The 57671-nt window shown below is 63.0% G+C and carries 50 protein-coding genes; 19 read left to right on the forward strand and 31 right to left on the reverse strand.

Annotated features, from left to right (window positions below):
* A partial coding sequence (locus AC1DMY_RS19975; RefSeq protein WP_477166600.1) for a hypothetical protein occupies window positions 1-313 on the forward strand: 313 nt, incomplete at its 5' end.
* Between the two features lie 353 nt (window positions 314-666).
* On the opposite strand, the gene AC1DMY_RS19980 is transcribed toward AC1DMY_RS19975, so the two are convergent.
* From AC1DMY_RS19980 to AC1DMY_RS20005, 6 genes are all read right to left on the reverse strand, one after another.
* On the reverse strand, window positions 667-1767 hold the full coding sequence (locus tag AC1DMY_RS19980) for a S41 family peptidase (protein WP_477166601.1): 1101 nt from the start codon (window positions 1765-1767) through the stop codon (window positions 667-669).
* A 96-nt stretch (window positions 1768-1863) separates the two neighbouring features.
* On the reverse strand, window positions 1864-2277 hold the full coding sequence (locus AC1DMY_RS19985) for a hypothetical protein (protein ID WP_477166602.1): 414 nt from the start codon (window positions 2275-2277) through the stop codon (window positions 1864-1866).
* Between the two features lie 113 nt (window positions 2278-2390).
* Window positions 2391-2783: a hypothetical protein gene (locus tag AC1DMY_RS19990; protein ID WP_477166603.1), complete on the reverse strand. Its 393-nt coding sequence runs from the start codon at window positions 2781-2783 to the stop codon at window positions 2391-2393.
* Window positions 2784-2902: 119 nt separating this feature from the next.
* Window positions 2903-3424 (reverse strand): hypothetical protein, encoded by a 522-nt coding sequence (locus tag AC1DMY_RS19995; RefSeq protein ID WP_477166604.1) that lies wholly within the window; start codon window positions 3422-3424, stop codon window positions 2903-2905.
* A 529-nt stretch (window positions 3425-3953) separates the two neighbouring features.
* On the reverse strand, window positions 3954-4628 hold the full coding sequence (locus AC1DMY_RS20000) for a cysteine hydrolase family protein (RefSeq protein ID WP_477166605.1): 675 nt from the start codon (window positions 4626-4628) through the stop codon (window positions 3954-3956).
* A gap of 67 nt (window positions 4629-4695) precedes the next feature.
* A complete protein-coding gene (locus AC1DMY_RS20005) occupies window positions 4696-6618 on the reverse strand; it encodes a M61 family metallopeptidase (RefSeq protein WP_477166606.1) in 1923 nt (640 codons plus the stop codon).
* 734 nt (window positions 6619-7352) lie between these two features.
* Between AC1DMY_RS20005 and AC1DMY_RS20010 the strand changes: the two genes are divergently transcribed.
* Window positions 7353-10298 (forward strand): TonB-dependent receptor plug domain-containing protein, encoded by a 2946-nt coding sequence (locus AC1DMY_RS20010; protein WP_477166607.1) that lies wholly within the window; start codon window positions 7353-7355, stop codon window positions 10296-10298.
* 451 nt (window positions 10299-10749) lie between these two features.
* Here the strand turns inward: AC1DMY_RS20010 and AC1DMY_RS20015 are convergent, their stop codons facing one another.
* The gene (locus AC1DMY_RS20015) at window positions 10750-12024 is read right to left on the reverse strand and encodes an MFS transporter (protein WP_477166608.1); all 1275 of its coding nucleotides are present in this window, start codon (window positions 12022-12024) and stop codon (window positions 10750-10752) included.
* 266 nt (window positions 12025-12290) lie between these two features.
* On the opposite strand from AC1DMY_RS20015, the gene AC1DMY_RS20020 reads away from it, so the two are divergent.
* Window positions 12291-12578, forward strand: a complete 288-nt coding sequence (locus tag AC1DMY_RS20020) for a hypothetical protein (RefSeq protein WP_477166609.1) — start codon at window positions 12291-12293, stop codon at window positions 12576-12578.
* A 79-nt stretch (window positions 12579-12657) separates the two neighbouring features.
* Here AC1DMY_RS20020 and AC1DMY_RS20025 read toward each other — a convergent pair whose 3' ends face one another.
* Window positions 12658-13536: an isocitrate lyase/PEP mutase family protein gene (locus tag AC1DMY_RS20025; RefSeq protein WP_477166610.1), complete on the reverse strand. Its 879-nt coding sequence runs from the start codon at window positions 13534-13536 to the stop codon at window positions 12658-12660.
* Between the two features lie 160 nt (window positions 13537-13696).
* Here AC1DMY_RS20025 and AC1DMY_RS20030 point away from each other — a divergent pair, with 160 nt between their 5' ends.
* The gene (locus AC1DMY_RS20030) at window positions 13697-14527 is read left to right on the forward strand and encodes a helix-turn-helix domain-containing protein (protein ID WP_477166611.1); all 831 of its coding nucleotides are present in this window, start codon (window positions 13697-13699) and stop codon (window positions 14525-14527) included.
* Window positions 14528-14530: 3 nt separating this feature from the next.
* Here the strand turns inward: AC1DMY_RS20030 and AC1DMY_RS20035 are convergent, their stop codons facing one another.
* The gene (locus tag AC1DMY_RS20035; RefSeq protein WP_477166612.1) at window positions 14531-14782 is read right to left on the reverse strand and encodes a hypothetical protein; all 252 of its coding nucleotides are present in this window, start codon (window positions 14780-14782) and stop codon (window positions 14531-14533) included.
* Window positions 14783-14972: 190 nt separating this feature from the next.
* Here AC1DMY_RS20035 and AC1DMY_RS20040 point away from each other — a divergent pair, with 190 nt between their 5' ends.
* The gene (locus AC1DMY_RS20040) at window positions 14973-15116 is read left to right on the forward strand and encodes a hypothetical protein (protein WP_477166613.1); all 144 of its coding nucleotides are present in this window, start codon (window positions 14973-14975) and stop codon (window positions 15114-15116) included.
* A 231-nt stretch (window positions 15117-15347) separates the two neighbouring features.
* Window positions 15348-17561, forward strand: a complete 2214-nt coding sequence (locus AC1DMY_RS20045; protein WP_477166614.1) for a TonB-dependent receptor — start codon at window positions 15348-15350, stop codon at window positions 17559-17561.
* A 43-nt stretch (window positions 17562-17604) separates the two neighbouring features.
* Here AC1DMY_RS20045 and AC1DMY_RS20050 read toward each other — a convergent pair whose 3' ends face one another.
* The 5 genes from AC1DMY_RS20050 to AC1DMY_RS20070 all read right to left on the reverse strand — a co-directional run bounded on the left by AC1DMY_RS20050 (window position 17605) and on the right by AC1DMY_RS20070 (window position 24882).
* Entirely contained in the window at window positions 17605-18630 is a 1026-nt protein-coding gene (locus AC1DMY_RS20050) for a PfkB family carbohydrate kinase (RefSeq protein ID WP_477166615.1), read from the reverse strand.
* Between the two features lie 131 nt (window positions 18631-18761).
* A complete protein-coding gene (locus AC1DMY_RS20055; protein WP_477166616.1) occupies window positions 18762-21050 on the reverse strand; it encodes a TonB-dependent receptor in 2289 nt (762 codons plus the stop codon).
* Window positions 21051-21307: 257 nt separating this feature from the next.
* On the reverse strand, window positions 21308-22657 hold the full coding sequence (locus tag AC1DMY_RS20060; protein WP_477166617.1) for a mannitol dehydrogenase family protein: 1350 nt from the start codon (window positions 22655-22657) through the stop codon (window positions 21308-21310).
* Complete coding sequence (gene uxaC, locus AC1DMY_RS20065; RefSeq protein WP_477166618.1) at window positions 22654-24069, reverse strand: glucuronate isomerase; 1416 nt, start codon at window positions 24067-24069, stop codon at window positions 22654-22656. Before uxaC ends, AC1DMY_RS20060 begins: the two co-directional genes overlap by 4 nt.
* 12 nt (window positions 24070-24081) lie before the next feature.
* On the reverse strand, window positions 24082-24882 hold the full coding sequence (locus AC1DMY_RS20070; protein ID WP_477166619.1) for a FadR/GntR family transcriptional regulator: 801 nt from the start codon (window positions 24880-24882) through the stop codon (window positions 24082-24084).
* Window positions 24883-24972: 90 nt separating this feature from the next.
* Between AC1DMY_RS20070 and manD the strand changes: the two genes are divergently transcribed.
* From manD to AC1DMY_RS20095, 5 genes are all read left to right on the forward strand, one after another.
* Entirely contained in the window at window positions 24973-26199 is a 1227-nt protein-coding gene (gene manD / locus AC1DMY_RS20075) for a D-mannonate dehydratase ManD (RefSeq protein WP_477166620.1), read from the forward strand.
* 151 nt (window positions 26200-26350) lie between these two features.
* On the forward strand, window positions 26351-29023 hold the full coding sequence (locus AC1DMY_RS20080; RefSeq protein ID WP_477166621.1) for a glycoside hydrolase family 2 TIM barrel-domain containing protein: 2673 nt from the start codon (window positions 26351-26353) through the stop codon (window positions 29021-29023).
* 54 nt (window positions 29024-29077) lie between these two features.
* Complete coding sequence (locus AC1DMY_RS20085) at window positions 29078-30334, forward strand: MFS transporter (RefSeq protein WP_477166622.1); 1257 nt, start codon at window positions 29078-29080, stop codon at window positions 30332-30334.
* A gap of 100 nt (window positions 30335-30434) precedes the next feature.
* A complete protein-coding gene (locus AC1DMY_RS20090) occupies window positions 30435-31193 on the forward strand; it encodes an SGNH/GDSL hydrolase family protein (protein ID WP_477166623.1) in 759 nt (252 codons plus the stop codon).
* A 234-nt stretch (window positions 31194-31427) separates the two neighbouring features.
* Window positions 31428-33536: a TonB-dependent siderophore receptor gene (locus AC1DMY_RS20095; RefSeq protein WP_477166624.1), complete on the forward strand. Its 2109-nt coding sequence runs from the start codon at window positions 31428-31430 to the stop codon at window positions 33534-33536.
* A 138-nt stretch (window positions 33537-33674) separates the two neighbouring features.
* On the opposite strand, the gene AC1DMY_RS20100 is transcribed toward AC1DMY_RS20095, so the two are convergent.
* From AC1DMY_RS20100 to AC1DMY_RS20115, 4 genes are all read right to left on the reverse strand, one after another.
* Window positions 33675-34598, reverse strand: coding sequence for a flavin reductase (locus AC1DMY_RS20100; protein WP_477166625.1), 924 nt, complete (start codon window positions 34596-34598; stop codon window positions 33675-33677).
* Window position 34599: 1 nt separating this feature from the next.
* Complete coding sequence (locus AC1DMY_RS20105; RefSeq protein ID WP_477166626.1) at window positions 34600-35229, reverse strand: class I SAM-dependent methyltransferase; 630 nt, start codon at window positions 35227-35229, stop codon at window positions 34600-34602.
* Window positions 35230-35299: 70 nt separating this feature from the next.
* Window positions 35300-35962 carry a helix-turn-helix transcriptional regulator gene (locus AC1DMY_RS20110; protein WP_477166627.1) on the reverse strand — a complete coding sequence of 221 codons (663 nt, stop codon included), beginning with the start codon at window positions 35960-35962 and terminating at the stop codon, window positions 35300-35302.
* A gap of 2 nt (window positions 35963-35964) precedes the next feature.
* Window positions 35965-36624, reverse strand: coding sequence for a hypothetical protein (locus AC1DMY_RS20115; RefSeq protein ID WP_477166628.1), 660 nt, complete (start codon window positions 36622-36624; stop codon window positions 35965-35967).
* Window positions 36625-36829: 205 nt separating this feature from the next.
* Between AC1DMY_RS20115 and AC1DMY_RS20120 the strand changes: the two genes are divergently transcribed.
* The 5 genes from AC1DMY_RS20120 (at window position 36830) to AC1DMY_RS20140 (ending at window position 42176) form a co-directional block, all read left to right on the forward strand.
* On the forward strand, window positions 36830-37537 hold the full coding sequence (locus AC1DMY_RS20120; RefSeq protein ID WP_477166629.1) for a DUF3348 domain-containing protein: 708 nt from the start codon (window positions 36830-36832) through the stop codon (window positions 37535-37537).
* 10 nt (window positions 37538-37547) lie between these two features.
* Window positions 37548-39644 carry a DUF802 domain-containing protein gene (locus tag AC1DMY_RS20125; RefSeq protein WP_477166630.1) on the forward strand — a complete coding sequence of 699 codons (2097 nt, stop codon included), beginning with the start codon at window positions 37548-37550 and terminating at the stop codon, window positions 39642-39644.
* The gene (locus AC1DMY_RS20130; protein WP_477166631.1) at window positions 39641-40291 is read left to right on the forward strand and encodes an OmpA family protein; all 651 of its coding nucleotides are present in this window, start codon (window positions 39641-39643) and stop codon (window positions 40289-40291) included. Before AC1DMY_RS20125 ends, AC1DMY_RS20130 begins: the two co-directional genes overlap by 4 nt.
* On the forward strand, window positions 40281-40913 hold the full coding sequence (locus AC1DMY_RS20135; RefSeq protein WP_477166632.1) for a DUF2894 domain-containing protein: 633 nt from the start codon (window positions 40281-40283) through the stop codon (window positions 40911-40913). Before AC1DMY_RS20130 ends, AC1DMY_RS20135 begins: the two co-directional genes overlap by 11 nt.
* Window positions 40914-41258: 345 nt before the next feature.
* Complete coding sequence (locus tag AC1DMY_RS20140) at window positions 41259-42176, forward strand: JmjC domain-containing protein (protein WP_477166633.1); 918 nt, start codon at window positions 41259-41261, stop codon at window positions 42174-42176.
* A gap of 234 nt (window positions 42177-42410) precedes the next feature.
* On the opposite strand, the gene AC1DMY_RS20145 is transcribed toward AC1DMY_RS20140, so the two are convergent.
* The 10 genes from AC1DMY_RS20145 to AC1DMY_RS20190 form a co-directional block, all read right to left on the reverse strand.
* Complete coding sequence (locus tag AC1DMY_RS20145) at window positions 42411-43838, reverse strand: nitrilase-related carbon-nitrogen hydrolase (protein ID WP_477166634.1); 1428 nt, start codon at window positions 43836-43838, stop codon at window positions 42411-42413.
* Window positions 43822-44406 (reverse strand): TetR/AcrR family transcriptional regulator, encoded by a 585-nt coding sequence (locus tag AC1DMY_RS20150; RefSeq protein WP_477166635.1) that lies wholly within the window; start codon window positions 44404-44406, stop codon window positions 43822-43824. The genes AC1DMY_RS20145 and AC1DMY_RS20150 overlap by 17 nt, the downstream gene beginning before the upstream one ends.
* A gap of 108 nt (window positions 44407-44514) precedes the next feature.
* Entirely contained in the window at window positions 44515-45276 is a 762-nt protein-coding gene (locus tag AC1DMY_RS20155; RefSeq protein ID WP_477166636.1) for an ABC transporter permease, read from the reverse strand.
* Complete coding sequence (locus tag AC1DMY_RS20160; protein ID WP_477166637.1) at window positions 45273-46220, reverse strand: ABC transporter ATP-binding protein; 948 nt, start codon at window positions 46218-46220, stop codon at window positions 45273-45275. Before AC1DMY_RS20160 ends, AC1DMY_RS20155 begins: the two co-directional genes overlap by 4 nt.
* 102 nt (window positions 46221-46322) lie before the next feature.
* The gene (locus tag AC1DMY_RS20165) at window positions 46323-47030 is read right to left on the reverse strand and encodes an AAC(3) family N-acetyltransferase (protein WP_477166638.1); all 708 of its coding nucleotides are present in this window, start codon (window positions 47028-47030) and stop codon (window positions 46323-46325) included.
* 145 nt (window positions 47031-47175) lie between these two features.
* Window positions 47176-48342, reverse strand: coding sequence for an AAA family ATPase (locus tag AC1DMY_RS20170; RefSeq protein ID WP_477166639.1), 1167 nt, complete (start codon window positions 48340-48342; stop codon window positions 47176-47178).
* A gap of 145 nt (window positions 48343-48487) precedes the next feature.
* Window positions 48488-48874 (reverse strand): DUF1090 domain-containing protein, encoded by a 387-nt coding sequence (locus tag AC1DMY_RS20175; RefSeq protein ID WP_477166640.1) that lies wholly within the window; start codon window positions 48872-48874, stop codon window positions 48488-48490.
* A gap of 98 nt (window positions 48875-48972) precedes the next feature.
* Window positions 48973-49791, reverse strand: coding sequence for an alpha/beta fold hydrolase (locus AC1DMY_RS20180; RefSeq protein WP_477166641.1), 819 nt, complete (start codon window positions 49789-49791; stop codon window positions 48973-48975).
* Window positions 49792-49884: 93 nt separating this feature from the next.
* Window positions 49885-50229 carry an FxLYD domain-containing protein gene (locus AC1DMY_RS20185; RefSeq protein WP_477166642.1) on the reverse strand — a complete coding sequence of 115 codons (345 nt, stop codon included), beginning with the start codon at window positions 50227-50229 and terminating at the stop codon, window positions 49885-49887.
* A gap of 132 nt (window positions 50230-50361) precedes the next feature.
* On the reverse strand, window positions 50362-51267 hold the full coding sequence (locus tag AC1DMY_RS20190) for a LysR family transcriptional regulator (protein WP_477166643.1): 906 nt from the start codon (window positions 51265-51267) through the stop codon (window positions 50362-50364).
* 220 nt (window positions 51268-51487) lie between these two features.
* Here AC1DMY_RS20190 and AC1DMY_RS20195 point away from each other — a divergent pair, with 220 nt between their 5' ends.
* Entirely contained in the window at window positions 51488-52189 is a 702-nt protein-coding gene (locus tag AC1DMY_RS20195) for an SDR family oxidoreductase (protein WP_477166644.1), read from the forward strand.
* Between the two features lie 95 nt (window positions 52190-52284).
* Here the strand turns inward: AC1DMY_RS20195 and AC1DMY_RS20200 are convergent, their stop codons facing one another.
* Window positions 52285-52941, reverse strand: coding sequence for a uracil-DNA glycosylase (locus AC1DMY_RS20200; protein ID WP_477166645.1), 657 nt, complete (start codon window positions 52939-52941; stop codon window positions 52285-52287).
* A gap of 64 nt (window positions 52942-53005) precedes the next feature.
* Complete coding sequence (locus AC1DMY_RS20205) at window positions 53006-53890, reverse strand: LysR family transcriptional regulator (RefSeq protein ID WP_477166646.1); 885 nt, start codon at window positions 53888-53890, stop codon at window positions 53006-53008.
* 132 nt (window positions 53891-54022) lie between these two features.
* Between AC1DMY_RS20205 and AC1DMY_RS20210 the strand changes: the two genes are divergently transcribed.
* Entirely contained in the window at window positions 54023-54796 is a 774-nt protein-coding gene (locus AC1DMY_RS20210; protein WP_477166647.1) for an SDR family NAD(P)-dependent oxidoreductase, read from the forward strand.
* Window positions 54797-54857: 61 nt separating this feature from the next.
* Here AC1DMY_RS20210 and AC1DMY_RS20215 read toward each other — a convergent pair whose 3' ends face one another.
* Window positions 54858-56414, reverse strand: a complete 1557-nt coding sequence (locus AC1DMY_RS20215) for a tetratricopeptide repeat protein (protein ID WP_477166648.1) — start codon at window positions 56412-56414, stop codon at window positions 54858-54860.
* A gap of 684 nt (window positions 56415-57098) precedes the next feature.
* Here AC1DMY_RS20215 and AC1DMY_RS20220 point away from each other — a divergent pair.
* The gene (locus AC1DMY_RS20220) at window positions 57099-57503 is read left to right on the forward strand and encodes a potassium channel family protein (RefSeq protein WP_477166649.1); all 405 of its coding nucleotides are present in this window, start codon (window positions 57099-57101) and stop codon (window positions 57501-57503) included.
* Window positions 57504-57671 lie beyond the last annotated feature (168 nt).

Consider the following 57671-nt stretch of genomic DNA (forward strand, 5'->3'; position numbering starts at 1 on the left):
CGAGATCGAAGCCAAAGCGGCGAACATCGAATGTTTGGGTCGAAATATTCGTAACCCGCAGGTGCAAGTCCCGCCCTCACTGGCGGTGATCTGCCAGCTACGCCCAGTGTCATGGAAGGCGGAACGGAATACCTATATCGGGTCGAAAGCGGGCATCTATATATTCTCACTCACCAAACTTTCTCTCGCAGAACGCGTAATCAGGCGACGACATGTCAAGCAGGCAAAAATAGAAAGTCTCAGTTCGCTGACGGTTTTCACCGGCAAACCAGTTCGCCCCGGTCAACTTCCTGCACGCATCGGCAATGAATAGGGACGACGGTGAAAGCTCCACCTGTACCGGATCTACAGGGTAGATAAGGTGGACGCCGACAAACGCGCAATTGGCCTCGGTCACACCAGCTCGCGGCGTCATCCGAAAGATGGCGCTGTATCGCTCGGCAGGCGCGTTGCGGTCCAGATCTTCCGCAAATCTTTGATCGCCCATTGCGAAAGCCATGGAACAAAAACCTACTCCACTCAGCAGCCAAGCCATCCTTAGTGCGCGCACCATCCCTCCCCTAGCCGGCATTCCAGTTTTAGCTGACTTTGAAAATCAAGGCGCCAGGTTCGGGTTGAAAGCGGACATGTCCGGCTTACCCCGCTGACACTTACCACGCAGTTGAGTCAGTCGGCATTGATCGGTGTGTAATCGGCGGCATCCCAGTCGCCGCTGTCTATGTGTGCCGCGATCGCTTCAGCTTTTGCCTTCTGTCTTGGGCTTTTGGCCGTCCGAACCTGCTCGGAAAGAAGCGCCTTGTACGCGACCTTCAGTGCGTCGGAAGGCGCTACCACCACATCAGGTTTTACGCCGACATGTTCCCAGTTGGCCTTTGTCACGGGATTGATCGCTCGCCCCGAAGGCACTCCCGCGACGAACCCATGCACCAGAGCCACCGGGCCGCCCGGATTTGCGCCACCGCCAGTCACCGCGCCAACAAGGGTGGCGCGCTTCTGGGTCTGGAAGTCATAAGCGCATTCCTCGCCGCCCGAGAAGGTGCGTGGTGACGTCAGCACATATACCGGTCCGCTATAGCGGGGACCTACTACCGGAAAGGTCCAGAACTGGTCTGTGGTTCCATCCTTGCGCCAGTAGATGTCGTTCAAGTGCCTACCATCGTTCTCGGCAAAGAAATAACTCAGGAAGAGAGCAACGGTGTGTGGATCTCCTCCAACGTTCTGCCGAAGATCAATGATCAGGCCGCCTGCCCCCGACACCAGCTCCATCGCCGAAGCATATCGTTGAGCGGCAAAGTCGGCCGGCATGAATTCCCGAAGATCGATGTAGCCGATATTGCCTGGCAAGCGCCTGACGTTCGCAATACCGGCGGCGCCCTTATCGACCCAAGCCCTCTCGTCGTCAAGCTCAGCTTGCGTTGCTTTCGTCTGCGGTCCATCGTCAGGCGGAGCCTGGAATGAAGGGTCATAAGTGACCCTGAGATGGCGATCGTTGCCCAGTGACCTCAGATCTTTCGCCAAGTGATCGGCAAACGCCTTCGCGGTGATATCGCCATCGTAGTTACCTGCGCGCAGCTTCTCTTTGAGCCCGCTGGAAACGCTTGCCGCGACATCGGGGTACACATAGTTCGCCGATAGCTTCTCAGCGAGACTGCCTATGACTGCCTGCCGTATCGCGGGCGAGACTTTGGTGTCTGGCAGTGGGGTCTGGGCGATCGCAGACATCATGAAAACGGACGCTATCGCGAGCGCCACCGTATGCTTGATCACAAAGCTCCCCTGTTTGTCCCTCTACGCCGAATGCTACAAGAATCAAACCTGTTCGATATAAGTGTCCGCGTCGGGTCGAAGGCGGACACTAAAACCCTACCCCCGCCGCCCTATCACAGCCAAGTACCCACCCCAGAAGCCAAAGCCCATCCCCGTCATGCCGGATCGGAACACCTGGTCCGGGCGATCCTGGGACACGGAAGCGAAAAGCACGCCCAAAAGCACAAATAGACTGTGGATCGCGATGGACTTGTGTGCCGCCCAGCGGACCTTCTCATGCGTGGCGACGGGCCTTTCACCTATGCCGAGCCAATCGCGCCACTGATCGCCCCAGTCACCAGCGGTCAGCGCAAATCCCATCGTTCGATGCGGTGACAGTGAAAGAAGAAAGAATGCGGCGCCAAAGGCATAGAAGCCATTCACCACGCGTGGATTGAGACCGAACGCATAGGCCACGAGGGTGCCAGCGACCAAGCCTGTTCCGATGGCGAGTAGCGGTACAACATTCATCTGCACTATCCCTATGCGTTTCGTTGGTAAGCGAGCACGCAGATCCCCAGGCCTTCAGCGTCGACCATCCACGGTCGGCAGATCCCATGCGCCCAGCCTGTCCGTCAGTTGAATCAACCAATCGTGGGATTCTTCTGGAAGCTTTTGATGGCCAAATAGTAGGCAAAAAGCACAGCGGCACCCTTGAAGGCCGTGAGCGACCAGAACAAGAACGGCGAGTCAGCCTCGAGAACCGTCAGCGTTCCACCGGCGCGGGATGTCTGGGAAGATCTTCCGACGCCTATCTCTACGAGTAGCGATCCCAGAAATCCAGTGGCGAACATGCAGGCAGCGATGGCGTAAGCCACTCTAGACGCATCCTTCAACTTCGCCATGACGGGTGGACGTATGGAGTCGGCATAGCGAGCGACAACCAGCGACACGCATATCGTGCCGAACACCAGCGCACCGCCGGAGGCTACGAAGACGATGGTCAGTTTGGCCAATGTTGGCAAGACACGTTCCATATGCGGCCCTCCGGTAAACACGATCGGCTTCGGTTCGGAAGCGGGCGTGCTTCGTCATCGAATGAATTGGACTTCAGCTCATCGTCAAAGGAGCCCAGTCGCCTGGGCCCGATTCAGACTCACTGGACGCGGCGCATCGTCGCGACTTGCCCGCCATCTTTCAGAATCGTCAGCTCTTCCCCCGGCTTCAGAGACACCACGCCACTCCAGGAGCGCGTCGCCAGGTTGGCGGTCGACATGCCGGGAGCTGACTGGATCGGATGGGAGGTGTCCAGGCGCCTGGTTTCAACGGACACCAGGAATGAACCACCCTGGTGACCTACTCGTTCGATCGAGAACTCGACGTCCAACGCGTTCGAGGCGTCAATCTGGCGACTGTCAAACGAGGAGGAAGGAATATGGTGGACGCCGACGCGGGAGCCGGGGCCGCAGATGGCGGGACTCGCGATGAGGTCGGCCTCGGTCCTGCCGTCCTGTACCACCTTCAGTTCGAACCTGGCAATCGCCGCTTCGGCATTGCAAGCGGGCACCTCGAAAGTCGCCGCGGGCCCTGCAGGCGCGGGGGCAGTGGTGTCACTGGCGTACGTGCTGGTGCAAACCATCAGGGCACCAAGAAAAGCAACGGTCTTGAGCTGATACATAGGAAATCCTTGTCAAATGTAGGGCATGGTTATGGCGCTTGCCGCGTTGAACATGACTGCGAAAGCCGACCTGCATTTACCCCGCTAGCGGTTTAGCTTGGCGGTCGATCGTCCCCGCCGAGAAACCATTTCCGGTACCAGCTGGGAATGCTTCGGACCTTGGCCCCGCCACGCAGACGCGAGGACCAGACGATCCATATCAACAGAATCCCGGATGCAAGACGAAAGCCGAGAAAGATAAACGCGCTGATCCTATCGATATTTCGAGAGTGAAATGAGATCAGGACACCGAGGACGGTGCAGAACGCGATAAACCCGAGGAGTCCGCTCAGGTTGAACTGGTTACGTCCCGGGCGATGGTCATTCACTACACCCTCCTTGTGTGCGAAAGCTTGCCATAGGTTGCCACGCCACCGACGCCGTGTCCGCCTTGGTTCTGATAAGCGGCCGTCAGGCCCGAAGCGGGACTCCAGACTATGGCGTAGGAAACGGACGATATCCTCGCCATTGCCTGCAGGGCGCTTTTCGCTCAGTGCTCGATGGAGCGCGATGCGATGGCTAACCGCTCGGTATCACTTACCCATCCAAAGTTGTCGCCCTCGCTATACATGACGCGTACGGTAGCCTCGTGGTCAGCCTGGTCATAAGCCGCGCAGGCGTCCTGCAGAAGAACACAGGCATAGCCCAGGTCGACAGCCTGGCGCAGCGTCGAGGCGACGCAGCATTGCGTGGTATAGCCCATGAGCAGCAGCGTATCGATGCCACGCACGCGCAACACGGTATCCAACGTCGTTTGGTGGAAGGCGCTGAAGCCCGCCTTGTCGATCACGGGCTCCCGATCCGCGGGACGTAAGTCGGCAATGATCTCCGTCCCTCGCTCGCCCTTCACCAGGAAGCGTCCCAGCGGCCCTGGCGAACCGATGGCCAGGTCGTTCTGACGGCGGAACTGATTGAGGTCGGACAGATCGGGCGCGTAGCACTCGCGGGTAAAGAACACGAGCATGCCGGCGTCTCGCGCCGCGGACAGGGCTCTTTGTGCAGCCGGTATCGCCGCCACCAGTGGCTCGATGGGCAAGCCCAGTGAACCCGCGCGGCCCTCTGGCAAGACGAAATCCGCTTGGAAATCGATGCAGCCCAGCGCGGTGCGCTCGGTATCCAGTTCGATCGAGCGTCCACGCTCGCAGGCAAGCTTGATCTTGGCCAACGGGCACCTCCGAATGGCGTGTCGATGCGAGGCGAGGGCGTCTGGCCGTCCAGACGCCCCTCGTTGCTTACTTGCGGGGCGCGATGATTTCGCTGAGGTAATCGGGCTTGCCTTCGATGCGCACGAGGTGCGGGTATTGCAAGCCGTCGTGGTAGTCGAGGGCGACGTTGCGGTAGTCGCCCTGGTATTTCAGCAGCAGCTGGATCGGTGTCTTGCTGCCCTTCGCGGCGGTGATGGCGTCTTTCAGCAGGTCCTTTGAATAGTCCTGCCCGTTCACGGCCACGACGGTGGCGCCGGTGCTCACACCGGCCTTGAAGGCGGGGCCGTTCCAGCGCACGTCGTTGACCTCGCCCTTGTCGTTGATGGTGAGGCCGATGGACCAGGCGAAGTTGTAGAGGTGGCGCGAGGGCTGCGAGCGGCTGTTGTATTGCGCCTCGTAATCGCTTTCCTTGTCGGTATAGACAAGCTTCCATCCGGAGGCCGCCAGGCCGTCCTGCAGCGGCGGATTGAGCGTGTCCACGTGCGCGCGCAGGAAGGTCGCCCAGTCGTACGGCGCCACGCCATTGAGCGCGGCGACCACGTCGTCGAAAGTATAGGTCTTGGTGACGTAGCTGCCGTTGTCGACGCCGAAGAAGGCGCGGGCAAAATCGTCCAGCGATTTGTGATCCTGCGTGAGGGCGCGCAGCTTGGCGTCCACTTCCAGCCACATCATCTGGCCGCCGCTGTAGTACTCCTCGCTCATCTGCCAGCTGCGGAACGGTAGGCCGGAGCGACGCGCGGCGGTGGGGTCGTTGGTGGTGTCTTCCAGCGTGCGCCACTGGAAACCGACGCGGTTGCGTTCGTAGTTGGCGGCCGTCATGGCCAGCGCATCGCGGAATTGCTGCGCCGACCACATGCCCGAACGCGCGGTCAGCACGTAGCCCCAGTATTGGGTCTGCCCTTCGTAAACCCACAGCAGCGAGTCGCCCATGGGCACGTTGAAGTTCGGCGTCCACAGATCGTCCGGTCGGCGGAACTTGCCGTTCCACGAATGCGCGTATTCGTGCGCGAGCAGGTCGCGATCGGGCGCGGCATCGTTCCATGCAGTGAAGTAGTCAGCGTCGAGGCCGTCTTCGCTGGACTGGTGATGTTCCGTGCCGTTGCCACCGAGCGTGTCCGACAGCGAGAACAGGAAGTCGTAGTGGTCGTAGTGATGCGAACCAAACAGCTTCAGCGCCTGGGTGACCAGCGCGCGGTGCACCTTCACTTGTTCCGGCGACATTTCCAGGTATTTCGGCGCGTCCGCAAACACGTCCAAGTACACCGGCGCATCACCGGCCTGGGTGAGGTCGACGCGCTTGAAGTACTTGCCCGCATAGATCGGCGAATCGACCAGGTTGTTGAAGGTCACCGGCTTGAAGGTGACGGTATCACCGGACTTCGACGCGGTTTCCAGCGCCGTGCCCAGCTGCCATCCCTTGGGCAGCGTCACGCTGGGCGCATAGGTGATGCCGCGCGTGTAATAGCCGGCCGGATAGAGCGATACCTTGCTCCATTCCATGTCCATCATGCGGTCGGTGATCTCGAAACCTTCGCTGTCGGTACGGCCGGAGAGATACTGGAAATCCACATCGAGCGAGGACACACCCTCGGGCACATCAAGATGGAAAGCGTAGACGTTGTACTTGTCGCGCTTCCACATGATCGGCTTGCCGTTGGCGCTGAGCTTGAGGCCGGCGAGCATGTTGATCGGACCGGTCGGCGAGTGGTCGCCGGGAATCCATTGCGGATACAGCAGCGTCAACGCACCGGCTTTCACCGGCATGCTTTCGTGCACGCGGAAGATGCCTTGCGTGGTGTCGCTCGCATCCACGTGCAGCGTCACCGTGCCTGGATACTTGCTGTCCTGCGGCGCGGGCACGTCGTCGGTACGCGTCTGCTCGGCCACCGCGACGCTCGCGCCCAGCGCGCATGCCACGGCCAGAGCAAGCCGCGAAAACCTGCGACGCATAGCAGCCGCAGACGCGGCGGAAGGGGCGCGAGACATGAAAGGCTCCGGTGGGTGGTTGGAAGATGGCGCAACTTAGCACCACCCGCTTGCCGCTTCGCCAGCGCCATGCGTTGGCTCGACTTCATCGTGGCGATGATCTAACGGCCGGTCCCGGCCGGCGGATGACTTCAACGCCGGGGGCTGGGTTCGTCGGCAGGGTTCCAGGCATGCGCGCCGAACTGCGCATTCGCCCCCTCCTTAGTGCACGGGTCTCCGATCCGCACCCGGCTCAAAGGGCTTAATGAGATCGCCTGCCCAATCGCCCGGAAATTGGCTAATAAATAACCACCATAGTCATTCAAAATTCATTGAACGAAAGCTATGCGTCAGCTATAGACCGACATTCGGTCGGAGCCGCCCATACGCTGCCGTCTGTTTCTGTAAGTTAGTCGACAGCAAATGGCTTGGAAGGCGCATTTACATGTTCTCGTTCAGCTAAGTGCCATCGAAGCAGCTGCCCAAGCATTTGTTTTTCCTGAAACTTACACATAGCTGACAAAAAACGTTGACTTTTTGTGATCCAGTTGTCTAAGTTCGATGAAGGGCGGCAGGGGGGACCTGCGATTTTGAGCTCGGTTCAGAGGCTGACGGAACTGTCTTCAAGACAGTGCCGCGGGGACCTGCACGCCTAAGCAAAGCCAGGACGACGCCTGGCTTGCCACCTTCTTCGATCACGTCGTTAGGGGAGTCAAAACGTGAAGCATTTTGGAAACAGCAAGCTGGCCACCGCTATCCGGCTGGGCCTGGCCGTAGGTGCCCTGGCCGCCGCAGGTAGCGCATTCGCGCAGGACACCGGCAGCAACAACGCCACGCCGGATTCGGCCAAGAAGCTCGAAACCATCACGGTCACCGGTTCGCGCATCCGCAGCGTGGACGTGGAAACCGCACAGCCCGTCATCACCATGACGCAGGCCGACATCCAGAAGACCGGCCTTACCAGCGTCGGCGACATCCTGCAAAACCTCACCATCACCGGCCAGCCGACCTTCTCCAAGGCCGCCGTGCTGACCAGCAACACCGAGGAAGGCGGCCAGTACGTCAACCTGTACAACCTCGGCGAAAACCGCACGCTGGTGCTGGTGAACGGCAAGCGCTGGATGACCAGCCTCAATGGCTACACCGACGTGTCCACCATCCCGGTGGCGCTGATCGATCGCATCGAAATCCTCAAGGACGGCGCCTCTTCGATCTACGGCTCCGACGCTATCGCCGGCGTGGTCAACATCATTCTCAAGGATCGCTTCAACGGCGCTGCCGTGAGCGGTTCGGTCGGCCAGAATGAAGGCGGAAACAACGACGGCACGCAGCAGGCTTACTCGTTCACCGTGGGAAACACCACGGACAAGTCTTCGATCGTGTTTGCCGCGACTTACAACAAGACCAGCGCCATCTGGGCGAAGGATCGTGACTTCACCAAGTACACCTATGGCGATTTCGACCGTACGGCCGGCTACAGCGGCACGGGCCCGTGGGGTCGCTTCACCTTCGAAGGCAACAACTACGTCCTCAATCACACCGGTGATCCGAACCATATCGGCACGGGCGCGGACGCGACTCAGCTGGGCAATTATCACTTCAACGCGGACCCGGCCCTCGCCGTACAGCCGAACGACTACTTCAACGCCACCAACCAGATGATGGAGCAGCTGCCGACCGAGCTGAAGTCCATCTTCACCGAAGGCAGCTACAACGTTTCGGACAACGTGACGTTCAAGGCGACCGGCATGTACGCCGAGCGCAACTCGTCGACCCAGGTCGCCGGTTATCCGCTCACCAGCACCAGCCAGCCGAACTTCCCGGTGTACCTGAGTGCACAGAGTTACTACAACCCGATTTCGCGCGTCTACCCGGCTCCCGGCCCGGGCGAGGAAGAGTACCGCGACCTGTCGTTCTCACGCCGCATCACCGAGCTGCCGCGCGTCAGCAGCGAAAGCGCCAAGTCGCTGCATTTCGATGCCGGCTTTGAAGGCAGCTTCGACTTCCTCAACCATTCGTGGAACTGGGACGCTGGCTTCGGCTACAACAAGTACGACGTCGACACCACCAATACCGGCAACATCAACCTGCTGAACCTGCAGCAGGCATTGGGTCCGTCGTTCCTCAATGCCAGCGGCGTCGTGCAGTGCGGTACCGCCGCCAACCCGATCGCCCTCAACCAGTGCACGCCGTTCAACATCCTCGGCGGCCCGAGCGCCAGCAACAAGGAAGTGCTGAACTACATCATGGCGCGCGAGCACGCCACGGATCAGAGCATCAACAAGGACTTCACCGCCAACATCACGGGCGGCTTGTTCGAACTGCCGGGCGGCACCTTCAGCGTGGCAGCCGGCATCGAACATCGCGGCGTCAGCGGTTACGACGAGCCTGACGAAATGGCCAGCGCCGGTTACACCACCGACCTTGCCGCCGGCCCGACCAATGGTTCGTACAACACCAACGAAGCCTACCTCGAGCTCAATGCGCCGCTGCTGAAGGATCTGCCGGGCGCCAAGTCGCTCGCGTTGGATGTGGCCAGCCGCTACTCGCACTACAGCAACTTCGGCAGCACGGTAAACAACAAGTACAGCTTCACCTGGTCGCCGTTTGACGACCTGATGGTGCGCGGCACGTTCGCCAAGGGCTTCCGTGCGCCGACGCTGGGCGACCTGTTCGGCGGCGGTTCGCAGACCTTCGATCAGTACACCGATCCCTGCGACGTCAACTTCGGCAGCCTCAGCAACCCGTCCGTGGCCAAGAACTGCGCGGCCGCCGGCCTGTCGCCGACCAACTTCCATCAGTTGGATACGGCTGGCAATCCGGTCAAGGGTCCGAACCAGCAGGGCACCACGCCGTTCGTTGCCGGCGCCGGCAACCAGTTCCTGCAGCCGGAACACAGCACCACCCGTACGCTCGGCCTCGTGTACAGCCCGCACTATGTGGACGGCCTGGACATGACGCTGGACTACTACGACATCAAGATCACCAACGTCATCACGCCGATCGATGCCAACTTCGTGCTGGACCAGTGCTATCAGTACTCGGTGCAGGAGTTCTGCTCGGCCTTCCAGCGTGATGCGAACGGCCAGGTGATCAACCTCAATCGCGGCAACGCCAACCTGGGCTGGATCGAAACCAGTGGCTACAACATGGGCGTCAACTATCGCCTGCCCGCGTTCTCGTTCGGCAAGTTCGTGTTCAACATGAACGTGAATTACCTCGACGACTGGAACCAGGTGAGCGCCACCAATGCACCGGTGATCAACTACGCCGGCCAGTACGGCTACAACCACTGGCGCGCCAACCTGGGCCTGGACTGGAACCTGGGCAACTGGGGCGCTACCTGGGGCATCCGCTACTACGGCGCGTTCCTCGACCAGTGCTTCAGCGACACGATCCACTGCAACAAGCCCAACTACACCAGCGTGAACTGGGGCTACGGCACCGGCGCGGACCGCATGGGCGCCACGGTGTTCAACGATGCGCAGGTCCGTTACACCCTGCCGTGGAAGGGCACGATCGCGTTCGGTATGCGTGACATCTTCGACAAGCACGCGCCGAACACCGTCAACGCCTACGTGCTGGGCTTCAACTCCTCCGGCTCGGTCGATCCGACGCTGGACCTGGGTCGCTACATCTACCTGCAGTACAACCAGACGTTCTAAGCAACACCTCAACCTGTAACACTCCCCGCAACACGTTGCCGGGGCTCCGCAAGGGGCTCCGGCCTTTTTTTGTGGGGTGCGAGCGGCGTCCCCTCCTCTGTAGGAGCTCACTTGTGCGCGCCCGCGGCGCGTGGCCGTACCGCTCCGTCGGCTGGTCGCGCACAAGTGCGCTCCTACAACAAGCAGCCGCCGGGCAAAGCCGTGGTGGTTCGACGCTTGATGTGGCTCTGGCCCTGGGGGACCTTCTCTTTGGTGACTTTCTCTCGGGCAAGCAAGAGAAAGTGACCCGGGCCGCGGCAGCGGCACGGAAGCCCGCGGCAGGCGAGCCAGATCGCGATAGCGCGACAACCGGATACCGAGGCTCTGGATCCCGGACTGCTCCGGGATGACGATCAAAAGTCGACCCTCGCGGGGATGACGCGCCTAACAAGCCAGAAAAGGTGACGCCGCCTCAAGCCCGCGGCCGCGTCTCCGGCATCGTCATCAACACCGGCAACACCGCCAAGGCGATCACCGCAATCATCACCCCAGGCACCGCCGCCCACCCCGTCATCTTGACCAGCAGCTCGGCCAGAAACGGCGTCACGCCACCAAAGATCGCCGTGGCCATGGTGACGCCCAGCGCTAGACCGCTCAGGCGCCCCTCACCCGGAAATTGCTCTGCGGTCGCCGATGCAGCCACGGCACTCACGCCACCGGCAACGCAGGCGAGCACCACCGCCGCAAACACCACGTGCCACAGCGAACCATGCGCCATCAACGCGAACATCGCCGAAGGCAGCGCCGCGCAGAGCAAGGCGAGCACGACCAACACCGGCTTGCGGCCAAGGCGATCGGAAAGCGATCCGGCCCAGGGCGTGACAAGGATGACGGCGACCGCCGCGATGGTCGACAGCGCGAGCGAGGTGCTCTCGCCTATCGCACCGGTCGAACTCAGAAAAGTAGGCACATAGGTGATGCCCACGTAGTAAGTGATGGAACCTAGCGCCGAGATTGCAAATGTCCTGGCAATGGCGGGACGGTGATGGGCCAGCGTGTCGCGCACCGGCGATACCGGCACGGTGCCGCGCGCTTTCTGCCGCTCGAAATCGGGCGATTCCTGCATGGCTGAGCGTGCGACCCAGATGCTCGCCGCCAGCGCCGCGCCGATGAAGAAAGGAATACGCCAACCCCATGCATCGAGATTCTGGCGACTCATCAAGCCCACGGTGAGCGCGGCCACACCTACGGCAAGCAAGGCCCCGATTTCGCTCGCCGCGGAAGCCAGCGATGTGATCAGCCCACGGTGATGCTTGTCCGCGCCCTCGAGCAGATACGCGACCACACCCGTGTACTCGCCGCCTACCGAGAACGCCATCAGACAGCGCAACAGCAGCAACAAGTACCCGGCTGCCATGCCGATGCGCTGGAAGTCCGGCAACAACGCCGTGACCAGCATCGCCACCGTCATCAGCGCCATCGACAGCAGCAGCGTATGGCGTCGTCCCAGTTTGTCGCCAATGATGCCGAACACCAGCGCACCCAACGGCCGCATCGCATAGGCGATGGCGAAACCCGCCAGCGTCGCCAGCAGTGAATTGCCACCGCCGCCGAAGAACACACGCGACAACACCGTGGCGAAATACAGATAAAGCGTGAAGTCGTACCACTCCACGATGGTCGATAGCGCGGCAATCACCATCGATGCGCGTGTCATCGATGGTCCGCCCTGCCCGGCGCGTTTCATGGCCGCTCTCTGAAGCATCGTCACGTCCCATGCGGCGCTTGCGCGGCCGTCTCCCAGGTTTCATCGATCATGCGGCCTTCACATGCTTGGTCGAGGCCGGCGTGCCCTCAAACGATAGCAGCAAGCGATTTGGCCGCGCCGACCGTGGCATTTGGAAAAGGCCATGCAGATCGGAAAGCAGCCCGGACGCCTTCGGAGGAGCATTTCCCCCATGCACTGAACCACTCTGCATGAAGACATCCACTCATACTCTCCGGAGGCACGTCATGAACACCAAGGCACTGATCACGGGTATCGTTTTGGCCACCTCGCTGGCCCTGCCGTTCGCCAGCATGGCGCAGGAAGGCGGCCCGGTGGTCGACATCGGCTATCGCCACGGCAATCTGCGCAACGCCCAGCAGAACATCGTGCAGGCCTGGCAGCTCGTCAGCGACGCACAGATCGACAACGACGATCGCCTCGGCGGCCACGCCGCCCGCGCCAAGGCGCTGCTGACCCAGGCCGACGAAGAGCTGCGTCTGGCCGCCGATGCGGCCAATCGCAACCACTGGTAAGCCCATGCGTCGCACCAAGCAGAACGCCCGCCTTCATGGCGGGCGCTTCGCATAGGAGGCTTCGCCGCCTGCTTTGAACTCAGGCGAGTCGACGCTGTTGCGCAACCTCGCGTGGCGAGGATGGCGCGAACAAACCATTTGCCTCGCCCACCGAAAGCATGTGATCGCTCATGGTGTCATAGCGACCTTCGACCAGCGCTTCCTGCGCGATGCGGGCCAGATGCGCGAGCACCGCCTGCATGGTGCCGCAGCCCAGGCTGATGCGACGCACACCCAAGCCTCGCAAGGTCGCTGCGTCGGGTGCCCCCGGGTAACCCGCATAGACATTCAGCGGTACCGGCAGCAGCGCGGCTAGCCGGCGGATTTCGCCGGCGTCGGCGAGCCCGGGAACGAAGATGCCGTTCGCGCCAGCCTGCACATACGCCAGCGCCCGCTTGAGCGTTTCCTCGAAGCGCGCCTCGCCCGACAACTCCTTGGCCAGATAGGTATCGGTGCGTGCGTTGATGAACAGCCCGACGCCGCGATGCTCGGCCACGGCACGGATGCAGGCGATGCGCTGTACCAGCAGGCGCGAGTCGGCGAGCTGGCCCGTCGCCGGATCCTTGCCGTCCTCGATATTGATGCCGACCACGCCCAGTTGCAGCAAGGCGCCGACCAGGCCGCCGGTTTCTTCGGCGTCGACCCCGTAACCGCGCTCGATATCGACGCTCAACGGCACCGAGATCGCCTCGGCAATGCGGCGGCACGCGCCAAGCAGTTCGTCCAACGGCATCTGCTCGCCATCGGGATAGCCCAGCGCCCACGCCATCGCGGCGCTGCTGGTGGCGACGGCCTTGGCGCCGGCGTTTTCTATGACGCGTGCGCTTGCAACGTCCCAGGCGTTGGGCAACATCAGCGGTTCGGCGCCGGCGTGCAGCTGGTGGAAGGCCTGGGCTAGGGTTGTCTGATCGTGATTCATCGTGATGACCTGGGGAAGCCCGCCATCGGGCCTGACTAGGAGACCATTCGCCGCGCAGGCCCGCTGTCAGAATCTTTAGCTACCGACCCTTGGCACAGGAAGGGGGCGCGGCGCCTTGTTATGCTCCCTCTACCTCCGGACAAGTGCTGCCGGCCCGATCATGTCGAGTTTCTCCAGCCAGGTTCTGCTGTCGACGGAAACGTTGACGCTGCGCGACGTGCACTGCAGCGGCACCTGCCGCCATCGCAGCGCGGAAGAATGTGCCGCCTCGACCCAGCTGGTGTTTCCCTATCGCGGGCTCTATCTGCGTCATGTGGCCTCCGACCAGACGGTGGCCGATGCCAATCACGTGTTGTTCTTCAACGCGCAGCAGGGGTATCAGGTGAGTCATCCGCTGGACGGCGGCGATGCCTGTCTTTCGTTGGCCATCGCCCCCGCGTTGCTGGCCGAGCTGGCGCCCAGGGCATTGGTCCACACGGGCGAAGGCACCGTTTTCCGCGCGCAGTCGCAACGCATCGATGCACGTGCGCAAGCGTTGGTGGCGCTACTGCGCCACAGCCTCGACCACGGCGGCATCGAACCGCTGGAAGCCGAAGCGCTCACGCTCACGCTGGTGTGCCGAAGCCTGGGCCCGCGCACATCGCGCACGCCAACCTCGACGCATGCGCGGCGGCGTCTGGCTGATCGCGTGAAGATGCTGCTGGCCAGCGATTTGTCGCGCCGCTGGACACTGGCCGAGATCGGTGGGGAGATCGGCAGTTCGCCCGTCTATCTCACCCAGGTGTTCAAACAGGTGGAGGGCGTGCCGTTGTATCGCTACCAGTTGCAGTTGCGACTGGCGCGCGCGCTCGATCTGCTGGGCAAGGTGGAGGATCTTTCCGCGCTCGCGGCGGAGCTGGGTTTCTCCAGCCACAGCCATTTCACCAACGCATTCCGCCAGGCCTACGGCCGCTCGCCTAACGCGTTCCGCCAGGCCGCGCGCCCCGCCTGACGATCACTCGCCTGGATGTGCGTGTACGTGCACGCCGAGCGCGTAGCCCGACACCAGCCCGGCCGCCAGCGCAACGAGGGTCATCATCCATACGAGCGGATCCATCGCCATCATGCCGAGTTTCCAATCGGCTGAATACGCCATGCTCAGCAGCGTGGCCAAGGCGAACACGGCGCCGCTCACGCGTGCCCAGGCACGCATCGCTCGTTCGTTGTATGCAGCGCAGGGACGGCTGTTGGCTTCGATGAATTGCATGGGGAAATGTCAGCGCGAATCGGGTCCTGTGCAGCTTAGGAAGCTCGCGTAGCCATCAACATAGGACGAATCCGAAATTGGCTCCCTCGAGGTTTTTCGCTGTCGACGGCTAAAGAATTCGACAGCGGCTGCTGGCACGCGCGTGGTCTCCTGAACCTGCCCACCGTTGGGTGACATCCGGAGACCTGCCATGAGTGAGAAGACCTGCGCCGCCTGCGACTACCCGCTGGACGACAACGCCATCAAAGTGACCGTCGGCCATCGCACCGTGGAAGTGTGTTGCGAAGAATGCGCGGAGAAACTGCGCGAGGCCCAATCCCGCGCGACCGGCTAATGGCTGATCACGCGCATCCACGGCGATGCACGTGTGAGTTGCCTGCCGCGTGCCCGGCATCCGCGAATCGGGTTGCCGGGCACGCGGCAGGCGCTTGAAGAATCCTGCGGAAAACGCAGTTATTTGCGTTTAAACCAAAACCTCGACGGCTGGCACTCACGGCGCAAACACAAATGAAAGTGATTCTCAGTTACTTCCAGCTGAGGATCGTCTCGCCGCCGAGGGAACCCCATGCCACACGTACAGGATCGCTGTTCTTCCCATCTTGCGCGCCCGCTCCGGCGCCAGCATTTAAGCCATGGTGTCCATATCGCCCTGCTGATGAGCGCCAGCCTGCTCGCCTCCACGGCAGGGGCGCAGGATGCCGCCGTGACGCTCACGCCCGTCTCGGTGCATGGCGTGTACGACCAGAGCGACCGCACGAGTAACCCGGATCTCGCGCCATCGCTGGGCAAGACCGGCACCAAACTCGAGGACCTGCCGGCCAGCGTGCAGGTGATTCCGCGCGCCCTGATGGCCGAGCAAGGCGCCACCATGCTGCGCGACGTGGTCGCGAACGCCAGCGGCATCAATGCCGGCGGTCAGGATTCCAAGGGCTACTTCGATCACTTCCTGATACGCGGCCTCAACGCGCAGATCTACAGCGATGGTTTCTCCGATGGCGATCAGCTCAGTGGGCTGTCGCATTCGCTCAACGGCGTGGAGCGGGTAGAGATCCTCGAAGGTCCGGGCTCGGCGTTGTTCGGCAGCGGCCCGCCGGGTGGCACCATCAACATCGTGCACTACGCGCCTGCCGCCACTTTCCACTACGGCGGCAGCCTGCAGTACGGCTCATTCGGCTCGATCACCAACAGCGACTACGTCACCGGCCCCACCGGCGTGAACGGTCTGGACTATCGCGTCGACGCCACCTTCTCCCATGTGGACGGCTTCCGCGACCTGCACAGCCACGACTACGAGGTGCGTCCCGCCTTGCGCTGGCTGTGGAGCGATCACATCACCGACTTTGCGCTGGATGCGCGCAATATCCATGAAACGCCCGACTCGTACGGCATCATTTATTTCGACGGCCAGCCGCTGCGGCATGTGTCGATCAATGCGCTGTATTCCTCGCCGTTCACCAGCGCGCATTCGGACTTCGTGCGGCCGACGCTGTCCGACCAGTGGGCGGTGAGCGATGTGCTGACGATCAACAATCGCCTTTCCTATCTGCACCGCACGCTGGATGCCGTAGTCAACGGCGATAGCTCCAGCACCAAGGTGACCAATGGCGAGGTCGTGAATCGCCAGCTGCGCCAGCAGGACGATGACAACGACAGCGTCGACTATCAGTTTGAACCGATCTGGCGATTCGCCACTGGCGATGTGCGCCACACCTTGCTCACCGGTTTCGAATATCAGAATCAGCGCCTGTCGACCGAGCGCAGCACGGCCGACCTGCCCAATATCGTCGATGCGTTTGCGCCGGTGCCGCCGGAAACCTCGCTGGCCGACGTGACGTTCAAATGCGATGCCAAGCACTCCTGCGATGACGACCGTCTGCGTGCGAACTACTACGGCATCTACGCCACCGACCAGGTCGATGTCACCGATGCGTTCAAAGTGCGCGCCGGCGTGCGCCAGGACTGGTGGGATACCTCGCTGACGCCGCGCATCACCGTGCCGGGCCGCTCTGGCACGGACGGCAAGCCGCTGCTGGCCGGCGTGGAAGACTCCCGCAACGACGCGCCGCTGAGCTGGAATATCGGCGCGCTCTACAAGCTGTTCTCGTGGATGTCGCCTTATGTCGGCGTGTCGCGCAGCCACCTCGCCAACTTCAATTCCGAGAACACGCAGAACGGCGTCGGCGCGCCGGAATCCGCGCTGCAATACGAAGCCGGCATCAAGTTCGCCTGGCTCGAAGACCGGATCGTGCTCAACACCGCCGCGTTCGACGTGACGCGCGACCACGTCGCGGCCGCCACGACGATCAATGGCATCGAAGCGGTGGTGTTCGACAGTCAGAAGACGCGTGGCACGGAAGCTTCCATCGATACCGCCCTCACCGACCAGTGGCATCTGCTCGCCAATGTCACCAGCCAGGACGCCACCATCACGGACAATCCGCAGGGCATCACCTCGGTGGGACATCGTCCGCAAGGTGCACCCAATTTTCTCGGCAACCTGTGGACCACCTATCGCTTCCCCATCGCGGGCATTCCCGGCTTCCGCATCGGCGGCGGCGTGAACTACCAGGACAAGAGCTATAGCGATATCACCAACACCAACAGCATCCCGTCCTCCGTGGTGTGGAACGGATTGCTCGGGTATCAGGCGTCGGTGTGGGGCGTGGACGTGAATCTGCGCAACCTCACCAACCGCCGTTATTTCGTGGCGGCCAACGGCGCCGGTGCACTTGTCGGCGAACCGCGTAGCGCGTTCGTGAGCGTGCACGCGGATCTGTGAGGACGTTGTATGGGATGTTCGCCGGTGTGTTCCGGCGAAGGTCCTAACGACGGACGTCGAATGATTCGCCGGCCATGAAATGCCTGATATCGCCCTCGCCAAGCAGGTTGACGTCACCCGACACCGAGTGTTTGAGGCAGAAAGCGGCGAGCGCGAATTCCAGGGCATCGTGCTCAGTCGCGCCGGAAAGCAGGCGATGCAGGAAACCTGCCGTAAAGGCGTCGCCGGTGCCAATGCGGTCGACGATGCCCGGTAGCGCGCACCAACGCGTGTGCATGACGCCATCGCGTGTCGCGCAGAGACCACGCACGTCCTGTTGATCGGCGCTGTGATGAAGCCGCTCGGTGGCGATCATCCAACGCAAACGCGGCCACGTCGTGAAGGCTAGCTCGGCGGCGGCGGCAAAGCGTTCGCTGGCGTCTTCTTGCGCAAACGTCTCGCCGAGCATCATCGCGATATCGCGATCGTTGCCGATCAGCACCGTCGCCTCCGCGGCCATCCTGCGCGTCAGTGATGGTGCATCGTCCGCCCGATCGCTCCACAGCTTGCTGCGATAGTTGCAATCGAACGACACGGGAATTTCGTTGCCCCGCGCTACCTGCGCCGCGGCCCATGCCGCATCGGCCGTGGCCTGGCCCAAGGCCAGATTGATGCCGGACAGATGCAGCCACTTGGCTCCTGCCAGCTGGGCCGGCCAGTCGTAGGCATCACTGCGGGTCAAGGCAAACGCAGAGTCGGCTCGGTCGTATAGGACGTCGGCGGGCCGATGCATCGCGCCCGGCGAGAGGAAATACAGACCCATGCGGCCGTCGACATGACGAATGGCCGGCTGCACGCCCAGGCGTTTGAGTTCGCCAGTGCACGCATGTCCGAGCGCGTTGTCCGGCAAGGTGCTGACCATGACGCTGCGGTGGCCGAGGATGGCCAGCGACGCCGCCACATTTGCTTCCGCGCCACCGAAATGCACGCGCAGATTCGGCGACTGCAGCAATAGTTCGTTATGACCCGGCGAGAGGCGCATCAGCAGCTCGCCAAAACACACCACGTTGCCGTCAGTGACTGGATTCATCGCCTGGTTCCACTCCATCTTTCCCGCCGATAGGAGGATAGCGTGAACTATCGCCCAGGCACGGCGTCTCTGCCGCTTTCGCGGCTACCCGCGATGCGCCCCACGTGGGAGCGCATCGCGGGCCGCTTCGATTACTGGAACTTGTAGGTAGCCCGGATGCCGAAGTAACGCTCGAAATCGCGCGGCAGATAGGACTGCACCGCCAACATATTGTTGTAGTTGCTGGTGGAGTTGGTCAGGTTCGAGTAGTAGTGCTTGTTGAACGCGTTGTTGACGAAGCCCACCACTTCCCAGCGATCGGCCTCCTGGCGCACGCCGATGGAGAAGTTGGCCACGCCGTAGCCGCCCTGCACCGTCAGCGGATCCTGGCTGAGCGAGTAATTGACCGCGCTCTGGAACGTATACGAACCATCGACCACGCCCAGCAAGCCGGTCGAACCCAGCGGATGGCTGTAGTTGAAGTTGGCAGCGAACTTCCACTTCGGTGCCAGCGGCGGGCGAGAGCCTGCCAGGTTCTGGCTCTTCACCGTGGTACCCGTGCAGCCCTGTGCAAGTGTCTGGTTGGGATAGCACTGGGCAAACGGGAAATCGGTGATCTTGGCGTCGAGGTAGGTGACCGAGGCGCCCAGGGTCAGGTCCTCGTTCACGTGATAGCCGCTTTCCAGCTCGATACCACGCGTATGCAGTTTGCCGACGTTGGCCAGGCGGTAATTGGTGGTGCCGTCGGACAGCGTCTCGATGCCCTGCGCCTGGAAGTCCTTGTAGTGGGTATCGAACAACGTGGTGTTCAAGGTCACGTGTCGATCGAGGAACTGCATGCGCGAGCCGAGCTCGTAGTCGGTCGAGGTTTCCGGCTTCACCGGACCGCCGGCAGCACGCACCGCGTTGAAGCCCGTCGACAGATCGTAGGTTTCACCCTTGTGGCCCGAGGCCGTGGTGAAGTACAGCATGATGTCGTCGTTGATCTGCTGCTGCACGCCGACCTTGTAGGTGCCAAACGTGTCGCCGTTGCTGCCGTTGAAGGCCTTCTTGGCGAGGTAGTCGTTGAAGGTGTAGCCGATCTTTTCGTAGCTTTCGCGACCACCAAGGATCAACGTGGTATCCGGCAGCAGGTCATATTCGACCTGGCCAAAGGCGGCGTACTGCTTGGAGTACGAAGTCGCATACCAGGAGGCCAGCGAGTAATACGGGCCGCGACCGAAGTTGCGGCTGTAGTTCACGTCCGCGTAGAACAGACCCAGGGTGTAGCGGAAGCGATCGTCGCCCGGCGACAGCAGGCGGAATTCCTGCGTGGTCTGATGCGAGGCGAAGGTGCCGAACTGGCGGTTGTCGAGCTGCTTGAGCGCCGACTCGTCCTGGTCCAGGCGATCGAACATCTTGTAGCTGTCCAACGAGGTGATCGACATGAGCGTCGGACCACCGAAGTCATAGGACACCTTCACCGATCCGGCGGTATCGGTGTAGTCGGTGCCCGTCGTGTAGTTGTTCACGACATTGGTGTTTTCCGGATAAGCCGTGACGCCGGGCGCGAACACCGGCGGCGCGTAGACGCCGCGCAGATATGCCGTCGGACCCAGGGCAATGAACGGGCGTCCGGTGGTGGTGTGGCCATCGATGTAATCGAAGCCGAACGTGACGTTCAACGCCTCGATCGGATCCCACACCAGCTTGTTGCGCGTGGACAGCGTGCGACGACCATTGACGTCGTTGCCGTTGTACAGGTTGGTCACGTTGCCGCCGAAATTGTCGTAATTCCAGCTGCTGCGGAAACCGAGGTTCGAGGTGATGGGACCGGAAAACACCGCCGTGCCGCCCGCCTCGCCATCACCCGTGGCCAGCGCGCTGACTTCCGCGGTGAGCGTGTCCGAGGGCGGCAAGGTGGTGATGTTGATCAGGCCCGCCGAGGCGGACTTGCCATACAGCGTGCTCTGCGGGCCGCGCAGCACTTCGATCTGCGCAATGTCCGACAGATCGGTGAAGGCGCGCGGCTGGAAGGCGATCGGAACATCGTCCACCACGACCGCCACGCTGGGCTCGACGCCGATGGAGAACGCGAAGGTGCCCACGCCGCGGATGGTCAGCGATGCGTTGACGGGATTCTCCGCCGGCTTGATCACCAGCGACGGTGCGACGCGATTGAGATCGTTGAAGTCGCGAACGGCAAACGCTTCGAGCTGATCGGAATTGACCACCGCCACCGCGACCGGCACCTTCTGCAGGTTTTCCGTGCGCTTCTCCGCCGTCACCGTCACGGCCTGCAAGTCCTTGGTAGGCGCTGGCGTGGAAGTGTTCTTGGCGGTCGTGTCGCCCGACTGCGCCTGAGCGGGCGCGTCGTTGTCAGCAGCCACCGCCGGGGTGTTCATGAGCACATAACCGGCTAGTACGGCTCCCACCCACTGGCTTAAAACCTTGCGCTTCATAAATTGGCCTCTCCCCATACGGCCTTATTGGTCAGACCAATACTGCACGTCGGAGCAGACACCGTCAATCAATTCGGTTATGCAGATTTGTCATTTGGCGGCAACTCTGAAAATGTCAGCGCAGTCTTGTGCGTCGCGACAAAACCATAGCTAAAACAGCTGCTTTGCTTTTGCCGCGATTATCGCCGGATTCAAACGAGAACGCGCCTGACAAACCACTTCCAATGCTGCGCGGCAGCAATGGCAAATAAAATTGGTCAATCTGCTTTCAGCATCCGGGTGATGGCCTGCCGTTCGTCTCCGGAACACACCCAGCAGCCAGCAAACACACCTTGCGCACCAAACAGAGCGGCCACGATGCCGCCCCTGCCCTCGCTCGTCCACAGCGCCGCGAGCTGCTCCGCCATCGGATCGTCGACGGCATGACCCTCGCCCCGCACGAAGTCGATCCAGGCTGCCAGCGCCGCTAGCAGCGCCGGACAGGCCTGGCCCTGTCGGCTGTGCCAGCGCAAGGTATCCAGCCAGCGCTGGGGGATCTTCTGGGAACCGTCCATGGCGATCTGGCGCAGGCGATGGGGCAGCTCGGCATTGGTGAAGCGCTCGATCAAGGCGTCGGCGTAGCGCATCAAGTCCATCGCCACCGCAGGGAGCGTGGGCGCCGCTTCCTGGCGCATGAGGCGATCGATCAGCGGCGCGATGGCCGCGTCAGCAATGGCCTGGTGGACGAATTCATGGCCGCGCGCCAGCCCCAGATAAGCCAGCGCGGAATGCGCGCCGTTGAGCATTCGAAGCTTCGCGGCCTCATACGCCCGCACATCGGTGACGAACTGCACGCCGCCGGTTTCCCAGCGCGGCCGCGGACCGGCGAAGCGATCCTCGATCACCCACTGGCGAAAATGCTCGGTGACCACGGCGCCTTCGTCGCGCATGCCGATGTCATCGGCGACGGCGTCCTTGTCCGCATCGGTCACCAGCGGCACGATGCGATCGACCATGCTTGACGGGCAGGCGCATTCGCGGCGAAACCAGCGCGCGGTTTCCACGTCAGTGGTATCGAGATATTCGCCCAGCGCGGCAGCAAGCCGCTCACCGTTGCCCGGCAGGTTGTCGCAACTGATCAGGCTCAGGCCGCCGGTACCCGCAGCGCGGCGCTGCATCAGCGCCTTGCCGAGATAGTCGTAGATGGAACCATCGCCACGCGATACGTAGCCCTTCTCGGTTACCGTGAGCGTCACGATGTGCACGTCCGGCGAGGCCAGTGCACTTACCACGGCGCCGGGGTCTTGCGATGCCACCAGCACGCGGCGCACCGCACCGATCAAGCGCGGAGCGTTTGCTCCAGGCCCTCGCTCCGATAGCGTGTACAGGCCGTCCTGCGGCGCCAACAGATGGTTGACGTCCGGCGAGCGCAGCGACACACCAGTGATCGCCCAGTCGCGATCTCCGGCATTCATCGCATCGTCGGTGTACACCGCCTGATGGGCGCGATGAAATGCGCCAATGCCCAGATGCACCAGCCCACATGCCTGCGCATCGCGCGCATAGTCTGGGTGGCGCACGCGCGACGACAACAGGGCCTCGGTCGCCCGCGACAGCCTGGTGCTCACAAGCGATAAGCCCGCTTGGCCAACGGGCCCGCCAGTTCAACGGCGAGCTCCGCCGCTTCCCAGTCTTCGAGGCGATGCTCGACGACAAGCTCGGCGAGATAGCCGCAGTCGATGCGGCGCGCCAGATCATGCCGCGCAGGAATCGAGAGGAAGGCTCGCGTGTCGTCGTTGAAACCGACCGTGTTGTAGAAGCCCGCCGTTTCGGTCGTCGCCCTGCGGAAGCGACGCATGCCTTCGGGACTGTCGTGGAACCACCACGCAGGGCCCAGCCGCAGCGCCGGATAGTGGCCCGCCAGCGGCGCCAGCTCGCGCGCATAGGTCGACTCATCCAGCGTGAACACGATGATGGTCAGCGACGGCTCGTTGCCATAGCGCGCCAGCAACGGTTGCAGCGCACGCACGTACTCAGTGCGCAGCGGAATATCGGCGCCCTTGTCGCGGCCGAAGCGCGCGAACAACGAGGGATTGTGGTTGCGGTAGCTGCCCGGATGAATCTGCATGACCAGACCATCCTCGAGGCTCATGCCCGCCATCACGGTGAGCATCTGTGCGCGGAACAATTCCGCATCGGCCGGCGACGGCTGCCCATGCGTGACTCGCGCAAACAACGCGGCAGCCTCGGCATCGGAAAGATCGGCGGTCGCGGCGGTGGGATGCCCGTGATCGGTTGAAGTGGCGCCCATCGATGCAAAGAACGCACGCCGCTGCCGGAGCGCCGCGAGATAACCCGTCCAGCTGCGGGCATCTTCGCCGGTCAGCTGGGAAAGCCGATCCAGATTCGGCAGGAATCCTTCGAACTCCGGATCGATCACCGGATCCGGACGGAACGCGGTGATCACGCGACCCTGCCAACCGCTGGCGCGAATGGCGGCGTGATGCTGCAGCGAGTCGATCGGCGATTCGGTGGTGGCCAGCACATCGATATTGAAGCGTTCGAACAAGGCGCGCGGCCGGAACGCCGGCGTGGCCAGCTGCTCGGCGATGCGGTCGAAATACACATCGGCCGTGCCGCCGTCCAGGCGGTGCTGCATGCCGAACACTTCGGCGAACACCCAGTCCAGCCAGGTGCGCGACGGCGTGCCGCGAAACAGGTGGTAGTGCTCGGCCAGGAGGCGCCATGCAGCGCGCGAGTCGACCGGTGCCGACGTCTCGCCGCGTGGCCGCACACCCAGAGCCTCGAGCGGCACGCCCTGGCTGTAGAGCATGCGCAGCACATAGTGATCCGGCGTCAGCAGCAGGCTGGTCGCATCAGCGAAGGGTTCGTTGTCGGCAAACCACTGCGGGTCCGTGTGCCCATGCGGACTGACGATAGGCAGCTTTTCCACCAGCGCATACAGCTGCTGGCAGATTGCGCGACAGGCGGGATCGGCAGGAAAGAACCGGTCCGGATGGACCACCAAAGGATGCGCCATGCGTGAACTCAATCAGATCGAAGCGACGTTGCCGAAACGGCGACGCGTGGTAGCAACAGCCTCGCGTGCCTTGGCGAGCGCCTGCTCTTCGGTGGCGAACAGCAGATGATCGATCACGGCGGCCAGGTGCGCGCGCATCGCGGCGCGTGCCTTGGCGGGATCGCGCGTGCGCAAGGCCTCGACGATCGCACTGTGCTCCTCGACCACCGGGCGCACCTTGGCGGCGCGCGCCTTGGCGTGCAGCAGGGCGCATTCGGGCGAGGTGGAACGCAGTCGCCACAGCTCTTCGATGGCGTTGACGATGGCGAGGTTGCGGGTGGAGCGCGCGATCAGCATGTGGAAGTCGCGGTCGGCGTTCTCGGTCACGCTGCGGCGCTGGTTTTCATCCGAGATCTGTCGCACCAGGCTTTCCAGCTCGTCGAGCTCGGCGTCGGTGATATTGGTGGCCGCGAGTGCCGCGCTCTCACCCTCGAACAGCAGGCGGGCCTCGGTAAGCTCGAACGCCGTGACATTGAAGCCCGGCCTGTCGTCGATGCCCGGCAGCCGGCGCACATAAGCGCCCGAACCCACCCGCACATCGATCAGACCCTGCACTTCAAGCGCGATCATCGCTTCGCGAACGGCCGGGCGACTTACATCGTGCTCCACCGCCAGCTCCCGTTCGGCCGGCAGGCGGTCGCCAACCGCGTACTTGCCGTTGGCCAATTCCTGGAATAACCGGTGCGCGACGCGCTGGTAGAGCCTGCCGTTGCTGGCCTGCGTCTCGGCCGAATCTCCGGCGACGGCTTTCTTGGCCTTCTTGGTAGGGGTCATGGCGCTGTGTTTTCCAAATTAGTAAGACCAATATTGTCTAAATTGGCAAGGCAGAATAGTATGCCTGCAGTATAGCCCCCAGCCGCTGAAATGGAAGCCGGATACTCCATGAAGATTGAACGAGCCCGCGTGATCGTCACCTCTCCAGGTCGCAACTTCGTGACCCTGAAAATCGAGACGGATCAAGGGGTCAGCGGTATCGGTGATGCTACGCTCAACGGCCGCGAAAAGGCGGTCGTCGCCTACCTCGAAGAGCATGTCATTCCCTGCCTGATCGGCAAGGACCCTCGCCGCATTGAGGACATCTGGCAATACCTATACCGCGGCGCCTACTGGCGGCGCGGGCCGGTCACCATGTCCGCGATCGCGGCGGTCGACACGGCGCTTTGGGACATCAAGGCCAAGATGGCCGGCATGCCGCTATACGACCTGCTGGGCGGCAAGAGCCGCGAGGGCGTGATGGTCTATGGCCATGCCAATGGCGGCGATCTGGCCGAGACGGTGGATGAAGTCGCCCGCTATGTCGACCTGGGCTACAAGGCCATCCGCGCGCAGTCCGGCGTGCCCGGCGTCAAGGACGCCTACGGCGTCGGTCGCGGCAAGATGTTCTACGAACCGGCCGGCGTCGGCCTGCCGCAGGAAACGGTGTGGAATACCGCCAAGTACCTGCGCTTCGTGCCCACCCTGTTCGACAAGCTGCGCGACAAGTTCGGCTTCGACGTGCATCTGCTGCATGACGCCCACCATCGCCTGACGCCCATCGAGGCGGCCCAGCTGGGCAAGGCGCTGGAGCCTTATTCGATGTTCTGGCTGGAAGACGCCACCCCGGCGGAAAACCAGGAAGCGTTCCGCCTGATCCGCCAGCACACCACCACGCCGCTGGCGGTGGGCGAGATCTTCAACACGATCTGGGACGCCAAGGACCTGATCCAGAACCAGCTGATCGACTACATCCGCACCACCGTGGTGCGCGCGGGCGGCATCACCCACCTGCGCCGCATCGCCGATCTGGCCGCGCTCTACCAGGTGCGCACCGGCAGCCACGGCGCCACCGACCTCTCGCCCGTGACCATGGGCGCTGCCCTGCACTTCGACTCGTGGGTGCCCAACTTCGGCATCCAGGAATACATGCGTCACTCGCCCGAAACCGATGCGGTGTTCCCTCACGCCTATCGCTTCGAGCAAGGCTATCTGTATCCCGGCGATGCGATCGGCCATGGCGTGGAGATCGACGAGAAGGAAGCGGCGAAGTACCCGTACGAACCCGCCTATCTCCCGGTCGCACGCCTGGAAGACGGCACCATGTGGAACTGGTAAGCGAACACGATTTCCCTCCGCCGCCGTGCCCTGCACGGCGGCTTTTTTTATGGGCCATCTCCGTCTCTCCGTGCCGGTAGTCTCGTTGACACCGCCGCAGCCTTGCCGGAGTATTGGTCAAACCAATATTTCCAAAACAGGATAACCGGTGATGCATCGACCCAGCGTTCGACGAGTCCTTGCTTCCGCGTGCCTGGCGAGTTTGATCGCGGTCGCCGCGATCCTGCCGGTTACCGCGCTGGGCGCACCCTCGCCGGCAGCTGATGGCCGCGGCACCCAGGCACTCACCACCGGTTGGCAATTCCGCTTCGGCGGCGACCCGGCGGGGGTCAGCGACAGCAACTACGACGACCACGGCTGGACCTCGGTCAGTCTTCCGCATACCTGGAACCGCGTGGGCGAATACGGCCTCACGCCGTCGCCGGCCATGAACAACAGCCATGGCCTGGGTTGGTACCGCCTGCATCTGGATGTGCCGTCGAAACTGGCGGGCCGCCGGTTGTTCCTGCAGTTCGACGCGGTCGGCAACATCGCCGACGTGTGGGTCAACGGCGTGCATGTCGGACGCCACGAAGGTGCGTTCTCGCGTTTCCGCTTTGACGTCACTCAGGCGATCAAGCCCGGCGCCAGCAACGTGATCGTGGTGAAGGCCGACAACACCAAGCCGGATATCGGTGCATCGACCGAGAACGTCATACCGCTCGGTGGTGACTTCTTCATCCACGGCGGCATGTATCGCCAGGTGGCCTTGATCGACACGGACAGCGCGCAGATCGACTTGCTCGATCACGGCAGCCCTGGCGTCTACGTGAGCACACCCGAAGTCAGCAAGGACGCCGCCAACGTGTCGGTGCTGGCGAAGTTGCGCAATTTCTCCGCCACGTCGCGCAACCTCACCCTCGTCACCACCATCCGCGACGATGCGAAGCGCGTGGTCACCCAGGACAGCAGCGCCGTGAAGCTCGATGGCTCGGCTACGCTCGATGCGCGTCGCTCGTTGACGCTCAGGCAGCCGCGGCTCTGGCGCGGTCTCAAGGATCCCTATCTATACGCGGTCACGGTGGAGTTGCGCGACCACGGCAAGGTGATCGACCGTGTCGAGCAACCGCTGGGCGTACGCAGTTTCAAATTCGACGCCAACCAGGGTTTCAGCCTCAACGGCGAAGCACTGCCACTGCGCGGCGCATCGCGTCACCAGGACAGGCTGGGCAAGGGCTGGGCGATTTCGCCGCAGGATCACGCCGAAGACATGGCGATCATGGCCGAGATGGGCGTGAATACCATCCGCGGTGCGCACTACCAGCACGCGCAGGAGTGGTACGACGACGCCGACAAGACCGGCATGATCATGTGGGCCGAAGTGCCGTTCGTGCACCAGTCCTCCTTCACCAACAGCGCACCGAAGCAGGCGTTGATCGACAACGGTAAAGAACAACTTGTGGAACTGATTCGCCAGAACTACAACCATCCCTCCATCGTGATCTGGTCGGTGGGCAACGAGACGGATATCCGTCCCGTGCAGCTGAAATTAAAGACGCCGGCCCAATCGCTGGTCATGCTCAAGGTCCTCGACGAGGTCGCCAGGCAGGAAGATCCCTCACGCGCCACCGGTTATGCCGATTGCTGCGAAGACTCCATTGCAGGCCAACCGGTGCTGAGCAATGTCGCTGATATCACGGGCTACAACCGCTATTTCGGTTGGTACTACGGCAAGCCGGAAGAACTCGGAACGTTTCTGGACAAGATGCACGCGCGCTATCCCGCCATGCCGATCGGCGTGAGCGAGTACGGCGCGGGCGGCGGCCTCACCCAGCACACGGACAATCCGCTGGGAGGTCCGGTCAATGTGTTTGGACGTCCGCATCCGGAAGAGTACGAAAGCTGGGTACACGAGCAATCGTGGAAGGCGCTGGCGGCACGTCCGTACCTTTCCGGCGTGTGGATCTGGAACATGTTCGACTTCCCTTCCGACCTGCGCGAGGAAGGCGATGCGATCTACCTCAACGACAAGGGCCTGGTCACCTTCGATCGCAAGGTGAAGAAGGACGTGTTCTACTTCTACAAGGCGCAGTGGTCGAGCGAGCCGGTGCTGTACATCACGGGACGGCGCTATGTTGATCGCGCCTATCCGGTGACCGAGGTGCGCGTCTACAGCAATGCCGAGCGTGCGTCGCTCAGCGTCAATGGCCAGGATCGCGGCGCAGCAGCCTGCCCTGAACATATCTGCGTGTGGAACGATGTCGCGCTGAAACCCGGCAGCAACAGCGTGCAGGTGAGCGCTTCCATCAGCGGCAAGCCGCTCAGCGACACGGTCAACTGGACCGCGCCGGATGCCGCCGCCGGCGTGCGCATCAAGTCCGGCAGTCTTACCGGCTTGACCACCAGCGATGGACAGCGATTCGGCTCGGACAATTTCTTTGTGGGCGGCGAAGGCAAGACGCTCAACCCGTTCCGCCGCGGTGCCAACGAAGCGGGCACGGAAGTGCCGGTGAAGCACATCGCTGGCGCCAAAGAAGCCGCGCTCTATGAGGCGTACCGAGAAGGTGCGTTCCAGTACGACGTGCCGCTTCCCAACGGCCGCTGGGAAGTGACCCTCCTTGTCGCCGAACCCGATGCAGCGTTGGCTGCCTCGCGCACGTTCACGGTGAAGGCGGCAGGCACCGCGGTGCTCTCGCACTTCAATCCGGCCAGGGCCGCGGGCGGTGCGCTCAAGGCCGTCGAGCGCCGCTTCCCCGTGGTGGTGAACAACGGTAGGTTGGTGCTGGACTTCGTACCCGAGGGCGGCCCTGCCATCGTGTCTGCCATTACCGTCACGCCGGGCTAAGCAGCACACCCGTCTCCACGATCCACCGGTGCGCATTCGGCGCGAGGTCAACCCATGTTCACGCACGGCCGGCGCTGGTGGATCATTTGCCTCGTCACACTCGGCACGATCCTCAATTACCTTGCGCGCTCGTCGCTCGCCGTGGCCGCGCCCACACTCAAGACGGTGTTCGCCATGTCCACGCGCGAATACAGCTGGGTGGTGGCGACGTTCCAGGGTGCATACACGGTGATGCAGCCGATTGCCGGCTGGGTTCTCGATAAGCTGGGCTTGCGGCTTGGCTTCGCGCTGTTCGCCATCGGCTGGTCGATTTCCAATTGCGCTCACGCGCTCGCCGGCAGCTGGATGGGGCTCGCGTTCTTTCGCGGACTGCTCGGCGCCACGGAAGCGGCGGCGATTCCCAGCGGCCTGAAGGTCGTCTCCGAATGGTTTCCGCCAAAAGAACGCACGGTCGCCACCGGCTGGTTCAATATCGGCTCGTCGCTGGGCGCCATGATCGCGCCGCCGCTGGTGATCTTCTGCATCCTGCACTGGGGCTGGCAGATGGCGTTTATCGTCACCGGCGGGCTGGGCTTGCTGTGGGCGGCGCTCTGGTACTGGGGCTATCGCAAGCCTGAGGATGATGTTCACCTCGGGGCCGATGAGCGCGCCTACATCCTGAGCGGTCGCGCTGTGGACCCGCCGGCAAAAGGCGCCGATGCGTGGCACGCCGTGCTGGCCACGCGGGAATTCTGGAGCATCGCCATTCCCCGCTTTCTCGCCGAGCCGGCGTGGCAGACCTTCAACTTCTTCATCCCGCTGTATCTGTCCGAAGTGCGTCACATGGACTTGAAGCACGTCGCCGCGTTTGCGTGGCTGCCCTTTCTTGCCGCCGATGCCGGCTCGCTTTGCGGCGGCTATCTCGCGCCGTGGCTGATGCGTCGCTTCGGTGCGTCGCTGCTCACCTCGCGCAAGCTCGTCATGACGCTGGGCACCTCGTTGATGATCGGTCCCGCCTGCATCGGCCTGGCCGACAGCACCACCTTGGCCATCGTGTTGTTCTGCGTGGGTGGCTTCGCGCACCAGATGTTGTCGGGTGCATTGATGACCTTGTCGGCCGACGTGTTCGACAGTCGCATCGTGGCGACGGCCACCGGCATGGCGGGTTCGGCGGCATGGATCGGCGGTCTGGCGTTCTCCCTGGTGGTGGGCGCACTGGCCGACAGCCTGGGCTACCACCCGCTGTTTGCCTGCCTTGGCGTACTCGATCTGCTCGCTGCGATCGCGTTGTGGAGCTTGTTGCGCGAGCGGCGTGGTCTGGCGCGGGCGTGATGCCGCGCATCAACTTCCATCGTCCTGCGTCGTGAATTAAGGTGGCAGCGCGCTTTTGCATGCGCGCTGTTTGACTACGCCCCTCCTCACGGACACGCGCATGACTGCTCGATGGATGATCGCTTCCACGCTCGCCTCGCTGCTGTGCCTCGCCACGTCACTGGCCAACGCGCAGGAACACGTCGCCGGCATCGTTGCCGATCCATGCACCATGGAGAAGGCCTCAGAGAGGGGGACCGTCTTCGCGCGCGACTTCGCTCAGCTGTGCCAGTACCGCGCGCAGAATGCCGAACTGATGAAACCCGGCAACGCGGCACCGCGCGTGGTCTTCATGGGTGATTCCATCACCGAGTTCTGGGGACAGAAGGACGCGGCGTTCTTCACGAACGGCAAGGTCGATCGAGGCATCAGCGGCCAGACGACGTCGCAGATGCTGTTGCGCTTTCGCCAGGACGTGATCGAGCTGCATCCGCAAGCGGTGCACATCATGGCCGGCACCAACGATGTGGCCGGCAATACGGGACCGGCGACGCTGGAGCAAGTGGAAGGCAACCTCGCCTCCATGGCGGAGCTGGCCAAGGCGCATGGCATCCATGTGATCCTCGCCAGCGTTCCGCCCGCGGCCCATTTCCCCTGGCGCCCGGGTATGCAAACCGTCCCCACCATCCAGGCGTTGAACCGTTGGATCAAGGACTATGCCGCGCGCAACGGGTTCACCTATGTCGACTACTACGGCGCCATGGCGACGCCCGAGGGCGGCATGAAGGCGGGCATGGCCGAGGACGGCGTCCATCCCACGCGCGAGGGTTACAAGGCAATGGAACCGCTGGCGGAGGCGGCCCTGCGGTCCGTCCCTTAAGCGAACCGGTCGCGTACCTCGACCACCCTCTGAGCCAGCCTTAGCTGAGTAAGATCAGTCGCTTGCAGCGACGCCTGGGTGAGCTGCGGACGCCCGCGCCGGACATCGCGCCGCGGCCGTTTGACGTAAGAAGTTGATCTACAAATAAGAATCATTATCATTGTGTAACTCGCCTCGGGCGAGCCGTGCCGCCACCCGCGGTCACGGCCACGATTCTTCAAGGGTTTCCTCAACATGTCCGCGTCCTTTTCCAGAACCGCGCTTCTGGTAGCGATCTCGTTTGCCCTGCTCGGCCCGGCGCACGCCGACGACCAGACCGACAGCAGCAACACGGCGTCCAAGACCACCAACGCGGACGACCAGAAGAGCGTTTCTCTCGCACCGGTGAACGTCGTCTACTCGACCACCAAGACCGAGACGCCGACCGTCGAGATCCCGCAATCGGTAAGCACCATCACGCCCGATCGCATGTCGCTTTACGGCATGCAGAATCTGGATGAAGCGGTGCGCTACATGGCCGGCGCGGTGGGCGGCAGCTACGGCGCCGATCCGCGCAGCGACTGGATCCTGATCCGCGGCTATGACCCGGCGAAATTCCTGGACGGCCTGGCGCTGCCCAGCGGCTCCTGGACCGCCGATTCGCGTATCGAGCCGTACGGCCTCGAGCGCATCGAAGTGAACAAGGGTCCGTCCTCGGCGATGTACGGCCAGCTGCCGCCCGGCGGCATGATCGACATGACCAGCAAGCGTCCGAGCCTCGATGCACCGCACGAGCTCGAAGCCACCGTGGGCAGCTTCGGCCAGAAGCAACTGGCCGGCGATACCGGCGGCCAGCTCGGCAGCGACGGCCATTGGCTGTGGCGCGTGGTGGCCTTGGCGCGCCAGGGCGATTCCAACATCAAGCATTCCAAGGACGACCGTTACTACTTCGCGCCCAGCCTCACCTGGCAGCCGGACGACAACACCTCGTTGACCATCCTGCCGCGCTACCAGCGCACGCTGTCCGATGGCGTGGGCGGCTTCCTGCCGTCGCAGGGCACGCTGTATCCCAACCCCAACGGCCAGATTCCACGCGACGTGAATCCGGGTGAGCCAGGCTACGACCACTACTGGAAGACCGACGAATCGATCGGCTACGCCTTCAACCATCGCTTCAACGACGTGTGGTCGTTCCGCCAGGATTTGCGCCTGCAGAACGAGAAGGTGGACCATCGCTCGATCGGCAGCCTGGGCCTGCAGGACGATTTGCGCACGCTCAATCGCTACAACTATCCGCTGGTGGACCACGCCAACGTGTTCGCGGTGGACAACCAGGTCGAGGCGAAATTCGACCAGGGCAGCGTGCAGCACAACGTGCTGATGGGCGTGGACTATCTGCATAGCCACAACGACTACAAGTCGGGCTTCGGCTCTGCACCCAGCATCGACATTTTCAATCCCGTCTATGGCCAGCCGATTCCGCCGGCGCCATATACATTCCACACCAACAGCTTGCTCGAGCAGCTGGGTGCCTACGTGCAGGACCAGATCAGCATCGGCAAGTGGGGCATCGTCGCCAGCGGCCGCGAGGACTGGGTCAGCAACGACGTGAAGGATCTGATCGCCAATACGCGCCAGAAGCAGAACGACAACGCGTTCTCCGGCCGCCTGGGCGTGAACTACACCACCGACATTGGCCTGGTGCCGTACGTGGCCTATTCGCACTCCTTCAAGACCACCGTCGGCACCACCTTTGACGGCAGCGCGTTCAAGCCGATCACCGGCGACCAATACGAAGGCGGCTTGAAGTACCAGACGCCGGACGGCCGCACGCTGATCACCGGCGCCATCTACCAGCTCACGCAGAAGAACGCGCTCACGGTCGATCCGAATCACTTGTTCTTTTCGCTGCAGCAAGGCCAGACGCGTACGCGGGGTGCGGAGCTGGAGGCGAATGTCGCGGTGACTGATCACCTGAACATGACTGCGGCGTATGCGTATACCGACGCCAAGGTCACGCATGCAAACGACGCCACGCTGGGCAAGGAAGTCGCCCTGGTGCCGAAGCAACAGGCCTCGTTGTCAGCCGATTACAACGTGCACGAAGGTGCGCTGGCGGGCCTAGGCTTTGGCGGCGGTGTGCGCTTCATCGGCGAGCACTACGGCGATGCGTTCAATCAGTTCCGCACGGGCGGCTATACGTTGTTCGATGCGAACGCGCACTATGACGTGGAGCGCTGGCGCTTCCAGGTGACCGCGGCGAACCTGTTCGATCGCAATTACATCAGCGCGTGCAACAGTGCGATCTGGTGTTACTACGGGTACCCGCGGGAGATCACGGTGTCGGCGCGGTATCGCTGGTAAGCACCTGCTGGTCGCCGGTCTGTGGGAGCGCACCCTGTGCGCGACGGCCACGCTACGGTGTATCGCTCCGTAGGTCTGTCGCGCACAGGGTGCGCTCCCACAAATGGCACCGAGCCTACCCACAGGCCTGCGCGCAACCTACACCTCCGCAAACGCCTCCACCAATTGCCGCCGATACGCCTGGTAATACGCCGGCGTGTGATGCAGTTGGGTACCTTCGGACAGCTCTTCGCCGGAAGCGATGCGACACACGAAGAACACGTGCGAACCGACGTCCTGGCTATGCACGATGCTCAGCTCATGGATGCGCAGCGACTGTGCGACCGCGGGTATGCCAAACGCCTGTGATGGACGAACGGGAAACGGCAACGCCTGCCAATCCTGCAGCGGATGCTTGTGGTGTTCGCTGAGCTTATAGACCGCCGCCTTCATCGTGGCCGGCACGCTGGAGAGCGCCACCTTGCGCAGCTCGCGCATGAAGGGTGCGGAGACATTGGTGCTGCGCAACGCCAGTGAATAGAAGCCGCTGCGTTCCAGCGGTCCGATCAAGTCCATCGGAAAGATATTCTGGTGATCGCCTGCCCCTAGCGACACCAGTACCACCGGTCGCGGGCACAGGTAGGCGATCATCAACTGCTGCACGGACTCAGGCGTCATGAGTGCATGTTGCGCGGAAGGATGCTTGCGCATCAGGCGATTTTGCAGCCATGCATTCCACGGACGACGCGGCCAACGCAGACAGTGATGCTCGCCTTTGGCCACGTGGTAAAGCGTGAGTGTCTTATCGTCGACGGCGATCGACGTGGCCTTCGCCAGGCGCAGCGTGCCGACGACGTTGCCGGTGGCGCGATCGCTGTATTCGATCACCGCATGTTCGCCGGCATCGATGCTGGTGGCGATGGTCAGTGGCTTGAGCGACGCCACCGTGTGGTCGTTCGTGACATCGGCTGAGCCACCGTCCCAGCGCAAGCTGGCGGCCACCGCATGCTGCGGCGGCGCCAGGGCAATCGTCGACCATTGCGGCAGCGGGCGTACGAACGGCCTTAGCCAGTCCTTCCACATATCAGCGCCGCCGCAGCAACAGGAACAGGTAGAGATCGGTGAATGTGCCGAGCCCGCGTGGAACCACGCGCTCCAGCCGGAAGTGCGGCGCGGCCGCGCGCGCCACGATGCGCGGCGCAAAGCGATGGATATTGCTCTCGCTCGAAATCGCGTAGTGGCCGCGCAGCGCGAGATTGAGCAGGTTCGCGCGCCACCATCCATAGCGTGCGTCGCCGAGGAAATACGGGTTGAGCATGCTGGCCAGCACGAAACCGCCCGGACGAACTACGGCCGACAGCTGATCGAACAGCGCCGCCTGATCGGGAATATGGTTGAGCACGGCGAAGTTCGCGGTTATCGCGTCCACCTTGCAGTCCAGCGGCGATGCCACCGGAACGATGGCCTTGCGCTCGATGTCGTCGCGGCAGTGCACAGCCAGGTAACCGCGCATGGCCTCGGACGGTTCGTACACGAACATCGGGTGACCGCTGGCCGCATAGGTTTTGGCATCGATACCGGTGCCTGCGCCGAAATCGAGCACCTCGGCGCCGGCGGGCAGCAGCCCCAGCGCCAGCTTCTGAAAGCGGTCGCGCACCTGCTGGTCGCGCGGCGAGCTCAGCATGATGTGGTGGTACTGCTCGCCCGTATGCATGGGTTGGTTCGCCCGCCCTCTCGATGTCCGCAGCGTGCATCGCCTCGGCTCTGCGTGAGTGCCCGGCCTGTCACGGAAGGTTGTGCGGGTCGGGCTCCGTCGCCGCCACGCCGAGACGGAAGCGGCAGCACTGCCCGCCGCGCACGATGCATTCCATGTGGTGCACTTCGCGGCCGCTGGCCGCCTTCATATAGGCCAGGTCGAACTTGCACACTTCCTTGTGTTGCCTGGCCACCTCGTGAAAGACGCAATTGAAGGCTTCGATCTGCCATTCGTCGCGATATTTCACTGGCAGCGCCTCGTAGCCCAGGCGATCCAGCTGCGCCGCGAGCGCGCGCACGACCTCTTCGTGGCTCGCCGTGGCCGGCAAGGGCAGCTCCCGCCGGCCCAGCGAGCGGCCCATCTGCTGCATGAACGCTTCGAGCTGTTCGTCGCCCAGCTGGCTGCGCAGGGCGACGAACATTTCAGAGGCAATCACCGCGTAGTTGCGGGGAAACAGCGCGCTGCCCGTCTCGGTGATGCGAAAGATGGCCAGCGGCCGCCCGCCGCTGGGACGCGAACGGGCACGTTCCACATAGCCGTGCGCGATCAGGGCACTGAGGTGTTGGCGCACGGCGTTGTGGGTGATGCGCAGCTTGGCGCAGAGGGTCTCGACCGTGCTCCCGGCGTGTTCCGCCAGCAAGGCCCGCATCAGGCGCTGCTGCGTATCACCGAGATGGTCAAGACCGCTCACGATCAGGCCGCCTTGTCCGGGAACTGCTTGGCGATGGCGCCGGCCAGCGCATCGGCAATCACGTTCATATGCTGCTGCATCGCCGTCCAGGTGGTGGCTTCGGCCTTCATGTCGCCCGCCATGATTTCCTCGATCTGCGCCGAGTGATGCGCCACGTGCCCGGCCATCAGGCTCGATACGGCCGACTCTGGCAGATTCGGGTTCGCGCCGGCGAGGAACTTGGCGATCTCGCCGCCATTGGTCGCCAGTGCGTTCATCGCGGCGGTCTCGGCAGCCGTATCGTGCGTACTATCGGCTTGGGTAAGCGCCTTCACGCCAGCCCAGTGGCCCGCCAGCAGGGTGAACATCTGCTCGCCCGCGGCCTTCCCATAGAAGCCGCCCACGGCATGGGCGATCGCCTTGGCATTGGTCACCACGGCGTCTTCCGCCGCCTTGGCCTTGGCGGCATCGTGAGCATGCACGGCCAGAGCGTATTCGCGGGTGTGCACCACATGGTCATGCCACAGGGAGCGCATGGCGGCCTGCAGCTTGGGCGCGGCGACCGGCGCAGCGGTTTCCGCCATCGCCATGCCATCCATCGTGGCAGCAGGTGCGGGCTGGGCGAAGGACAGGCCCGTCCCGGTCAGGAACAGGGCGGAGGCGAAGATAAGTCGAGCGTTCATTGGTTTTCCCCATGGATGTCGCCGGATGCGACTACGCTCATCCTGGGCCAGCCCTCGAGATACGCAATAAACCTATGTGTAAAGCCTACTACAGCTAGCTCTTGGCAGCATGACGCCGAAACGGGCGCAGCGGGATGCCGGCATCGCCCGGCAGGCGCCCGGGTCGGCTTACCGTGTAAAATGACGGTTTTATTGCCAGTAGTTGATGGTGTCAGCCTCTCCTTGGACGACAGTCCGTGGCCCAACGTTCATTCGCCTGCTTGCACGCCTGACGGACGTTGACGTCGCCCAATCCAAACAGTCGCTTTCGGACCGGCTGAGCCATTGGCTCGACTGGACGCATGCGCTGGCCTTGTCCACGGTGCTGGATGGCCAGCCTTCCGTAGACGGCGGCGACACCCTCTCTTTCGGCAGCGCGGACGATGAGGAGTGCGCGCGTGCACGCGCGTCGCTGGCGCAGACGATTGCCGGCGACAAGGCGTTCACCGAACGACAGTCGGCGGACGAAGTGGTCGACTACGCCGTGTTTCGCCAACGCTACTTCGCCCTGCAGCGAAAGATGCAGGCCACCACCGGCCATCTCCGCGGCCGACTGCGCGACATGCTCGCGCAAAGGAGCCATGACATGGCCCGACTCGCCGCGGTGGATGCGGTGATGGAGCAGGCCCTCAGTCCACGCGAACAAATGCTGTTGGCTGCGGTGCCTGCGGTACTGGGAAAACATTTTGATCGCCTGCGCGACGCCGAGAGCAGATCGCTCGACGATGCGCAGGCCGCAGAGAACACCGCCGCGGTGATCCGCGGCGCCTGGCTGGACGTGTTTCGCAGGGATATGCAGAGCGTGTTGCTCGCCGAACTGGACGTTCGTTTTCAACCGGTCGAAGGCTTGCTTGCAGCGCTTCGCACCAGCTAATTGGGTAGTCATGTTCAGAAATCTTCTTCATCTCGCCGTGTTCGTTGCCGGCCTTGTCGCGGTGTGCTGGATCGGCGCCGGTTACATCGGCTCCAATCCGCTGGGCGCTGCCGTCGCAGGTTTGATTGGCTTGTGCTATCTCGCCGGTGCGCTGGAGCTGCATCGCTATCGCCAGGCCACCTCCACGTTGACGCAGGCGGTGACGGCGCTGTCCACGGCTCCGGCCAGTCTCGCCGAATGGCTCGACAGCCTGCATCCGAGCGTGCGCAACACGACGCGCCTGCGCGTCGAAGGCGAGCGCGTGGCGATGCCCGTGCCCTCGCTCACGCCGTACCTGGTCGGCCTGCTGGTGCTGCTGGGCATGCTCGGCACCCTGCTGGGCATGATGGCGACGCTGCGCGGCACCGGCATCGCGCTGGAAAGCGCCACCGATCTGCAGGCCATCCGCGGCTCGCTCGCCGCGCCGGTGAAGGGACTGGGCTTTGCGTTTGGCACCTCCATCGCCGGCGTGGCCAGCTCGGCCATGCTCGGCCTGCTCTCCGCGCTGTGCCGCCGCGAGCGCCAGCATGCGGTGCAGCTGCTTGACGCAAAGATCGCCACCACGCTGCGCGTGTACTCGCAGAGCCATCAGCGCGAGCAGGCTTTCAAGCTGCTGCAGCAACAGACCGAACTGATGCCGACCCTGGTCGATCGTCTGCAGACGATGATGGCGACCATCGAGCAGCAGAGCGTCGCCGCGAACGAGCGCCAGATGATCGGCCAGGAGGCGTTCCACGCGCGTACCGAAGCGAGCTACACCCGCCTCGCCGCTTCGGTGGAAACGTCGCTGAAGGACAGCGTGAGTGAGAGCGCCCGTGCCGCTTCGTCGGCATTGCAGCCCATCATGACGGCCACCATGGACGGCATCGCGCGCGAAACGGCATCGCTGCACGATCAAGTGAATCAGGCCGTGCAGCAGCAGCTGCAGGCGCTGACCCGCGGCATGGAGACGACCACCACGACGGTCGCTGAGCTGTGGCGCGCCGCGCTGGCGGAACATCGCGGGACCAATGAAGCGCTGACTCGCGACCTGCGCGGCACGCTGCAGCAATTCACCGACACCTTCGAACAACGCTCGGCCGGCCTGCTGGACAACGTCTCCACACGGCTGGAAGCCACCACCAGCGGCGTCGCCGATGCCTGGAAGCAGGCGCTGTCGCAGCAGCAGGACGCCCATGGCGAACTCGCCGCGCGCAATCAACAGGCATGGGACTCGGCTGCGGCAAGCTTCGAGCAACGCGCGGCGTCGCTGGTCGAACTGATGCAGCAGTCGCATGCACAGCTGCAGGCCACGCTGGAATCGCGCGACCACGAACGCCTGGCCGCATGGTCGCAGGCGCTTGGCGCGATGACGGACACGCTGGGCACGCAGTGGGCGCAGGCAAGCGAACACGCCGCAAGCCAGCAGCAGACTGTCTGCGACGCACTGGCTCGCACCGCCGCCGATATCTCGGCACAGACGCAGTCGCACGCCAGCGCCACCATCGCCGAGATCTCCCGCCTGGTGGAGGCCGCCTCCGAAGCGCCCAAGGCTGCCGCCGAAGTCGTCGCCGAGCTGCGCCAGAAGCTCTCCGAAAGCATGGTGCGCGACACCGCCATGCTGGAAGAACGCAGCCGCCTGCTGGCCACGCTGGAGACGCTGCTCGATGCCGTGAACCACGCCTCCACCGAGCAGCGCACCGCCGTGGATGCACTGGTGGTCACTTCGGCTGACCTGCTTGAGCGCGTCAGCACGCGCTTCACCGACCATATCCAAGCGGAGACCGGCAAGCTCAACGCCGTGGCCGCGCAGGTCACCGGCAGCGCCGTCGAAGTGGCGAGCCTGGGCGATGCGTTTGGCGCGGCGGTGCAGTCGTTTGGCCACTCCAATGAAGCGCTGATGGAGCGCCTGGAACTGATCGCTGCCGCGCTGGATAAATCGGTCGCGCGCAGCGACGAGCAGCTGGCCTATTACGTTGCCCAGGCCAGGGAAGTCGTCGACCTGAGCATGCTGTCGCAGAAGCAGATCATCGAGGACATGCAGCAGATGGCCAGCCAGCGCGCCGCGATCGAGGCCGAACCGGCATGATCGACGAGCTGGAAGGCGAATCCGAATCGAGCGCCACGATCTGGGCCGCGTTCGGCGACCTGATGTCGGTATTGCTGGGCGCGTTCGTGTTGATCCTGGTTGGCGTGATCGGCATGCAGTTGCAGCTGTCGAGCCAACTGGATGAAGAGGTCAAGCAGCGCCAGGCCGAAGCGCAGCGTCGCCAGACGCTGGAACAGGCCTTGGCCGGGCCGTTGGCCGCGGGCCGCGTGACCCTGGTCAATGGGCGCATCGGCATTCGTGGCAGCGTGTTGTTCGCCTTGAACTCCGACCAGCTGCAGCCGGAAGGCCGCGAGGTGTTGAAGAGTCTTGCCGGTCCGCTGGCTGGCTATCTGAAATCGCGCGACGAGATCCTGATGGTCAGCGGCTTCACCGACGACCGCCAGGTGCGCGACGGCAATAAGCAGTTTGCCGATAACTGGGAACTGTCGGCCGAGCGCGCGCTGACCGTCACGCGCGCCTTGATCGCCGAAGGCGTGCCTGCGTCATCGGTATTCGCCGCCGCTTTCGGCGCGGAGCAGCCGGTGAGCACCAACGCGAACGACGAAGGCCGTGCCAAGAATCGCCGCGTGGAAATGGCGCCGATGCCGCGACCGTCGAATGCCAACGTGGTTGCCCATGAGCCTTGATGCCGCGACGGCTCAAGCCACGCTCGCTGCGTGGCGTGAACAAGGCGCCGACCGGCTCGATCCCATGCGCTTTCATGTGATGCAAGCGCTGGCCGCGCGAGCGTCCAGGCACGAAGGCGACGCGCGGCGCATCCTCGATGCTCGCCTTGACGAGTTGATCAATGCGTATGCGCGCGAACTGGGCGACGCGGCCTTTGGCGCAAATACCGCCGAAACGCCACCGAGTGCACTGACTGAACTGCTCGCCCACATCGAAGCGGGCGTAGCGGCGCGCCTGGAGCACGCCGACACGCGGGAAGCACTGCCAAGCGCCAGCTATCCCACGCTGGACATCCTCGATCAGTTCAAAAAGCTCTGGTCCACGCTGCGCACCAGCAGCCAGATGCGGCAGTCGCTGGAGCAAGTGCCGGAGAATGCAGGCCCCTTGAACTCCGGTGCACTGGTGCATCGATCCATCGCCCTGATGCGCGAACTGTCGCCGGGGTATCTCGAACAATTCCTCTCGTACGCGGACAGTTTGTCGTGGATCGAACAGATCAACGCAAACGCACCGACGGCGAGTGATGCCACCCGTGCGCCAAGCACCCGCAAACGCGCCAAGGCGAAGTCGCGCACAAGCTGATCGCGAGTCACCGGCGCAAGCACAAGTGACGCACAGTTGTATCAGCGACGCTTATCGACAGATACGCGTAAGCCGCACTTTTAGCGCGCCAAACAGCGATTATTTGTCGCGCGCCACGCGCTTCGTTTCAATGCGCAGCGAGATTATTTTCGCCCACACAATCGACCACTGATCGATTGCAAACTCTTGCGATGTCGCGCATCGCTGCAGATCAAAGCGTAGTTTCTTTCACGGCGTATTGCGTTTAGACGTCTGCTCGCTGGCAACACCTCAGCGTATAAATACTTATCACAGGGGCCACACATCACACGCGACGCATGCGATCGCAAGGGTTGGGGGTCCGCTATGAGTGAAAGCACAAAACCGGTTATCGAGATGGATTGGGATGCGTTCGATCCTTGGCGCATCCAGCCGCTGAAGCACGGCCTGACCGAGCATCCGCTGTTGCAGACCGAGCAACTGGTGGAACTGGGCAAGCGCTGTCGCGGCACGAAGCGCTGGTACGCATTCAACAGCGATGTCACGGCGGGCACGGATTTCGACGACGCTGCCAGTCTGTTCCCCACCGCCAGGTCGGCAGTCGATTCGCTGCGCGACATCAGCGCGGCCAAGGCTTGGGTGCTGCTGCGCCATATCCAGGCGGACCCGCTCTATCGCGAACTGGTAGACGTGGTGATCAATTCGATCAAAGCGCAGATCGAGCGCAAGGATCCCGGGCTCTACTACCGCGCTGGCTGGATCTTCTCCGCCTCGCCCAACACGGCCACGCCCTTCCACATCGATCGCAGCCACGTGCTGCTCTTGCAGGTGCGCGGCACCAAGACCGTCTACGTCTGGGACGCCGATGACACTGCCGTATGCAGCGACCGTGCGCGCGATTGCTTCCACATGCGCCACGATTTGAGCCGCACGCTGTGGAGCGAGGAGTTCCGCCAGCGCGCCCACGTATTCCGGTTGGGGCCTGGCATGGGCGTGTATATGCCGCTCACCAGTCCGCACATGGTGGAGACCAGCGACGAATCCTCCACCACCATCAGCTTCACCTATAACACCGACGCCACGCGCCGGAACGCCAAGGTGCATGTGATGCGCGAGATGCTCTTTCGACTCGGCATGACGCCGCCGGACTACGGCAGGAGCCACGTGTTCGATCGGGCGGCGCACGCTGCGGCTTCAGCCATCGTGGTGTGCCGCGGCCCGGGCGGGCATCCACCGGCCTGCCCTTCGCTGCGTCACAAGAGCGCGTACGCCGTCGCGGATTAACGTCGTCGCGGAAGCGCCGCAACCTCCGCTATAGGCCAGAAAGCAGAGGCAGATTCCAGCGCAAAAACGCAACTTCCTGCAGGACAAGGCGAGCCTGATATTCGCCGCCCAGGCGACGGGCAAGGTTCGCCTGCAGGCAGATACGGTGCAGCTCGCGACTGCGCAACTTTACGCGGACCAGTTGATGGTCCGCAGCGTGTCACGGCTACCAGCCCGGAAGCAGCGCATAGTGTTTCATCGCTGCGTCACCGACGGCCGCAGTGCGAATGCGAGGCACGCGGCCAGGCCCAGCAGATTGAGCCAGGCAAACCAGTCGCCCCACCGGCCGTAGAGCGTGCGCGTTTCACGCAGCGGCAGCTCGCCGACCAGTTCGGCATCGTGCTTTTCGCTGGACGCTTCGGCGACCACTCGACCGCGGTCGTCGCTCAAGGTGAGCCGGCCGGAACGGGGAGCGCGCGCCACCGCGAAGCCGCTTTCCACGCCGCGCATGATGGCCATGCGCCCGTGCAGCCAGCCATCGATGCTGAAATCCCACGCAGGCACCAGCAGCAGTTGCGCATTGCGCGCGGCATAGGCGCGGCCGATGTCGTGGAAGTCCATGTCCTTGCACACTGCCAGGCCGATGCGCCGATCGCCGCCAAGCATGGTGTAGCTGTCGCCCGGCGTGTACTGCCGCTCGAGGCCTGGTATCAGGTGATGCTTGCTGTACGTTGCCGGCGATGTGGCGGCGGGTTGAAACACCGCCAGCATGTTGCGTTCGGCGTTCGCTTCGCCCTTGAAGTCGATGCCGGCCGCCACGGTGATGTCACGCTGCGACGCCAGCTGCGCCAGCGCGGGAACATTGGCATCGGGCGTGGCGAACGAGGTTTCGGGTATCAGCACGAGATGTGCACCCTGGTCCGCGAGACGACCCAGGGCATCGACATAGCGCGCCTGCAAGGCCTGGCCGTCGGCATCCGCCAAGGCAGGACGGATGGGCTTTTCCAGCGACACCAGGCCGATGCGCATCGTGGACACGGCTGGCGCCTGCAGCCGCCAGCCGCCATAGGCAAGCGATACGGCGAGCACGATGGTGGTCGACACCGCCACGGTCAAGCGGTCACGCGTTGCGATCCGCGACGTCAGCAACACGGCGATGGCGGTGGGCACGAGCACAACCAGGAAACTGATGCCCCAGAGGCCAGCGACAGCGGCCACCTGGAGGATAGGCAAGGCATCCATCTGGGTGTAGCCGATGCTGCCGAAAGTGCCGTGCGGCGAAAGCAGGCTGCTGACGTATTCGATGGCGACCCAGGCGGTCGGTACCGCCAGCGTCGCCAGCATGGCACGTCCGCGCAGCAGCAATCGACGAAAGAGCAGCACGCACACAGCCAGCGCCACGCCCGGCATGCCGATGGCATACGCAATGAACGGCAACGGCAGACCGATGTAGTGATGCAGGTAGTCCCATTGGTTGAAGCCACCGATGGCAAAGGCCGCGAAAGCGGCGAGCGACGCCATCGGCGCACGCACCCTTGGCGCGAGCCACAGCACCGGCAGCGGCGCCAGCCAGGTGAACCACCACAGCGGTTGCACGCCGCTGCCGAACCACCAGCACAGCGCAGCCAGGGCCGTGGCCCCAATCCAGGTCAGAAGAGTGGAACCATCAAGCCTTGATGCCATGGATCAACCTCTCCATCGATTGCAGATAGAAAGCACGGAACGCCGCCTCGTCCAAACTGAAACGACCGGCGCGATAAAGGGCGACCAGCCCGTGCTGCTGCGCCCAGAGGGCCATGGCGACATCGTGCGGGTCGTCTTGCTTGAGCACGCCCTTGGCCATCCCTTCGATCACCGTGTCGACCACGACATTGAAGGTCGGCGAACGGCCCGCGCGGAAATCCTCGGGATAGCGCCGGGCGTCGTCGCGGTGCACGGAGAAGGCGTGATCGAACAGGTGTGGATGCGCCAACGCGTAATCCAGATAAGGCGCCGCCAGTGCCATCAGGCGCTTCATCACATCGCGACTCTGGCCGCGATGCGCTTCCCACTCATGCGCGACGGCCTTGAAGCTGTCGTCGGACAGCTGCTTGAGCAGTGCATCGCGGGTGGGAAAGTGCCGATAAATGGCCATCGGCGTGATACCCACCGCCTCGGCGACGCGGCGCATGGTGACGGCGTCGGCGCCTTCGCGATCGAACAGCTTGTGCGCGGCCCGGAGGATTTTCTCGGCGGTGGTCAGGCGACTCATGTATACACTGTATACATGGCAGCCGAGGCGGCGCAATGGCCCGGACGTCATGGCCAAGGCGAGGGAAACTTTCAGCGCCCCGGGGCGACGGGCCGCCCCGGAGTCGACTCAGGAACGCAGCTTGTACCCGGTGCGGAAGATCCAGGCCACCGCCACCGCGCACACCAGCAGGAAGCCCAGGGTCATGCCTGCGCTCAGCACCACGTTGACGTCCGAGTGACCGTAGAAGCTCCAGCGGAAGCCGCTGATCAGATAAACCACCGGGTTGAACAACGCGACCTTCTGCCAGAACGGCGGCAGCATGCCGATGGAATAGAACGCGCCGCCGAGGAAGGTAAGCGGCGTCACCACCATCAACGGGATCACCTGCAGTTTCTGGAAATCATCCGCCCACAGGCCGATGATGAAACCGAACAGGCTGAAGGTCACCGCCGTCAGCAGCAGGAACACGATCATCCAGCCCGGATGCAGGATGCTGTACGGCACGAAGAAACGCGCCGTCACCAGGATCAGCAGACCGAGCATCACCGACTTGGAAGCGGCCGCGCCGACATAGCCCAGGATCGCCTCCAGCGCCGACACCGGTGCGGAAAGCAACTCGTAGATGGTGCCCGACCACTTGGGCAGGTAGATGCCGAACGAGGCGTTGGAAATGCTCTCGTTGAGCAGCGACAACATGATCAGGCCCGGAATGATGAAGGCGCCGTAGCTGGTGCCGCCGATCTCGCCCATGCGCGAACCGATCGCGGTGCCGAACACGATGAAGTACAGCGACGTCGACAACACCGGCGACACGATGCTCTGCGTCAGGGTGCGGAACGTGCGGGCCATCTCGAAGCGGTAGATGGCGCGGATCGCGGGAAGATTCATGGCGCACCCCGCACTAGGCTCACAAAGATGTCTTCGAGCGAACTTTCCAATGTATGCAGATCCTTGAAATCCACGCCGCGCTCGGCCAGCTTGCGCAGCAGTTCGGCAATGCCGGTGTCTTCGCTCTGGGCGTCGAACGTGTAGATCAGCGTGGCGCCGTCGTCGGCCAGGGCCAGACCGGTGGCGTCCATTCCCTCAGGCAGTGCCTGCATGGGCGTCTGCAACGTGATGGAAAGCTGCTTCTTGCCCAGCTTGCGCATCAGTACATCCTTTTCTTCCACCAGGATGAGTTCGCCGCGCGTGATCACGCCCACGCGGTCGGCCATTTCCTCGGCTTCTTCGATGTAGTGCGTGGTCAGGATCACCGTGACGCCAGTTTCGCGCAGTCCGCGCACCATCTGCCACATGTCGTGGCGCAGCTCCACATCGACGCCGGCCGTGGGTTCGTCCAGGAACAGGATGCTGGGTTCATGCGCCAGCGCCTTGGCGATCAGCACGCGGCGCTTCATGCCCCCGGTGAGGGTCATGATCTTGGCGTCCTTCTTTTCCCACAGCGACAGCGCACGCAGCACCTTTTCGATATGCGCGTCGTTCCGCTCGCGCCCGAACAGGCCGCGGCTGAATCGCACCGACGCCCACACCGTTTCAAAGGCATCGGTGGACAGTTCTTGCGGCACCAGGCCGATCTTCGAGCGCGTCGCGCGATAGTCGCGCAGCACATCGTGACCATCCACCGTCACGGCGCCGCCGCTGGGTTTGACGATGCCGCAGATGATGCTGATCAGCGTGGTCTTGCCCGCGCCATTGGGACCCAGCAAGGCAAAGATTTCGCCGCGCCGTATGTCCAGATCGATCGCCTTCAGCGCCTGAAAGCCGCCCTTATAAGTCTTGCTGATGCCCCGGATGGAAACGGCTTGCTGGGTCAGGTGGGACGAGTCGTTCATGAGGTTCCTTGATTCGAACGCAGCTCAACCATGAGGATTCTAACCCCGACATTCAATGGCCACGTGACACAAAATCGCATCACTGGAATAAGGCGCGGCGCTTCACGGGCCTGCAGCCAGCCATTCATGCAAACGCGCCTTGGCAAAGTCGACGAAGGGTACGCTGAGCATCAGCTGGCAATCGGCCTGCCCAATACGCGCGCGTTTGATCAGTCCGGCCGCTTCAGCCGCCTCGCCAAGACCTGGAAAATACCGACCGTTGTCATCGCCCACATCAGGCACTTCCAGCCAGACACGCTCCCCCGCCATCGGATAAGGGAAGCCACGCAGCTTGGTCCGATGATGTGGCAGCAGCGACTCGGCGTAATGCAGAAAGGAGTTGCGGTTATGGCCCACGCCCAGCAGCAGAATGTGGGCGCCAAGTTGGTACATCCGCTCGAACGGTGAGCCCTTGCCCAGTGCATAGCGCAAGGACTGGTGGCTCGTGATGTCTTCGGCATGCGCACCGATCGCCGCCACCGACGCCTGCGGATGACTGCCTCGATGGCGATGGGTATGCGCGAGCAGCGCGTTGGCCACGGCGCCCATCGGAGTCCGCAAATTCGCGTGGTATAGGGGCACCTGCAGGCGAGCCTGCTCGATCATGGCCGCTTCGCGGGGAACGGACGGCAGCGCGGTATCGGCAACCTGTGGCGTGAAGGTCGGCACGACGACGGTGCCCGCGTCACCCACGCATCGGCGCAGCGCATCGATCACCGCCCCTGCACCACCGTCCACCGCACCGAATGCCGACAGCGACGCATGCACCATGACCACGGCCCCCTTGGGCAAGCCAAGTGCAGTGAAATCTCGCTCTAGCGAAGCGACATCGATTGGGACGACTGAGGCTTGCGTCATAAGCAACTGATCTCAGGAATTATGGCGAGGAAGGGGCGAACGAAAAGCTCAATGCGCGCTATCGCGCTGGCCAATGCCAGGCCGGCTCGTTTAGCACGTTCTGCCCGACGATATGCGTCTGACTGACGTCTTTCTCCAGCGCCAGCACATCGCATGCGGGAAACTCAGCCAGGGCGCTGATCAGACGCGGTGCATGCGACACCACCCATACCTGGCTGCGGGTCGCCGCGTTCGCGATCAGACGCGCAAGCGCAGGCAGGAGATCGGGATGAAGGCTGGTCTCCGGCTCGTTCAACACCATCAACGGTGGCGGCCTGGGTGTATGCAACGCAGCAATCCACAACAGGTAGCGCAGCGTCCCGTCCGACAACTCCAGGGCGGACAGCGGCCGCAGCAGGCCCTGCTGGGAAAACTGCAGGCTGAAGAGACCGTCACTGACCGCAATCTCCACGGCCGCACCGGGGAAAGCATCCTCCAGCGCGGCATCGAGTCCATCGCGATCGCCGATCTCGCGAATGGTTTGCCAGGCCGCCGCCAAGTCGGCACCGTCGTGGCTGAGCACGGTAGTTCGCGTGCCAAGCTGCGTCCTTCTCGCTGGCGCGTCACGGTCCGAGCGGAAATGGTCATAGAAGCGCCAGCCGCGTATCGCTTCGCGCATATGCAGAATCTCCGGCGCTCGCTCGGGATCCGCAACTTGCGTGAGCACGCTTTCGAACACATTGAGATGCGCGGCCAGCGTACGCCATTGACGGCCGTCCCGAACGCGCGCCGAAGCGCCGCGGCGGTCGACCAGGATATTGGACGACCTCAGGAACGGCCCTGCCCAGATCGCTTCACTTTTGATTTCCGGATCTAGGCGGAATGCCGTCGGCGCCTGGGATGGCGGTGGAAGACCCAGGTCGATCGCATAACCGAATTCATCACCGGCGAAGCCCAGCTTCAGGCCGACCGGTTCGTGACGCGGGCCGCCTTGTATCGGCACTTCGCCATGTTGCATCTGTCGTGATATGCGCTCCGGCCCCGCCCACAACGCCGAGCTCAACCCACCCTCGCGCGCCAACGCGTGTCCGACGCCACCGCGTGCGGTTTCAGCAAGCAGGTGCAGCGCACGATAGAGATTGGACTTGCCGCTGCCGTTGGCCCCTGTCACCAGGTTCAAGGAGCCAAGCGGAGCGATGACGGATTTCAGGGAGCGATAGTTCGCGACAGCCAGCGTTTTCAGCATCGAGTGTCACCAGGAATAGCCATCGATCGACGCCGCGGGGAAAGCGTCCGTCACCGGAACGCGGCTGCCCAGGCTGGGCCTGGCGATGGTATCTGGTGGCCGGCAAGAAGGCAGTATCACCCAGCGCGCGGCATTCCCGGGACGGTCAATGCAACGCTTCGGCATCCATCATGGCTTGCTGGAGTTGGGCGTGGGCCTCGTCCGCTTTGCGCTGGCGGTCCGCCATCTTGTCGGCGCTCTTGCCCTGCTCCCTGGCCTCCTCCAACTCCTGATCGCGCGCAACTGCCTTTTGCTGTGCCTTGGCTACCTTTTGTTCGGCATCGCTGCGCAGCGACGCATCCGTGCAATGCGCCTTCACCTGCGCCAAGGCGGTCTGCAGCCCTTGCACGCGCGAGGCGTTGCCGTGGGCCTGCGCATAGGTAATTTCCTGCTCGATCGATTGGCGCTTGGCATCGCAACCGCCCGATTGGGCAAGCAGCAGTGCGGGGCACAGGGAGACGGCAAGCAAGGCGAGCGAGGTGACGACTTTCATGGGCGACTCCTGGAGTGATCGAGGGGAGCGCAACTCAGTGGCGCCCTTCCCCAATGGTCCATTCATCGAGTGATCGCGATGTGTTTGCCGCGCCCAGCTCAGCCCGCGAGCACGCGCTCGGCGTAGGCCTTGAATGCTGCGGTCACGGCGGCCGGTTGATCGATCCAGGGGAAATGACCGGCGTCCGGAATCGCCGCCGCCATGACGTTGGGCGTGTTGTATCGCGCATCCGACCATCCGCGCTGACTCACGATCCGGTCACTCTCACCCCATAGGCGCAGCACCGGTACGTCGAGCGGCCACCAGCGGGCCTGGTAGGTGTGATCAAAGTTGGCGTCCGACCACTCCACCGCCGCGCTGTTGTAGGGCATGCGAGCCAGCAGTGCGCGCCCCACCTCCAGCGCGGCAGGCGTGAAGTTCCACTCGGCGGAAGACATGGCCAAGGTGGTCAGGTGTTCGACGGTGGGGGCCTGCGCGTAGGCGATGACGGCCTGCTCGAAAGCTGGCAGCGGATCGCGCTGGGTCATCGCCACGTACTCGGCATGCCAGGCGCTGTCGGGCGCGGTGTCGAGCAAGGCCAGGCCTCGAACCAGGCCGCTCAACGCCGGCGTGGCCAGCAGATACATGCCGCCGGTGGAATGCCCCACGAAAACGGCGTCGCTCACCGCTTCTGCAGCCTCAATCAACACCTGCGGCCAGCGGGCAAAGGGATCGTCGCCCGCACGCGCCGTATTGGAACCATCGCCCGGAAGATCGATCAGCCAGATGCTGCCGGGCACCGCCATGGCATCGGCCAGCTCCTGCAGGCTTTCCGAACCAATGCCAGGGCCGCCGGGCAGCAGCAGCCAATTGAGCGAACCTTCTCGCGACGAATGAAGACGCATGCGGACGCCGGACGCGGTATAGCGCGTTTCCATGCCTTGTTGTTCTCGGTGTGGGGGATCGTGATTATCGTGCCGTCCGCGAGCGCGGACTTTCCAAATCCCCCGGTCCGATCGGCAGCGCGGAAGCTAGCGGTCTTCGATACGCAGCAGGCGGGCGCGGCTCACGTTGCCGCGCGCGGACGCATGGAACTTCCACGTCTGCCCTGGCGCCAGGTTATGCACCTCATCGGTTGCACGCCCGATCGCATGCCCCTTGGCGTCGAAAAGGCGGAAGCTCACCCTGGCCGAATGCACCGGCACACGTCCCACATTGGTCAGCGTTCCCACGACTTTATTGTGCCCTGGCCTCACATCGCGTTCGACGCGATACGGCCCCAGCCGCACATGTCTCGCCGGCGCACCAGCGGCCATGGCCGACGAACACACCACACATCCAAGCAACACCCACCACACGATCGAGCGACGTTTCATTGCAACCAGGGACAGCACAAGGGACGAAGCACGCAAGTCTAGATTGATTCGCGTCCGTTGCGCAGTCTCTTCGATCACGGCGCGCTATCGACATGGTCGAAGCTTGATGGCTCCGACGGGTTGCCACCCGTGTCAGGGGTGTTGATAGCCGAACCGTTCCCGCAATCGCGGTGTGGCGAAGTCGATGAAAGCACGCAGTTTCAAGGGCATTTGGCGCTGGCCTGGATACACCAGGCTGAGCGGCATGGGGGCAGGCTCATAGGTTTGCAGCAAGCGCACCAGGGTCCCTGCTTTCAACAGATGATCCACCTGGTCGGCCAAGACACGCACGATGCCCCCATCCTCGGTGGCGGCAATCACCGCAGCTTCCGCCGAATTGACGCTGAGTCGCGACGCCACCTTGATCACCCGCGCGGTTTGACCTTCACCAAATTCCCACATGTCCGCCGCCGAGTACCCCACGTAAGTGATGCAATCGTGCGCGGCGAGATCCTCCGGTTTTTCCGGAACGCCACGCGCTTGCAGATAGGCTGGGCTGGCGCACAGCACGCGACTGATGAGGGCGATGCGCGTGGCCACCAAGGCGCTGTCGGGCAAGGCGCCAAGGCGCACTGCAAGATCGACGTGCTCCTCCAACAGATGGCTGACGTGATCGCTCAGCTGGATGTGCGCGCGAATCTGCGGAGCACTGCGCAGAAAAGCGACAAGCACCGGGACGACATGATTGCGTCCGATCACCACGGGTGCACTGATGATCAACTCGCCCTGCGGCGCCCGGTATTCGCCGGCAGCGGCGCGTTCGACTTGTTCGATGTCTTCCAGGATCTGCCGGCTGGCGGCGACGTAATCGCGCCCCGCATCGGTCAGCACCAGCTTTCGTCCTCCGCGCAATACGAGGCGGACGTTGAGGTGCGCTTCCAATTCCGACACGCGGCGACTCACGGTGGCCAGAGGCATATGCAGCTGCCGGCTGGCGGCGGAAAGGCTGCCCGCGTCTACCGCGGCCAGCAGCACGGTCATGGCTTCAAGTCGGTCCACGGCCTCTCACCAGATGAAAGGGTGCCTTCCGAATTTACCGTCTAGTGCCTCGTTTTGAAAGGATCTAGCCTTTGCACCCATGCGATGAGCCCTTGAAACAAACGCTCCCTCGGGACGACCGGCCAACCGGGGGGACCCTCTGGAACTGTCACGAAACTCATCACGGCCGGATCCGCCTTAGGCGGCACCATTTGCCATTCCCCATCCCCTGGAGTTTCTTATGAACATCAAAGACGCCACCGTGCTTGTCACCGGTGCCAATCGCGGCCTCGGCCTGGTCTTCACCCGCGAGCTGGTCGCCCGCGGCGCCCGCAAGGTCTACGCCGCAGCGCGCGACCCTGCGACGATCACAGAGCCCGGCGTTGAGCCCCTGCGGCTGGACGTCACCAACCCGGACGACGTGGCCGCTGCGGCAAAGCTGGCCTCGGACGTGACGCTGGTGATCAACAACGCGGGCATCGCCCAGGCCGGCGGCTTTCTTGCAGAGGACAGCGAAGCCGTCACGCGGCGCATCTTCGAAACCAACTTCTACGGCATGCTGAGCATGAGCAAAGCGTTCGCGCCGGTGCTCAAGGCCAACGGCGGCGGCGCCCTGCTCAATGTGCTGTCGGTCGTCTCGTGGGTGAGTGGCGCCATGGCCGCCTATTCGGCGAGCAAGTCCGCCGCATGGTCGCTCACCAATGCCCTTCGCCTCGAACTGGCGGGACAGAAAACGCAGGTGACGGCGCTGCATATGGGTTTTGTCGATACCGACCTGGCACGCGATTTCGATGCCCCGAAATCAACCTCCGAGGACATCGTCAAGCGCGCGCTCGACGGACTCGAAGCCGGCCTGGATGAAGTGCTCGCCGATGAGCGCAGCGTGCAGGTGAAGCAAGGTCTGGTGGCGGCGCGTCCCATCTACTTGCCGCCCCTCTCGTAACAAGGGCGGTGAGCGTTCGCCCCTCGTGATGGTGGAGCGCGGTTTCGACCGCGCTCCACTCACGGCTGGAACCATTCACGCAGTCGAAGCTGCCATCAAAGGTGCTTCGCCACCAAGGCAAGTCCGGCACGAAACGCCGTCGCGCCACCATTGGAAGGGTGGCGAATCTTGTCGGCTTGCACGCCTAGTTTGCGCAGCGAATCGGCAGCGACGTTGCCCACCGCAACCACGGTAACGCCAGGCAACGCAGCGATCAGTTTGCGCAAAAGTACTGCGCCGACAGCCTTCTCGCCTTCGTTTGGCGCGCGGTTCGACAAGGGCGTCGCACCGTAGGGGTGCCACGGGAAGGCGCCCCACAAGATGGTGTGATCCATCAAATCTTGTTCACGCAACGCGCGCCACACGATGGTGGACGACGGCTCACGCCAAGGCAGCCGCCGCGAGGTGAGTCGGTCGTGCAACATCCCGATGCGCGGCACACCGTCCTCCAGCAGCAGAGCCTCGGAGGTAAACGGGCAACCCGTGATCCGCGTACCTTGATAGCCAGGCGCCTCGCCGACCAGCAGCAGCCTCGGTGCAGGGGCCGACAGATGAAGCCGCAGGCGTTCGCGACGCCCCTCGATCGCAGCGGGAGCGATGTCATCACTCGAGACGGCGTTCCATGGATCGAAGATGTGCGGCATATCGGCGGTCGGCGCCGAGTAGAGTTCTTCAAGGAAGGCTTCGATCTTCCGGGTGGTGTGCGTTGCCATCGGCATCAAGGCTCAGTGACATTCCACAAGCACGCCGCCAGGCGCGCGATCCAGCAATCCAGCGCTACGCCTTCATAGCCTCGATAAGCGCTCTCAGGCCAGCGGACTGATGCTTGCGACTTGGAAAGTAGAGGAACAGATTTTCCTCCGTCGTGCACCAATCCTCCAGGCAGTACCGAAGTCGACCGTCGGCAATATAGGGCGCAGCGCGATCCTCCCACACATAAGCGAGCCCCACGCCTTGTGCCGCCGCCTCGACCATCAGCTCCTGGCTGTCCACCGTCAGCGGACCATCGACTTCGACCTGGATGGCTTCGCCTGCCTTGGCGAATTCCCAGCCGAAGATGGCCCCACTGGGAAAGGCGTAGCGGACGCAGTCGTGCTCGCTTAAATCGTGCGGGGTGCGAGGAATCGGCTTTCTCTCGAAGTAGCTTGGCGCCCCCACCACCGTAAAGCGGAAGCTCGGCCTGATACGCACCGCGATCATGTCCTGCGACAAGCGTTCACCGGGACGAATACCCGCGTCGAAGCCGCCCTCGACGATATCCACCAGGGAATCGGTGGCAACGACTTCGAGTTTTAGTCCGGGATTCTTTGCGAGCAGGTCCGGCATCACATCGCGAAGGATGTACAGCGCGAGTGAGTTCGGTACGTTCAAACGAATCGTACCGAACGGCGTGGCGCGAAACGAATTCAACGCGTCGACGGCCGCGCGCATATCCGTCAAAGCCGGTTCGAGCCGGGAAAAAAGCATCTCCCCCGCATCAGTCAGGGAGACGCTGCGCGTGGTGCGATGAAACAGGCGAATCCCCACGCGCGTTTCGAGATTCCGAATCGAGTGGCTGATGGCTGAAGCCGAAGTCCCGCGCTCGATGGCGGCATGGCGAAAACTCCGGTGCCGGGCCACGGCCGCAAAGACAGCCAGTTCGCTGAGTTCTGTCGTTTCCATTAGTGAATCTCACTCATCACCGTAGGAAATATTGCTTACTTTATCGTAGCAGTTCAAGTGACCAGAATGGCGACCAAGGACAACATCCAAGCCCCGTCCTGCATCCCCAAACACCTGATTCTGGAGACAAACATGAACATGCATGCCGCAAACAAAACGCTCGCGGGAAAAGTGGCCCTGGTGACCGGCGCCAGCTCCGGTATCGGCCGAGCCGCGGCCCTCGAACTGGCCCGCCGCGGCGCCAAGGTCATCGTCAGCGCCCGCAGGAAGTCGGAAATCGACGCCTTGGCCGACGAGATCAAGCGCGAAGGAAGCGAAGCCACCGCAGTTGTCGCCGATATCAATGTCGAGCAGGACGTGATCGACCTGGTGGCCGCGGCCATCAGCTCCTACGGCCGCATCGACATCGCCTTCAACAACGCAGGCACCGAAGGCGAGTTCACGCCGTTCGTTGAACAGTCCAACGATGCCTACGACACCATCTTCAACGCCAACGTACGCGGTGTGTTCTGGTCGATGAAGCACGAAGCCAAGGCCATGCTGGCGCAGGGTGGCGGCGTCATCATCAACAACGCATCGATGGGTGGCGTCATCGGCTTCGCCAACGCTGCCCTCTACATCGCCAGCAAGCACGCCGTGCTCGGCTTGACCAAGACCGCCTCGATCGAACTGTTCAAGCAAGGCATCCGCGTCAACGCCGTCAACCCCGGCATCATCGACACACCATTCCAGGATCGCATCTGGCCGAGCGCCGAAGCGAAAGATGCCTTCGCGGCCTCGACCGTTCCCGGTCGTGCAGGCTCAGCGACGGAAGTGGCGAATGTCGTGGCGTTCCTGGCTTCCGATGACGCGTCGTTTGTTTCGGGTCACGGGCTGCTGGTGGATGGCGGTTACTCCATCGCCTGACAAGCTGCATCTCGAGCAGCACCAGTCGGTGCTGCTCGGTGCCAGGGCCATCGACCGCGCGTCAGAGCCGCTCCATGCGCAGCCAGGATGGATCGCCCAGCCATGCGAGCTGAAACGCAGCGCGTGCAGCAGCCGCTTCGCTATGGTGGCCCTGCGCGCCTTCGCTTTGTGCCAGTCCATAAAGCGCCCAGCCGTTCTGCGGTGTTTGCCGCAACGCCGCCTGGAATGCCTGGCTGGCCTCGTCATATCGCCCGGCTTCGAACAAAGCCGCGCCGAGCGACTGGCTGACCGGGTAGTACCAGTACGCGGGTTCCTGGTAAGGGATCTTCCGCTCGAGAGTGATCGCTTCCCGATAGTGATTCGCTGCTTCATCGAAGCGGCCTTGGGCATGCGCAAACCGCCCTCGTGCGACGGCTTCGGCGAGCAGCAGGAGATCGGGCGCGGGCACACCCTGCTCGATCATCGGCGCGAACACATCGGAGGTGCGCAGCGCGGCAAGCGCCGACATCTCGCGGTCGAAGGCGGCACGATCTTGTCGCTCGGCATGGGCCACTGCGCGTGAGTAAAGGCGCATGGCTGCCGCATAGGGAAGGCGAGCATCCGCCGGTGGCATCGCGAGTATCGCCTCGGGTTGCGCAAACTGCGCCATCGCCAGATAGGGGGCGGCATCGATCGCCTGCACCCAGGCAATGCGCGCGGACGTATCCGGATCGAGCACGGTACGCAGGCGACCGGCCTCGCGGATCGCGGTGTCCATGTCGCCCGCCATCTGGGCAGACGCGACGATGAAATGGATGTTGTGCGGGTAGTAGCCATAACGCACAAGACTGTGATCATCCGTTCGGCGAATCAGCACTTCGTCGGATCGGGCCGCCGCAACGTTGACACGGATGGCATCGGCGTAACGCCCGGTCAATGCATAGATATGTGCTGGCATGTGCACCAGGTGTCCCGCGCTTGGCGCAAGCGGTCGCGCCAAGCGATCCGCGGCCGCTTCGGCGCGGCGTGGGTCAGCGCTGTTCTCCATAAGATGAATGTAGAGATGAGACGCCTGCAGGTTCTCCGGATGGCGGGCGAGCACCTTCTCGACCAACGCGACGGCCTCGCCGCTACGCCCCACGGGCGTACGCTTGTCGGCTTCCCAGTAGTTCCAGGGACTGGTGTCCATCGCCGCTTCCGCGGCGAGCACAGCGACATCGTCATCGCTCGGAAATCGACGCGCGACAGCCAGCATGGCGTCGGCGTAGGCCGCATCGAGTTCGCCGCGATCGGCCTTCGTATCGCGCGAGTAGCGATGGACCAAGGCGTCGATCAGCGCCTGCTCAAGAGGCGATGCATGCGCACGCAGTGCGAGCGCCCGATCCATCGCGGCCAGGGCGGCGTTCCGATCGCGGTCGTCCATCGGGGCATTGATATTGGGTCCCAATGCGAGCGCCTCGCCCCACCAGCACATCGCGCAGCCTGGATCCAGCCGCTGCGCCTCGCGAAACGAACCCACCGCACCCGCGTGATTGAATCCGTAGGTGAGGACCAAGCCCTGATTGAAGTAACGCTTGGCCTGCTCGCTTCGCGTCGTGATCGGCAGATGCGCTGCAGTGAGATCGGCGAAGAGCGGCATAGGCGAAGAAGCCACCCCCACCGGCCCGGCGACGACCGCGGCCAATGCCAGATGACGTGTCAGCGACCATGTGGACACCCCGCTTCCGCACATCGAAGTAGCCAGAAGAGAAGGATCAAAGGCCCGTGCTTCGGATGAAAAAGACGTGACAAGCGATGAACTGGTGAACGCGACACCAGCCCCGGCAAGTACCGCGCACTTCAATAGATTGCTCATGGCCAAGGCTCCGCAGCGGAACGTAGCAAGGCGAGGTTACTCCGCCAGCCGGGTGCGTATATAGCCAGAAAGTGAGATGCGCAGGCTCGTGTGCAGGCGACACGGGAAACGGGATTAAAGCGGCTTCCTCACTTCATAGGACGTTGGTTGAAATTGGCGATCGGCAGGCACCATTGCTGCGTGCCAATCCACGGGATAGGCTCCCGCACGATCAAAAACGGGCATGTCTTCTTCCTGCCTTGTCTTCGATCTTGGAGCTTAACCTGAAGCCATTTTTCGCCATTTCACAGAGCCATAAATTCAATGAAAGTCTTGGAGCTAGTCACCAATCCTCGCTACCGCCCCCGAATCTTAGGCCATCTTTGCCTCTTGATAGTTGTCTCAATAATCGTCGGAGTCGGCAAATTTGGCATCCCCGCAAGTGGGTGGCTTTGGGCGATTTACTGTGGTGCGATCTTCTGTGGCTATATGTTCTTACTCGAAGATTGTGCGACAAACCTATACACGAAGAAGAAGGTCGAGGAACCTTGGCTGGCGTTTGTCTTTTTCGCCTTATCAGCACTCCTTATCATCCTCCTCGCTTTCCCTTGGCACGCCTTTGCGTCCGTCGCTGCTAACGGTGTGAGGCAGCCATCCTTGAGTTTTGTCGATTCCTTGTACTTCTCTTGTGTCGTTTTCACAACGCTTGGCTTCGGCGACCTCACGCCCGCGAACGACGCGAGCAAGTGCTACGTCCTCTTCCAAGCCATTTTCGGAGCAACCCACATGGTTGCCTCATTCGCCATCATCGCGAATCGCATACTTGGTAATTCTCGCGAGCCGACTGTCGATTCAGTGATTCCGTCGCACGCGCCAGGTCCAAGCAAATCTTGACCGCTGTATGAAGAAGTTGACGTTGTGCTGAGAAAGCGGGGCCAGAGCAGATCTTCCATAAAAGCTGGTAGAAAAAGTGCACTCTGACCCTCGTTTTGACCGGCATATCTGCGTGGCCTCCTGCATCGAAATTTCCATGCAAGCGGCCTTGCTTGTCCGTAGTTGGCG

The sequence above is a fragment of the Dyella sp. 01L423 genome, from assembly GCF_056399945.1.

Coding starts and splice junctions, on each gene's coding strand:
- AC1DMY_RS19985 (WP_477166602.1), bottom strand. CDS start 2,277: ATGAATGTTGTACCGCTACTCGCCATCGGAACAGGCTTGGTCGCTGGC.
- AC1DMY_RS19990 (WP_477166603.1), bottom strand. CDS start 2,783: ATGGAACGTGTCTTGCCAACATTGGCCAAACTGACCATCGTCTTCGTA.
- AC1DMY_RS19995 (WP_477166604.1), bottom strand. CDS start 3,424: ATGTATCAGCTCAAGACCGTTGCTTTTCTTGGTGCCCTGATGGTTTGC.
- AC1DMY_RS20005 (WP_477166606.1), bottom strand. CDS start 6,618: ATGCGTCGCAGGTTTTCGCGGCTTGCTCTGGCCGTGGCATGCGCGCTG.
- AC1DMY_RS20015 (WP_477166608.1), bottom strand. CDS start 12,024: ATGAAACGCGCCGGGCAGGGCGGACCATCGATGACACGCGCATCGATG.
- AC1DMY_RS20020 (WP_477166609.1), top strand. CDS start 12,291: ATGAACACCAAGGCACTGATCACGGGTATCGTTTTGGCCACCTCGCTG.
- AC1DMY_RS20025 (WP_477166610.1), bottom strand. CDS start 13,536: ATGAATCACGATCAGACAACCCTAGCCCAGGCCTTCCACCAGCTGCAC.
- AC1DMY_RS20030 (WP_477166611.1), top strand. CDS start 13,697: ATGTCGAGTTTCTCCAGCCAGGTTCTGCTGTCGACGGAAACGTTGACG.
- AC1DMY_RS20035 (WP_477166612.1), bottom strand. CDS start 14,782: ATGCAATTCATCGAAGCCAACAGCCGTCCCTGCGCTGCATACAACGAA.
- AC1DMY_RS20040 (WP_477166613.1), top strand. CDS start 14,973: ATGAGTGAGAAGACCTGCGCCGCCTGCGACTACCCGCTGGACGACAAC.
- AC1DMY_RS20045 (WP_477166614.1), top strand. CDS start 15,348: ATGCCACACGTACAGGATCGCTGTTCTTCCCATCTTGCGCGCCCGCTC.
- AC1DMY_RS20050 (WP_477166615.1), bottom strand. CDS start 18,630: ATGAATCCAGTCACTGACGGCAACGTGGTGTGTTTTGGCGAGCTGCTG.
- AC1DMY_RS20055 (WP_477166616.1), bottom strand. CDS start 21,050: ATGAAGCGCAAGGTTTTAAGCCAGTGGGTGGGAGCCGTACTAGCCGGT.
- uxaC (WP_477166618.1), bottom strand. CDS start 24,069: ATGGCGCATCCTTTGGTGGTCCATCCGGACCGGTTCTTTCCTGCCGAT.
- AC1DMY_RS20070 (WP_477166619.1), bottom strand. CDS start 24,882: ATGACCCCTACCAAGAAGGCCAAGAAAGCCGTCGCCGGAGATTCGGCC.
- manD (WP_477166620.1), top strand. CDS start 24,973: ATGGAAGCCGGATACTCCATGAAGATTGAACGAGCCCGCGTGATCGTC.
- AC1DMY_RS20080 (WP_477166621.1), top strand. CDS start 26,351: ATGCATCGACCCAGCGTTCGACGAGTCCTTGCTTCCGCGTGCCTGGCG.
- AC1DMY_RS20085 (WP_477166622.1), top strand. CDS start 29,078: ATGTTCACGCACGGCCGGCGCTGGTGGATCATTTGCCTCGTCACACTC.
- AC1DMY_RS20090 (WP_477166623.1), top strand. CDS start 30,435: ATGACTGCTCGATGGATGATCGCTTCCACGCTCGCCTCGCTGCTGTGC.
- AC1DMY_RS20095 (WP_477166624.1), top strand. CDS start 31,428: ATGTCCGCGTCCTTTTCCAGAACCGCGCTTCTGGTAGCGATCTCGTTT.
- AC1DMY_RS20100 (WP_477166625.1), bottom strand. CDS start 34,598: ATGTGGAAGGACTGGCTAAGGCCGTTCGTACGCCCGCTGCCGCAATGG.
- AC1DMY_RS20105 (WP_477166626.1), bottom strand. CDS start 35,229: ATGCATACGGGCGAGCAGTACCACCACATCATGCTGAGCTCGCCGCGC.
- AC1DMY_RS20115 (WP_477166628.1), bottom strand. CDS start 36,624: ATGAACGCTCGACTTATCTTCGCCTCCGCCCTGTTCCTGACCGGGACG.
- AC1DMY_RS20120 (WP_477166629.1), top strand. CDS start 36,830: ATGGTGTCAGCCTCTCCTTGGACGACAGTCCGTGGCCCAACGTTCATT.
- AC1DMY_RS20125 (WP_477166630.1), top strand. CDS start 37,548: ATGTTCAGAAATCTTCTTCATCTCGCCGTGTTCGTTGCCGGCCTTGTC.
- AC1DMY_RS20130 (WP_477166631.1), top strand. CDS start 39,641: ATGATCGACGAGCTGGAAGGCGAATCCGAATCGAGCGCCACGATCTGG.
- AC1DMY_RS20135 (WP_477166632.1), top strand. CDS start 40,281: ATGAGCCTTGATGCCGCGACGGCTCAAGCCACGCTCGCTGCGTGGCGT.
- AC1DMY_RS20140 (WP_477166633.1), top strand. CDS start 41,259: ATGAGTGAAAGCACAAAACCGGTTATCGAGATGGATTGGGATGCGTTC.
- AC1DMY_RS20145 (WP_477166634.1), bottom strand. CDS start 43,838: ATGGCATCAAGGCTTGATGGTTCCACTCTTCTGACCTGGATTGGGGCC.
- AC1DMY_RS20150 (WP_477166635.1), bottom strand. CDS start 44,406: ATGAGTCGCCTGACCACCGCCGAGAAAATCCTCCGGGCCGCGCACAAG.
- AC1DMY_RS20155 (WP_477166636.1), bottom strand. CDS start 45,276: ATGAATCTTCCCGCGATCCGCGCCATCTACCGCTTCGAGATGGCCCGC.
- AC1DMY_RS20160 (WP_477166637.1), bottom strand. CDS start 46,220: ATGAACGACTCGTCCCACCTGACCCAGCAAGCCGTTTCCATCCGGGGC.
- AC1DMY_RS20165 (WP_477166638.1), bottom strand. CDS start 47,030: ATGGTGCATGCGTCGCTGTCGGCATTCGGTGCGGTGGACGGTGGTGCA.
- AC1DMY_RS20170 (WP_477166639.1), bottom strand. CDS start 48,342: ATGCTGAAAACGCTGGCTGTCGCGAACTATCGCTCCCTGAAATCCGTC.
- AC1DMY_RS20175 (WP_477166640.1), bottom strand. CDS start 48,874: ATGAAAGTCGTCACCTCGCTCGCCTTGCTTGCCGTCTCCCTGTGCCCC.
- AC1DMY_RS20180 (WP_477166641.1), bottom strand. CDS start 49,791: ATGGAAACGCGCTATACCGCGTCCGGCGTCCGCATGCGTCTTCATTCG.
- AC1DMY_RS20185 (WP_477166642.1), bottom strand. CDS start 50,229: ATGAAACGTCGCTCGATCGTGTGGTGGGTGTTGCTTGGATGTGTGGTG.
- AC1DMY_RS20195 (WP_477166644.1), top strand. CDS start 51,488: ATGAACATCAAAGACGCCACCGTGCTTGTCACCGGTGCCAATCGCGGC.
- AC1DMY_RS20200 (WP_477166645.1), bottom strand. CDS start 52,941: ATGGCAACGCACACCACCCGGAAGATCGAAGCCTTCCTTGAAGAACTC.
- AC1DMY_RS20205 (WP_477166646.1), bottom strand. CDS start 53,890: ATGGAAACGACAGAACTCAGCGAACTGGCTGTCTTTGCGGCCGTGGCC.
- AC1DMY_RS20210 (WP_477166647.1), top strand. CDS start 54,023: ATGAACATGCATGCCGCAAACAAAACGCTCGCGGGAAAAGTGGCCCTG.
- AC1DMY_RS20215 (WP_477166648.1), bottom strand. CDS start 56,414: ATGCCGCTCTTCGCCGATCTCACTGCAGCGCATCTGCCGATCACGACG.
- AC1DMY_RS20220 (WP_477166649.1), top strand. CDS start 57,099: ATGTTCTTACTCGAAGATTGTGCGACAAACCTATACACGAAGAAGAAG.